General features: G+C 45.3%; 55 protein-coding genes and 1 riboswitch (2 of these 56 running past the window's edge). Of the genes, 10 read left to right on the top strand and 45 right to left on the bottom strand.

Annotation, left to right across the window (positions count from 1 at the left end; translation table 11 throughout):
- Positions 1-806, bottom strand: the start of a protein-coding gene (gene rpoB / locus IGI71_RS16835; protein WP_008381746.1) for a DNA-directed RNA polymerase subunit beta. Its footprint begins 2812 nt before the window's first position; 806 of the gene's 3618 nt are visible here — the first part of the coding sequence; it begins with the start codon at positions 804-806; the stop codon falls past the left edge of the window.
- A gap of 433 nt (positions 807-1239) precedes the next feature.
- On the opposite strand from rpoB, the gene IGI71_RS16840 reads away from it, so the two are divergent.
- On the top strand, positions 1240-2202 hold the full coding sequence (locus IGI71_RS16840) for a biotin--[acetyl-CoA-carboxylase] ligase (RefSeq protein ID WP_430615993.1): 963 nt from the start codon (positions 1240-1242) through the stop codon (positions 2200-2202).
- Between the two features lie 326 nt (positions 2203-2528).
- On the opposite strand, the gene menA is transcribed toward IGI71_RS16840, so the two are convergent.
- From menA to pplA, 3 genes are all read right to left on the bottom strand, one after another.
- Positions 2529-3482: a 1,4-dihydroxy-2-naphthoate polyprenyltransferase gene (gene menA / locus IGI71_RS16845; RefSeq protein ID WP_015510612.1), complete on the bottom strand. Its 954-nt coding sequence runs from the start codon at positions 3480-3482 to the stop codon at positions 2529-2531.
- A gap of 12 nt (positions 3483-3494) precedes the next feature.
- Positions 3495-4571: an FAD:protein FMN transferase gene (locus IGI71_RS16850; RefSeq protein ID WP_430615994.1), complete on the bottom strand. Its 1077-nt coding sequence runs from the start codon at positions 4569-4571 to the stop codon at positions 3495-3497.
- A 264-nt stretch (positions 4572-4835) separates the two neighbouring features.
- Positions 4836-5774 carry an extracellular electron transfer flavoprotein PplA gene (gene pplA, locus IGI71_RS16855; protein WP_016608361.1) on the bottom strand — a complete coding sequence of 313 codons (939 nt, stop codon included), beginning with the start codon at positions 5772-5774 and terminating at the stop codon, positions 4836-4838.
- Between the two features lie 270 nt (positions 5775-6044).
- On the opposite strand from pplA, the gene IGI71_RS16860 reads away from it, so the two are divergent.
- The 4 genes from IGI71_RS16860 to IGI71_RS16875 all read left to right on the top strand — a co-directional run bounded on the left by IGI71_RS16860 (position 6045) and on the right by IGI71_RS16875 (position 10168).
- On the top strand, positions 6045-7985 hold the full coding sequence (locus IGI71_RS16860) for an NAD(P)/FAD-dependent oxidoreductase (RefSeq protein ID WP_005230327.1): 1941 nt from the start codon (positions 6045-6047) through the stop codon (positions 7983-7985).
- A gap of 206 nt (positions 7986-8191) precedes the next feature.
- Complete coding sequence (locus IGI71_RS16865) at positions 8192-8599, top strand: NusG domain II-containing protein (protein ID WP_010748871.1); 408 nt, start codon at positions 8192-8194, stop codon at positions 8597-8599.
- Between the two features lie 10 nt (positions 8600-8609).
- Positions 8610-9170: a Gx transporter family protein gene (locus IGI71_RS16870; RefSeq protein ID WP_005232987.1), complete on the top strand. Its 561-nt coding sequence runs from the start codon at positions 8610-8612 to the stop codon at positions 9168-9170.
- An 11-nt stretch (positions 9171-9181) separates the two neighbouring features.
- The gene (locus IGI71_RS16875; RefSeq protein ID WP_164890366.1) at positions 9182-10168 is read left to right on the top strand and encodes a polyprenyl synthetase family protein; all 987 of its coding nucleotides are present in this window, start codon (positions 9182-9184) and stop codon (positions 10166-10168) included.
- A gap of 75 nt (positions 10169-10243) precedes the next feature.
- On the opposite strand, the gene IGI71_RS16880 is transcribed toward IGI71_RS16875, so the two are convergent.
- Positions 10244-11032: a response regulator transcription factor gene (locus IGI71_RS16880; RefSeq protein WP_074934233.1), complete on the bottom strand. Its 789-nt coding sequence runs from the start codon at positions 11030-11032 to the stop codon at positions 10244-10246.
- Between the two features lie 211 nt (positions 11033-11243).
- Between IGI71_RS16880 and IGI71_RS16885 the strand changes: the two genes are divergently transcribed.
- Entirely contained in the window at positions 11244-12599 is a 1356-nt protein-coding gene (locus tag IGI71_RS16885) for an aldehyde dehydrogenase family protein (protein WP_430615995.1), read from the top strand.
- Between the two features lie 118 nt (positions 12600-12717).
- Here IGI71_RS16885 and gor read toward each other — a convergent pair whose 3' ends face one another.
- The 18 genes from gor to IGI71_RS16975 form a co-directional block, all read right to left on the bottom strand.
- A complete protein-coding gene (gor, locus tag IGI71_RS16890) occupies positions 12718-14064 on the bottom strand; it encodes a glutathione-disulfide reductase (protein WP_156236935.1) in 1347 nt (448 codons plus the stop codon).
- A gap of 93 nt (positions 14065-14157) precedes the next feature.
- On the bottom strand, positions 14158-15399 hold the full coding sequence (locus IGI71_RS16895; RefSeq protein WP_008381725.1) for a peptidase U32 family protein: 1242 nt from the start codon (positions 15397-15399) through the stop codon (positions 14158-14160).
- A 13-nt stretch (positions 15400-15412) separates the two neighbouring features.
- Positions 15413-16333 carry a peptidase U32 family protein gene (locus IGI71_RS16900; RefSeq protein ID WP_074934236.1) on the bottom strand — a complete coding sequence of 307 codons (921 nt, stop codon included), beginning with the start codon at positions 16331-16333 and terminating at the stop codon, positions 15413-15415.
- A 269-nt stretch (positions 16334-16602) separates the two neighbouring features.
- Entirely contained in the window at positions 16603-19083 is a 2481-nt protein-coding gene (locus tag IGI71_RS16905) for an ATP-dependent Clp protease ATP-binding subunit (protein ID WP_430615996.1), read from the bottom strand.
- Positions 19084-19088: 5 nt separating this feature from the next.
- A complete protein-coding gene (locus IGI71_RS16910; RefSeq protein WP_005230319.1) occupies positions 19089-19556 on the bottom strand; it encodes a CtsR family transcriptional regulator in 468 nt (155 codons plus the stop codon).
- 225 nt (positions 19557-19781) lie between these two features.
- Entirely contained in the window at positions 19782-21779 is a 1998-nt protein-coding gene (pknB, locus tag IGI71_RS16915) for a Stk1 family PASTA domain-containing Ser/Thr kinase (protein ID WP_430615998.1), read from the bottom strand.
- Positions 21776-22516 (bottom strand): Stp1/IreP family PP2C-type Ser/Thr phosphatase, encoded by a 741-nt coding sequence (locus IGI71_RS16920; RefSeq protein ID WP_430615999.1) that lies wholly within the window; start codon positions 22514-22516, stop codon positions 21776-21778. Before IGI71_RS16920 ends, pknB begins: the two co-directional genes overlap by 4 nt.
- Before the next feature lie 14 nt (positions 22517-22530).
- A complete protein-coding gene (rsmB, locus tag IGI71_RS16925) occupies positions 22531-23889 on the bottom strand; it encodes a 16S rRNA (cytosine(967)-C(5))-methyltransferase RsmB (protein ID WP_430616000.1) in 1359 nt (452 codons plus the stop codon).
- Positions 23879-24832 (bottom strand): methionyl-tRNA formyltransferase, encoded by a 954-nt coding sequence (gene fmt, locus IGI71_RS16930; protein ID WP_430616001.1) that lies wholly within the window; start codon positions 24830-24832, stop codon positions 23879-23881. The genes rsmB and fmt overlap by 11 nt, the downstream gene beginning before the upstream one ends.
- Complete coding sequence (gene def, locus IGI71_RS16935) at positions 24825-25316, bottom strand: peptide deformylase (RefSeq protein WP_005230314.1); 492 nt, start codon at positions 25314-25316, stop codon at positions 24825-24827. Before def ends, fmt begins: the two co-directional genes overlap by 8 nt.
- Before the next feature lie 10 nt (positions 25317-25326).
- Positions 25327-27729 carry a primosomal protein N' gene (priA, locus tag IGI71_RS16940; RefSeq protein WP_430616003.1) on the bottom strand — a complete coding sequence of 801 codons (2403 nt, stop codon included), beginning with the start codon at positions 27727-27729 and terminating at the stop codon, positions 25327-25329.
- 128 nt (positions 27730-27857) lie between these two features.
- Positions 27858-28163, bottom strand: coding sequence for a DNA-directed RNA polymerase subunit omega (gene rpoZ / locus IGI71_RS16945; protein ID WP_005232977.1), 306 nt, complete (start codon positions 28161-28163; stop codon positions 27858-27860).
- Positions 28164-28168: 5 nt separating this feature from the next.
- Complete coding sequence (gene gmk / locus IGI71_RS16950; protein ID WP_005230308.1) at positions 28169-28783, bottom strand: guanylate kinase; 615 nt, start codon at positions 28781-28783, stop codon at positions 28169-28171.
- Positions 28784-28907: 124 nt separating this feature from the next.
- On the bottom strand, positions 28908-29189 hold the full coding sequence (locus tag IGI71_RS16955) for a hypothetical protein (protein WP_429960289.1): 282 nt from the start codon (positions 29187-29189) through the stop codon (positions 28908-28910).
- Positions 29190-29202: 13 nt separating this feature from the next.
- Entirely contained in the window at positions 29203-30087 is an 885-nt protein-coding gene (locus tag IGI71_RS16960; protein WP_430616004.1) for a YicC/YloC family endoribonuclease, read from the bottom strand.
- A 27-nt stretch (positions 30088-30114) separates the two neighbouring features.
- Positions 30115-30330 carry a YdbC family protein gene (locus IGI71_RS16965; protein ID WP_005230288.1) on the bottom strand — a complete coding sequence of 72 codons (216 nt, stop codon included), beginning with the start codon at positions 30328-30330 and terminating at the stop codon, positions 30115-30117.
- A complete protein-coding gene (locus IGI71_RS16970; RefSeq protein WP_430616005.1) occupies positions 30323-31987 on the bottom strand; it encodes a patatin-like phospholipase family protein in 1665 nt (554 codons plus the stop codon). The genes IGI71_RS16965 and IGI71_RS16970 overlap by 8 nt, the downstream gene beginning before the upstream one ends.
- Positions 31988-32062: 75 nt before the next feature.
- Positions 32063-32779, bottom strand: coding sequence for a class A sortase (locus tag IGI71_RS16975; RefSeq protein WP_005230283.1), 717 nt, complete (start codon positions 32777-32779; stop codon positions 32063-32065).
- Between the two features lie 231 nt (positions 32780-33010).
- Between IGI71_RS16975 and IGI71_RS16980 the strand changes: the two genes are divergently transcribed.
- A complete protein-coding gene (locus IGI71_RS16980; protein ID WP_005230281.1) occupies positions 33011-33799 on the top strand; it encodes a hypothetical protein in 789 nt (262 codons plus the stop codon).
- Positions 33800-33854: 55 nt separating this feature from the next.
- Here IGI71_RS16980 and thiT read toward each other — a convergent pair whose 3' ends face one another.
- From thiT to IGI71_RS17015, 7 genes are all read right to left on the bottom strand, one after another.
- The gene (gene thiT, locus IGI71_RS16985; protein WP_015510621.1) at positions 33855-34427 is read right to left on the bottom strand and encodes an energy-coupled thiamine transporter ThiT; all 573 of its coding nucleotides are present in this window, start codon (positions 34425-34427) and stop codon (positions 33855-33857) included.
- Positions 34428-34479: 52 nt separating this feature from the next.
- Positions 34480-34581: riboswitch (TPP riboswitch) on the bottom strand.
- A 180-nt stretch (positions 34582-34761) separates the two neighbouring features.
- Positions 34762-35736, bottom strand: coding sequence for a ribose-phosphate diphosphokinase (locus tag IGI71_RS16990; RefSeq protein WP_005230276.1), 975 nt, complete (start codon positions 35734-35736; stop codon positions 34762-34764).
- A 115-nt stretch (positions 35737-35851) separates the two neighbouring features.
- A complete protein-coding gene (gene glmU, locus IGI71_RS16995; RefSeq protein ID WP_086295788.1) occupies positions 35852-37225 on the bottom strand; it encodes a bifunctional UDP-N-acetylglucosamine diphosphorylase/glucosamine-1-phosphate N-acetyltransferase GlmU in 1374 nt (457 codons plus the stop codon).
- A gap of 179 nt (positions 37226-37404) precedes the next feature.
- Entirely contained in the window at positions 37405-38229 is an 825-nt protein-coding gene (gene purR, locus IGI71_RS17000; RefSeq protein WP_005230273.1) for a pur operon repressor, read from the bottom strand.
- Between the two features lie 151 nt (positions 38230-38380).
- Complete coding sequence (locus IGI71_RS17005; protein ID WP_005230272.1) at positions 38381-39211, bottom strand: metal ABC transporter permease; 831 nt, start codon at positions 39209-39211, stop codon at positions 38381-38383.
- Entirely contained in the window at positions 39184-39864 is a 681-nt protein-coding gene (locus IGI71_RS17010; protein WP_005232967.1) for a metal ABC transporter ATP-binding protein, read from the bottom strand. The genes IGI71_RS17005 and IGI71_RS17010 overlap by 28 nt, the downstream gene beginning before the upstream one ends.
- Before the next feature lie 12 nt (positions 39865-39876).
- Complete coding sequence (locus IGI71_RS17015) at positions 39877-40836, bottom strand: metal ABC transporter substrate-binding protein (protein WP_034696266.1); 960 nt, start codon at positions 40834-40836, stop codon at positions 39877-39879.
- A gap of 306 nt (positions 40837-41142) precedes the next feature.
- Here IGI71_RS17015 and IGI71_RS17020 point away from each other — a divergent pair, with 306 nt between their 5' ends.
- Positions 41143-41322, top strand: coding sequence for a hypothetical protein (locus IGI71_RS17020; protein ID WP_005230269.1), 180 nt, complete (start codon positions 41143-41145; stop codon positions 41320-41322).
- Between the two features lie 171 nt (positions 41323-41493).
- On the opposite strand, the gene ispE is transcribed toward IGI71_RS17020, so the two are convergent.
- Positions 41494-42345: a 4-(cytidine 5'-diphospho)-2-C-methyl-D-erythritol kinase gene (ispE, locus tag IGI71_RS17025; RefSeq protein ID WP_034858541.1), complete on the bottom strand. Its 852-nt coding sequence runs from the start codon at positions 42343-42345 to the stop codon at positions 41494-41496.
- A 174-nt stretch (positions 42346-42519) separates the two neighbouring features.
- Between ispE and IGI71_RS17030 the strand changes: the two genes are divergently transcribed.
- A complete protein-coding gene (locus IGI71_RS17030) occupies positions 42520-42927 on the top strand; it encodes an Hsp20/alpha crystallin family protein (protein WP_430616006.1) in 408 nt (135 codons plus the stop codon).
- A 55-nt stretch (positions 42928-42982) separates the two neighbouring features.
- On the opposite strand, the gene IGI71_RS17035 is transcribed toward IGI71_RS17030, so the two are convergent.
- The 3 genes from IGI71_RS17035 to IGI71_RS17045 form a co-directional block, all read right to left on the bottom strand.
- Complete coding sequence (locus tag IGI71_RS17035; RefSeq protein ID WP_060791862.1) at positions 42983-43738, bottom strand: DUF6681 family protein; 756 nt, start codon at positions 43736-43738, stop codon at positions 42983-42985.
- Positions 43739-43746: 8 nt separating this feature from the next.
- Positions 43747-44178, bottom strand: coding sequence for a hypothetical protein (locus tag IGI71_RS17040; RefSeq protein ID WP_010748855.1), 432 nt, complete (start codon positions 44176-44178; stop codon positions 43747-43749).
- A gap of 193 nt (positions 44179-44371) precedes the next feature.
- Positions 44372-44914, bottom strand: coding sequence for a hypothetical protein (locus IGI71_RS17045; protein WP_430616363.1), 543 nt, complete (start codon positions 44912-44914; stop codon positions 44372-44374).
- A 124-nt stretch (positions 44915-45038) separates the two neighbouring features.
- Here IGI71_RS17045 and IGI71_RS17050 point away from each other — a divergent pair, with 124 nt between their 5' ends.
- Positions 45039-45551, top strand: a complete 513-nt coding sequence (locus IGI71_RS17050; RefSeq protein ID WP_010748853.1) for a type 1 glutamine amidotransferase domain-containing protein — start codon at positions 45039-45041, stop codon at positions 45549-45551.
- A gap of 135 nt (positions 45552-45686) precedes the next feature.
- On the opposite strand, the gene IGI71_RS17055 is transcribed toward IGI71_RS17050, so the two are convergent.
- The 11 genes from IGI71_RS17055 to IGI71_RS17105 form a co-directional block, all read right to left on the bottom strand.
- On the bottom strand, positions 45687-45986 hold the full coding sequence (locus IGI71_RS17055; RefSeq protein ID WP_005230258.1) for a hypothetical protein: 300 nt from the start codon (positions 45984-45986) through the stop codon (positions 45687-45689).
- Between the two features lie 175 nt (positions 45987-46161).
- Positions 46162-47310, bottom strand: a complete 1149-nt coding sequence (locus tag IGI71_RS17060) for a mannitol-1-phosphate 5-dehydrogenase (protein WP_005230256.1) — start codon at positions 47308-47310, stop codon at positions 46162-46164.
- 22 nt (positions 47311-47332) lie between these two features.
- Positions 47333-47770 (bottom strand): PTS sugar transporter subunit IIA, encoded by a 438-nt coding sequence (locus IGI71_RS17065; protein WP_005230254.1) that lies wholly within the window; start codon positions 47768-47770, stop codon positions 47333-47335.
- Positions 47771-47785: 15 nt separating this feature from the next.
- Positions 47786-49558: a PTS mannitol transporter subunit IICBA gene (locus IGI71_RS17070; RefSeq protein WP_074536328.1), complete on the bottom strand. Its 1773-nt coding sequence runs from the start codon at positions 49556-49558 to the stop codon at positions 47786-47788.
- A gap of 313 nt (positions 49559-49871) precedes the next feature.
- Positions 49872-50306 (bottom strand): PTS sugar transporter subunit IIA, encoded by a 435-nt coding sequence (locus tag IGI71_RS17075; protein WP_430616009.1) that lies wholly within the window; start codon positions 50304-50306, stop codon positions 49872-49874.
- Between the two features lie 12 nt (positions 50307-50318).
- Positions 50319-52349 carry a BglG family transcription antiterminator gene (locus IGI71_RS17080; protein ID WP_430616010.1) on the bottom strand — a complete coding sequence of 677 codons (2031 nt, stop codon included), beginning with the start codon at positions 52347-52349 and terminating at the stop codon, positions 50319-50321.
- Complete coding sequence (locus IGI71_RS17085; RefSeq protein ID WP_430616011.1) at positions 52330-54078, bottom strand: PTS sugar transporter; 1749 nt, start codon at positions 54076-54078, stop codon at positions 52330-52332. Before IGI71_RS17085 ends, IGI71_RS17080 begins: the two co-directional genes overlap by 20 nt.
- Positions 54079-54147: 69 nt before the next feature.
- On the bottom strand, positions 54148-55509 hold the full coding sequence (locus IGI71_RS17090) for an NlpC/P60 family protein (RefSeq protein WP_373193384.1): 1362 nt from the start codon (positions 55507-55509) through the stop codon (positions 54148-54150).
- A 185-nt stretch (positions 55510-55694) separates the two neighbouring features.
- The gene (gene mreD / locus IGI71_RS17095) at positions 55695-56204 is read right to left on the bottom strand and encodes a rod shape-determining protein MreD (protein ID WP_010748845.1); all 510 of its coding nucleotides are present in this window, start codon (positions 56202-56204) and stop codon (positions 55695-55697) included.
- 2 nt (positions 56205-56206) lie between these two features.
- Positions 56207-57064 (bottom strand): rod shape-determining protein MreC, encoded by an 858-nt coding sequence (mreC, locus tag IGI71_RS17100; RefSeq protein WP_034869542.1) that lies wholly within the window; start codon positions 57062-57064, stop codon positions 56207-56209.
- Between the two features lie 142 nt (positions 57065-57206).
- Positions 57207-57671 carry the 3' portion of a thiamine diphosphokinase gene (locus IGI71_RS17105; protein ID WP_005230235.1) on the bottom strand. The gene runs 168 nt beyond the window's last position, so the window shows 465 of its 633 coding nt (coding positions 169-633); its start codon lies beyond the right edge, outside the window; it ends in the stop codon at positions 57207-57209.

Genomic DNA, 57671 nt, shown 5'->3' on the forward strand with positions numbered 1-57671 from the left:
CGTTTTGGATCGAAGAAACGTGCGTTCAGCAAACTACGTGAGCTGTCTGCTGTTTTTGGCTCGCCTGGACGAAGACGTTCGTAAACATCTTTCAATCCTTCTTCGGTACGAGAATCGCTTGCGTTTTTATGCAAGTCTTTTTCGATCGTGTTGCGCAATGATTCACTGTCGCCGAAAATTTCAAAGATCGTGTCATCAGAACCAAACCCTAGGGCACGGACTAAGACCGTCAAAGGAATTTTACGGGTACGGTCAATCCGTACGTAAGAGATATCTTTGGCATCAGTTTCCATTTCTAACCACGCACCGCGGTTAGGGATAACAGTTGAACCAAAGCCTTCTTTGCCGTTTTTATCGACTTTGCCATGGAAATATACACCTGGAGAGCGGACCAACTGAGAAACGATAACCCGTTCTGCCCCGTTGATGATAAAGGTTCCTTGTTCAGTCATTAATGGGAAATCACCAAAGAATACTTCTTGGGATTTGATTTCCCCGGTTTCACGGTTCGTCAAACGCAAAGTAACATGTAATGGTGCCGAATAGTTTGCATCATGGGCACGGGCTTCTTCTACTGTATACTTTGGTTCTTTCAATTCATAATCCACAAATTCTAGGGACAAGTTACCGTTGAATCCTTCGATTGGCAAAATATCTTCAAACATTTCTCTTAGGCCCTCATCTAGGAACCATTGGTAAGAGTCGGTTTGAATTTCAATCAAATTCGGTAATTCTAATACTTCACTGATCCGTGCGAAACTTCTACGTTCGCGATGCTTTCCGTATTTTACTACGTGTCCAGCCAAGCTCTTCACCTCTTCATAAAGTCTTTCAAAAAGGCTATCCGATTATTTACAAAACTGTAACAAATATTAAATATAGGTTACAGAAAGCATTTTTTGCGGCTTTTAGGCAAAAAAAAACCAAAAATAGAACGGATGCATTGGGCATTTTCTACTTTTGTTTCCTTATTCCTAAGCCGAAACGGACAATATTTCGTTTCTGCTTTTTTCGTTCAGATAGTTTTTGCAACTCCTTATTATACAGATGAAGTACTTTTCTGTCAAGCTTTCATTGGAAGTTACAATACTTTTCTGACGCACCCATTTCCTAAGATTTTCTAAAGAAAAAAACGAACCGAGTGCGGACTGTTTTTCGTAAGAAACTACTTTGCTTTTTGCCGATTTCTTGCTATGCTAACGAAAACGTTACACGTGAAACATTAGGAAGGATATCCTTATGACGACAAAAGAAAAAATACTGACCTTATTACAAAAAGAAGATACTGTACTGTCCGGAGAAAAACTAGCCCAAGCCTTTTCGATCTCTCGTACAGCAGTCTGGAAAGCCATTAAAGAACTTGAGAAAGAAGGCTATCATTTCGAACACTTGGCCAACGGCTATCGCTTTGTCTCCGCTGACCGCTACGATCAAGCAGCACTTGCAGCCGCCTTGCCGATGATCCCCACGATTCAAATCAAGGATGCTGTTGAGTCCACCATGAAAGAAGCCAAGATCGCCGCTTTGGACAGTGGACTGACAACCCCCGCCCTTTTTTTGACCGAAACGCAAACAGGCGGTCATGGTCGCTTCGAACGACCATTTTTCTCACCGAAAAAACAAGGGATCTACATGAGCTTGCTCTTAAAACCAAACCAAGCGTTTCAAGAATTGCCGCAATATACCGTTTTGGCAGCGGTGGCAGTCGCAGAAGCCATCGATGCCCTTCTAATGAAGGAAACGGCCATTAAGTGGGTCAACGATCTGTACTTAGATGGAAAAAAAATCTGCGGTATTTTATCTGAAGCAACCAGTGACTTTGAAACAGGCCGCATTACCTCGGTTGTAATCGGTATCGGCATCAGTTTTTCGATTCCGCAACAGCAGTTTCCAGCAGAGATTCGGGAAAAAGCGACCTCACTCTTTTCTGGTGAAGAGTATCCAACCTTTTCTCGAGCCGCGTTGATTCAAGAAATTTGGCGTCGGTTCTTCCAATTATTGGCGCAACTGCCTGACATGGATTATATGGCCCGCTATCGGCAGAAATCCTTCGTTTTGGGCCGCACCGTTCAGTTTACACAACAAGGTGTGACCTATGAAGGAATCGCCAAAGACATTACTAACACCGGTGAATTAGTGGTGGAAACAGCAACGGAGCGCAAGGTGCTTTCTTCTGGAGAAATCAGTTTGGAACGGTATTGATGCTGAGAAAAGTCGCAAATCCGCTTGCTGATTCGCTGCTTTCGTAAGGAATCAGTCAAGCATAAATGCTCCATAAACAGACCTGCTTATTCCGAGGGGTCATACAAAAGAACAACCTAGGCAGCTCCCCTTTCTATCGGGTTTAGCTACTGTCACCACAACTTTACTGTTGCAATCAGGATCGCAGAGAAAGCGAGCCTCATCTTTTCATAATAAGTAGGATGCTTGTTCTTTTATCATGTCTTTTCTACAGTTTTTATGCGCTCTTTCATTCCCCACATAAAAAAGATCGACCTGCTCTTTCAAGAGCCGGTCGATCTTTTCTTTTACAGCAATTGCCACAGCAGGCACAAAAGCAAGCCCAAGGCATAGCTGCTGTTGAATAAAATCATGTTTTTAATCGAATAGCCGAAGCTACGTGGGTGGGGCAGGCTGGCTTGATGTTCTTTCAAGTTTTGACGGATTTTTGGCAGTGTCAGAAACACGAGCAAAATCGGCCATTGAAAGAGGCCAAATAAGAGGCCCAATAAAATAGCGGCATAAGACGCCAACATCATGCCTTGAAACAGACGGATACCTGCTTCGCGACCGATGTAGTACACCAGCGTGTAGCGATGGTTTTCGATATCAGCTTCCAGATCCCGTAAGTTATTGGCTAACATGATGTCAGCAATCGTGAAAATCAACGGCAAGGATGCCAACACGATGGCACACACAGCCCAGAGATTCCCCACTAAGCCAAAGGTTCCGTTCGCAAAATCCAGTGCCAGATAAAACACTTTTTGATCAATGGTATTGATATAGATCGTGATGGCAAAAATCCCTAATCCCATCGTTACACCGCTGAACACCTCGCCTAAAGGCATTCGCGATAACGGAATGGGGCCAAAGGTATAAAAGACCCCGATAAAACAAACCACCAGCCCCATCACTAGCAGCAGCCAGCCGGTAACAAAGGTCAAGTAAAGACCGATCAGTAAGGTTCCTGCCAGCATCGCAAAAATCAGATTGCGAACAGTAGCTTCTGAGATGTTTTCGCGCCCGATCACATTGTGCTGGTATTTGTAGGTCTCTGATTTGGCTTTTTTGAAATCCATATAATTGTTGATGGACGTCGTCGTCAAATCAAACAGCAGCATCCCCAGAAAAAAAATCACAGTATTCAACGGATGAAATTCATGAAAATACACCAACGAGAACAACACACCCATAATGAAGGGGAAGACACTCGCCACCTTGGTGCGGATCTCCACCACTTCTAAAAACACTGAAAGAGACATCTTTCACTCCTCCTATTCTAAATCAGCACGATCACCCATCGTGTAGCCTGATTCCTCTGAAAGCTCAAAGGTATCTTTGATGCCGTCTGTTACGTACACTTTATCTTCTTTTGTGATAAAGATCGCATCGGTTCCCTTTTCGGTATGCTGTTCGATATAAGCCAAGCCTTCTTTGACTCCTTTATCAAACGCCACCGTAGTCAACCCGTCACCATCGATGGATTTGTCAGTGATCACAGTCACACTTGCTACATCGCTATCGTAAGGATAGCCAGTCTCAGAATCAAAAATATGGTGATACGTTTTGCCGTCTACTTCTAAGTAGCGTTCGTAGATCCCTGAAGTAACTACTGTTTTATTGGTTTCTTTGATACTGCCGATAATCGAGCCGCGAGATTTGTTTGGATCTTGGATTCCGACATTCCATGGCTCATCTGCACCGCGGTTGCTATGACCTAACACATAGACATTCCCGCCCAAATCGACGATCGCGGAAGTCACGCCATTGTCCTTCAGCACTTTGACGACTTCATCCGTGATGTAGCCTTTGGCGATCGCCCCAAGGTCAAGGATCATGTCCTTGTCTTTTAAATACACCGTGTGGTCTTCGTCGTTAAACTCGACTTGTTCATAATTGATATGTTTCAACGCTTCATCGATCTCAGATTGCTCTGGCTTGCGGGCATCATCAAAGCCGATTCGCCATAATTGGGTGATCGCACCGATGGCCATATTAAAGCCGCCTTCTGATTTCACACTATAATCATAGGCTTCTTTCAACAAATAATAGATATAATCTGAGACCTTCACTGGCTTGATGCCAGCTTGCGCATTGATTTCATCGATCTCTGACCCTGCTTGGTTGATGGTGATTTTATCGCCTAACTCTCTGATGCGGTCAAAGGCAGGCTTCATAGCGTCCTCTTTGCCTTCATCATAAATGCGAATCCGAGTATACGTACCTAATAAAAATTCTTCTTGAAAATATGGTTCTTCGCGCAGCGTCGTTGCTTCCTGATCACTGCCACAGGCTGCCAACATTGTGCCTAAAAAAACAAACATCAGAAAAAACGTTACTTTCTTTTTCATGATTTTCCTCTTTTCTATTGTCTTCAACCTTCATATAATAGCCTTTTTTTGGCAGAATGAAAAGGGGCATTCCGTGATTCCTCAACGTATTTTAGGAATCCTTAATCGAACCTTTTTTTCTTTGTAAAAAACAGTTCTTTTTTAAAAAAACCTTCCCACCAGATTGCTTCCTTTTGCACGAACTTGCTTTTTTGACCCTGTTGCCCACGAAAAAAAGACAGCACTCAAAACGAATGCTGTCCTCTTCATGGAAAGAAGTTGTGATTATTCAGTAACGAAGTTATCCACTTCGATTGTTGTTTGGTCGCCTTTTTCAGCGGCATTCAACAATTGTTGTGCATAGATAACAAAGCTGTGGAAGCTGTGGGTTGCCCCTGAAACAACATCCATGTCTGCCACAGAGCCGTCTTCGGCATTGACTGCAGAAACAAAGGCTTCATTGAAGTTTGGAATAAACTCTTCTGGACTTGTACCAGATTTTGCTTCCATGTTTTCGTTGTATGATGCATCATCTTTTTTCGACTCGCCTGCTTCGTTTAGGTAGTCGTAGTTTGATTCAGAGATTTTGCCGTCAGCTACAGTCATTGAGAAGACTACGCGGTAACCGTTTGAGTAGTTCTTTTCTTCTAATGTATAGGTTCCGTCTTTCAAGTCTGCACCATTGTCGATTTCAATGGTTTCCGTGTTGCCTGCTTGCGCCGCTTGAATCAATTGTTGTGCATAGTTTTGGAAGGAATCAAAGGAATGAGTCGCGCCAGAAACTACTTCGATTGAAGAAGGGCTTTGTGCGGCAACTAACTCTTCATTGAATTTAGGAATAAATTCTTCTGGGCTGATGCCTGCTTTTTCTTTCATTGTTTCATTGTATTCCGTGTTTTCTGTTTTTGATTCGCCATCCGCATTGACGTTGTCATATTTTGATTCAACGATTTTGCCGTCTTTGACTGTGATCTCAAATGTGACACGGTAGTCGTTTTTATAGTTCTTTTCTTCTAAACGATACGTACCATCTTGCATTGGCTCGCCTGCAACGACGGTTGCTTCTGAGCTTTCTGTAGTTGCAGAATCGCTTGCAGAAGTTTGTGATGTACTTTCACTAGTTGACGAAGAACCTGTATTGTTGTCGTCTGCTCCGCATCCCCCTAACAATAATGCTGCGAATGAAAATACCGCCATACCTACAATCAATTTCTTTGCTTTCATAATTATCCACCTTTTACTTGTTTATTTTCCCCACAAAAAAGTTTGTGATACATCTAACATTGTAAAGTAAATTTACGAGATGTCAACCGCTTCCTTTCCGCTTTTTCAATAAAAAATGACTTATTTTTTGATTTTCGCAAGTTTTCACGAATTTCAGGAAATATGCGTTTTTTTCATCAGAATCGTTAGACAAATGAACCATTTGTCTATATAATAGGAACGATTGTGTAATTATTATCATAGATTATTTTTATTAAGGAGAGATTTGCAATGGCAAAGAAAAACATTGTCGTTGTCGGTGCCGGTTATGCAGGCGTTTCTGCTACGAAGTACATGGCAAAGAAATTGAAAAAAGACAATGATGTTGAGATAACATTGATCGACCGTCACTCTTATCATACGATGATGACTGAACTGCATGAAGTCGCTGGAGGACGTGTAGAACCTACCGCAATTCAATATGACTTGCAGCGCTTGTTCTCACGCAAGAAAAATGTTCGTTTAGTAACCGATACAGTAACTGGGATCGATAAAGAAAATAAAACCGTCCAAACAAAATTAGGCAGCTATTCATTTGACTACTTGATCTTAGGGATGGGTGGCGAACCGAATGACTTCGGTACACCTGGTGTCAAAGAAAATGGCTTTACTCTATGGTCATTTGACGATGCTGTCCGCATTCGCGAACACATTGAAAAAACTGTCGCAAAAGCAGCGATCGAACCAGATGCAGCATTACGTAAAGCAATGTTGACGTTTGTCGTTTGTGGTTCTGGATTTACTGGGATCGAAATGATCGGTGAACTGATCGATTGGAAAGATCGTTTAGCTTCCGATTATAAATTGGACCCAAGTGAAATCAGCTTGAAAGTCGTTGAAGCAATGCCAACGATCTTAAACATGCTTGATCGTAACGATGCAGCCAAAGCAGAACGTTACTTGAAGAAAAACAATGTTGATCTTGTCTTGAATGCACCAATCGTTGAAGTTGCACCTGACCACATCAAACTAAAAGATGGTTCAACGATCCCAACCCACACATTAATCTGGACTGCCGGCGTCAAAGGAACTAGCGATGCTGCTGATTTCGGTTTAGAAACCGCTCGTGGTTTCCGTCTAGTTGCCAATGAGTACATGGAAGCAAAAGGCTACGAAGACAAAAACATCTATATTATTGGTGACTTGGTTTACTTCGAAGAATTCCCGAACACACCAACACCACAAATCGTGCAAGCAGCTGAACAAACTGGGCACACTGCAGCAACGAACATCGTTTCAGCCATCAAAGGCGGCGAAAAACATAAATTCAAAGGAAACTACCAAGGATTTATGGTTTCCATCGGTGCCAAATGGGGCGTGGCGAACTTATTCAATAAGATTCACCTGAGCGGTTTCTTAGCGATCATTATGAAACATATCGTTAACTTGAAATACTTCTTTGATATTCGTTCTGGTTACTACATGTTCCAATACTTGATGCATGAAATCTTCCACATCAAAGATGACCGGACAGTCGCTCGTGGTCATACGTCTCGTTACGGAAACGTCTTGTGGAGTGTTCCGCTTCGTATTTTCTATGGTCTTGTCTGGTTCGTTGAAGCCTTCAAGAAAATTTTGGGTACGAATGGGGAAGTCTTCAAACCTGGTACTTGGTTCGGTGAAGGTTCTTGGTTCCAAGGCAACAGCGTTTTCCCTTGGACTTGGGAATACCAAACAGTCGCTGATGCAGCAAGTGGTGCTAGTGAAGCAGCCGATGCAGCAAGTGCCGCTAGTGGTGCCGGTGAAGCAGCCGATGCAGCGACACAAGCCGCACACTTCGGTTTGAGCTATGCCTACGGTGAGCAACCAATGATCGTGATTGAAAAATCACCTGACTGGTTCACAAAAGTTATGCAATTTATCATGCCAAACAACGACGTTGCAATGTTCTTCCAAAAATTCATGGTCTTCTTTGAAATTGCTTTAGCTCTTGCATTGATGGCTGGTCTCTTCACTTGGTTAGTAAACGCAACGACTATCGTTTTAGTGTTGACTTTCTGTATGTCTGGTATGTTCTACTGGGTAAACATCTGGTTCATTCCAGTTGCATTTGCCTTGATGAACGGTTCAGGACGCGCAGTCGGTTTAGACCGTTGGGTAATTCCATGGTTGCAACGTACCCTTGGAAAATGGTGGTACGGTACCCCTCGCTCCTTATATGGCAATAAATAAGCCAGCAAAATAGAATACCTGTACGACTTCATGAGACTAAGACATTCTGATTTTCAATCAGTGTCTTGGTCTCTTTCCAAGTACAGAACTTTTTCTTGATCGTCCTTGCACAGAAATCGGTGGATTATTGAGGATTCAGCTAGTAGAATCTTGTCTTCTTATGCTAGAATGAGACACATCACATGAAAGAACAGGAGTCTTTTTTGATGAAATTAAAAGAATTTATCCGCGATGCCCATTTAAAACCATGGGATGGCGTCATCATACTTGTTTTGATCCTCAGCTCTTTTTTACCGATTTTTATTTTTGGCCAGACGCAAACAGCGGACAAAGAAGCCGTCTTGCGGGTCGATGGGACAGAAATCAAGCGTTTTGACTTAGTTGAAGGTCAAAAAACGTACACCTATCTTTATGAAGATGAAGATGGCGATACCAATTTACTGGAGATCGAAGGGGATCGGATCCGAATCAAGGAAGCCGATTGCGGCGACCAGATTTGTGTCCGCCGTGGCTGGGCCAGTAAAAATGGGGAAACCATCGTCTGTCTGCCTCATAAATTGGTGATCGAAATCCAAGCCGCAGATGGGAGTGAGACCGACGATCTAATCTATTGATCGTTTGCTTATGAGTCGATTACAACGAATAATTTTCATCTCACTGCTGGTCGCCCAAGGGGTCGTGATTGGTTTAGTTGAAAATATGATCCCTTATCCATTTGCCTTTGCGCCTGGTGCGAAACTAGGTTTGGCAAATTTAATTACCATTATTGCTTTGTTCACCATGCCAAAAAAAGACAGCTTTCTCTTGATTTGGCTAAGACTGATCTTAACGACGTTACTAGGAGGAACGGTTTCGACCTTCTTATATAGTATGAGCGGTTCCTTATTGAGCTACTTTGGGATGTCTTTGGTGAAACAGTTGGGGCCTAAGCGTGTCAGTATCATCGGCATTAGTGCGGCCGGCGGGTTCTTACACAACGTCGGACAGTTGATCACTGCCTCATGGATCGCTCAATCTTGGAGCGTGATGCTCTACTTGCCGGTCCTGTCTTTCTTTGGGATCTTGTCCGGGATCGCTATCGGGATCGCCGCCAACTACTTGCTGCGCCGTGTCGAAACACTGCGCCGTTTTCAAATTGATTATGAACGCCAGACCAAAGTCAAATGGCGCTCGGATTCAGAATAAAGGAGTTAATTATGAAACTTCATTCCATGTGGCAAGAGTATCCAGCACTGCAAGCTGACTTATCTGCCTCCTTGCAATTGATGGAAAAATCATTAAAACTAAAAAACAAAGAGGTCGAACAAGCGATCCTGTCCATGATCCATTCAGGTGGGAAACTGCTGCGTCCTGCTTATCAGCTGCTCTTTTCTGCTTATGGCAGCGACAAAGATCGTGAAAAAGCCGTCGCATTGGCGGCCTCGATCGAAATGCTCCACACTGCCTCGTTGATCCACGACGATATCGTCGATCATGCGGACACCCGCCGCAAGCTGCCGACCATTCGTTCCGAATTTGGCAACGATGTCGCTGTCTATGCTGGTGATTACCTCTTCGTCTGCTGCTTTAAATTGATGGCGGATTATGCCAGCTCCATGAAAAGCTTGCAGATGAATTCCCGTAGTATGGAAAAAATCCTGGCCGGCGAATTAGGACAAATGAGCAAACGATACGATTTGTCCGTCACTGTCGAGGATTACTTAGAAAACATTCGCGGCAAAACCGCTGAGTTGTTTGCTTTAAGCTGCTTCATCGGGGCTTACGAAAGCGGCACCTCCTTGCGCTTTGCCAATCAAGCCCGTGAGATCGGTGAAGCCATTGGCCTTGCCTTTCAAATCATGGATGACGTCTTAGATTACAGCCAAGATGCGGCTGCTTTAGGAAAACCAGTATTGGAAGATGTTCGGCAAGGCGTCTATTCCCTGCCGCTGTTGATGGCACTGAAAAGTGACCGCCAACAGCTGCTCCCATTGCTGGAAAAACAAGACGCCATGACGGACACCGACACCCACGAAGTCTATCGGATCGTCCAAGAAAGTGCTGGGATCGAGGAAGCCAAGAAACTCGCAGCCGACTATACGAAAAAAGCTTTGCAGGCGATCCAGAAATTACCTGAGACCAAAGATGAAACCAAAACGTATCTTTACCAGATCACTGCTCAGATCCTAGGGCGAAGCAATTGATCTAATGAACGAACACCAAAAAGCATGGTCGCAGACAAAAGCGATCATGCTTTTTTAGTTGAGCAAGGGAATCCCTCATGAACTCATTTCTCTTTGGGCAAACACTAAATCTGCAGCAACATAGGAAGAGGTAAAGGTTTTGCGGTATTGGTTTGGTGTATAGCTGGTTTCACGTTTGAAGATCCGGGCGTAATAACCCGCATCATCATACCCCACTTGTTCAGCGATAGCAGCAATGGAATCCTCCGTAGTAACCAGCAGCTTTTTGCTTTGTTCTATTCGATAAAACGTCAAATATTTAGTAAAAGTCATCCCAGTGGCTTCTTTAAAAATCCGGCTGATATAGTTGCGATGCATGTGGCTGAAAGCAGCAAGGACATCTAAGGTGATCGGCTCTTGATAGTTGAGATGGATGTATTCAATGATCTGATTGACTTGTTCAGCAATATTATCAGTGATCGCTGACGTGGAATAGTGCAATAGGGAAATTTGATTCAACGAGAGAATACTACGGTGGATACTGTGCTGAAGCTCTTGCTTGCTTAAAGGCCGCACTAAGTAATCGATGGCTCCGCAGCGCAGTGAGCGATGAAGATTGTCGAAGTTCTTCGTCTCATCAATCAAAATCAGTTTGATGTTCGGCTGTTTTTTCATGACTTCGGCTGTCCAATAAAAAGGATCTTCGGCCTCATTAGAGATTGACAAGATGAGGATATCAACGTGTACTTTCCCAGCGATCGCTACCGTTTCAGCCATTGTCCAAGCATCTTGCAAGAGCGTGGCGTTAAAAAAATCTTTTCTGACCACTTGTTTTATCTGATTTCGTTCCTTTTCATCTGGGGTGGAAACTAAAATGTAGCACATGAAAGCAGCTCCTTTCCGTGTTCTCTTTTTCAAATTATACCATGTTTAATCATTTATCATTAAGTTTATTGCTTTTTATGAACAATAACAACACATGTTAAAAATATAACAATCTTGGATAAAATTGTCCTGAAACAGCATAGAACCCTCCTAAAGAAAACGCTTACTTTCGCATATAATTAAAGTATAAAAAACAAGGAGGATGATTGATATGATGACAGAGACAAAGATGCACAGTCCCTTAACACTGGTTGATTCCTTAATGAAACAAGCGTCAGACGCCCAAGAACTTTATCGTACTGCCTCGCAAGAAACGGTTGATTACGTGGTGGGAAAAGCTGCAGAGAAACTGACCAGCCACTCGATGCACTTAGCAAAATTGGCACAGAAAGAAACCGGCTTTGGAAACGCAGAAGATAAAAACATCAAAAATTTATTTGCTAGTGAAATATTATATAACAGTATCAAAGATATGCCGACGGTTGGAATCGTAGAAGAAATTCCTGAGAAAAAGATGCTAAAAATCGTTGCGCCATTGGGGGTCTTAGTTGCTTTGATCCCCTCCACCAATCCTACATCCACCACGATTTTCAAAGTACTTTTGGCATTGAAAACGAAAAATGCAATCATCTTGTCCCCTCACCCCCGAGCGCTGCAGGCAATCAAGGAGACCGTGTCCCTCTTTAAAGAGGTGCTGCAAGCATGCGGATTGCCGATCGATTTGGTTCAATTACTAGAAGAACCGACAATTGAGGATACCCAAAAATTGATGGTACATCCCGATACCGATCTAATCTTGGCTACTGGTGGTAAAGCGATGGTTCGAATCGCATATTCTTCCGGCAATCCAGCAATCGGTGTCGGCCCTGGTAATACCCCTGCACTGCTAGAAAAATCTGCAGATATCGCGAAAGCCGTTGATCAGATCATCCGTAGCAAAACCTTCGATTATGGGACGATCTGCGCCTCTGAACAGGCATTAGTCGTTGAGCAATCGATCAAAGATACAGTGATCTCTGAATTGAAAGCAAATCACGGCTACTTTTTGAATCAAGAAGAGTCTGAAAGGCTGGCTGATTTTATCACCACGGCTGAGGGCGGTCTGAATCCCCGGATCATCGGTCAGCCAGCAGTTAAAATTGCCGAAATGAGCGGTCTGTCGGTCCCAAGTGATACGAAAATCCTCGTTTCGGAACAGACGGTCATCGCTAAAGACAATCCCTATGCGCGGGAGAAACTTTCGCCGATCCTCGCGTTTTATACCGTGGCTGATGCCGAGGAAGGCATTCGTTTTTGCCAAGAGTTGCTAAAGATCCAAGGTGCTGGACACACCGCTGTCGTTCATACCAAAGACGATACCTTTGTTCGTGAATTTGGGCTGGCGATCCCTTCTGCCCGAATCTTAGTCAATACCCAAGCAGCTTTAGGAGCCATTGGAGGCACCACGAACTTAAATCCTTCCTTGACTCTAGGTTGCGGGTCCCATGGAGGCGGCAGTACTTCAGAAAATATCCATGTCGCACAGCTTTTAAACACTCACTACATCGCTTACGATGTCGAAAAATAAAGAACCTAGGTGCTTCAAGATAAGCGGCTGAACAATACAGCCCCTTCCTTTCATAAAAACGAGCAGGGAAGAACGATCCATTCGTTTTTCCCTGCTCGTTTTTTCTTCTATTTACTAGTTAACGCATCGTCACAAATTCTTCTGACCCCGTCGGATGAATGGCAACGGTTTGATCAAAGTCTGCTTTTGTAGCACCCATTTTGATGGCTACAGCGAAGCCTTGCAGCATTTCATCGACACCGATCCCGATGCCGTGCAGACCGATGATTTTTTCTTCTTTTCCTAAGCACACCAATTTCATCTCACATTTTTGGCGATACTCATTTAAAGCAAAGTACATCGGTGTAAAGCGCGAGCGATACACCTTTATCTGCTCTTGGCCGTATTTTGCCAAGGCTGCTTCTTCGGATAAACCAATCGTGGCAATCGGTGGATGAGTAAAGATGACCGTCGGTACTAAGTGATAATCCAAGTACGCATCGCTTTGACCGTTGAACAAGCGTTCAGACAAGCGACGACCGGCGGCGATCGCAACCGGGGTCAAATCCAATTTTCCGATGACATCGCCCACCGCAAAAATCGAGTCAGCTGTGGTATTTTGATATTTGTCCACAATGATAAACCCTTTTTCATCCAATTGGACATCGGTGTTTTCCAGACCTAACTTATCCGTGTTCGGCACGCGACCACCAGCAAAAAGGACGCAATCGCCGGTCAAGGTTTCGCCATTTTCAAAGTGAACGAGATACTCGTCACCTTCTTTAATGATACGAGAGGCAACGTAGCCTGCATAAGTTTCGATTCCTGATTCTTGGTACATCTCCACGAGATTATCCGCAAGCATCTTGTCAAAGGTTCGTAATGGCCGCTCTTTGCGGTACGCCCAAGCCACTTGGCTGCCCAGCTGTTGGCTGACACCGCTGATTTCGGCTGCGATGTAGCCTGCCCCTAAGACGACCATACGCTTTGGTGCTTCTCGCAACGCAAAAAAACCATTCGAGTCAATGGCGTACTCACCGCCGGGAATATTCATCGCGCTAGGTTTTCCACCGGTGGCAATCAAAATGTTTGCTGCATGGTAGTTTTCCCCATTGACGGTAACCGTGTGGTTATCCACAAACTGTGCATAACCGTGGATAACTTCTATATTGTTACTGTCTAAGCCTTTTTGATAGGCTGTGTGTAAAAAATCAATGTATTTTTCACGGTTATCCACAAGCTCAGTAAAATTAAATTTATCCACATGTGGATAAATGCCGTAGCTAGTTGCGTCCCGTTTGATCATTTCTAACATCTCACTGGCTTGCCACATGACTTTTTTCGGTACACAACCGACATTGACACAGGTGCCGCCTAATTCATTGCCTTCGATCAATAATACTTTGGCGCCGTGCATCCCTGCCCGATTGGCTGAGGCGATTCCGCCACTGCCGCCACCAATTACTATGTAGTCGTATGTTTCCATATTTGTTGTTTCCTCCTTAAAATTGTCTATGTTCTCATCGATCCTTTTTGGCTGGATTGATTCAACAAAAAAAGCCGAGAGAAACTCTCGACCTTATTTTTTCTTCCGAATCATGTCTCCGACTTCCACCGGTTCTTTGACCGGCATCGTCAACAGCATCATAGGATTTGGTGCACGATCGATGGATTCACCGTCTTCATTATACATGACTTCGACGGTTTGGTGAAAGTGATGGAATCCGGGACCGTAAAATTCGATTTCATCGCCAACGGAAAAGTGGTTCCGTTGCCGAATCGTAGCTGTTTTTGTTGCCGGATCATACGCCATGACTTCCCCAATAAATTTGTATTGCGGAATTTTCCGACGCGGACCAAACAACTGCTCATTTTCACTTGGGGTATCGTAGTAAAAGCCTGACGCAAGCTCTCGCTGCGCAACTTTCCACAGTTCATCGATCCATTCTTGTTTGCAGACATAGTTCTCTGGATCGGCCATGTAACTGTCCACGGCTGCTTTATAAACGTTCGCCACGGTTGAAACATAGTGGATCGATTTCATGCGGCCTTCGATTTTGAAACTATCCACGCCGTTTTCAATCAAATCCGGGATATGTTCGATCATCGACATATCCACAGCACTCATGGAAAACTCTTCTTCCACTGTCCCGTTTTTAGTCAAACTGTTTCGTTCCGTTGCAAAGGGCATGTCAAACAGATCATATTTCCAGCGGCAAGATTGCGAACAGCCGCCGCGATTGGCGTCTCGCATCGACATATGATTGGACAAAGTACAACGGCCAGAATAAGAAATACACATGGCGCCATGAATAAAGGCTTCGATCTCCACGCTAGTATTTTTGCGGATCTCAGCGACTTCCTCCATGGACACTTCTCGGGCGAGAACGACCCGTTCTAGACCTTCTTCCCGCCAAAATTCCAATGTTTCATAGTTCGTGGCACTAGCTTGGGTGGACAAATGGATCGGTAGACCTGGCGCTTCTGTTGCGCAGATCTGGATCAAAGCGGGATCAGAAACGATCACTGCCGAAATACCGACATCTCGCAATTCCCGAAAGAATTCCCCTGCACCTTCTTGATTGCCCTCATGGGTCACCATGTTGGCTGCTACATAGACTTTTGCGTTGTGGGCTTTGGCAAAAGCCACCCCTTCCGCCATTTCTTCATAGGTAAAGTTTCCCGCGCGACTCCGTAGACCATAGGCATTGCCGCCGATATAGACAGCGTCAGCGCCATAGTGGATCGCTGTTTTTAATTTTTCTAACGTACCAGCTGGTGCTAACACTTCTGGTCGTTTCAATGCTTGTTTAACGGTCATTTGTTCTTGCTCCTTACTTGATATCGTCAGGATCGATGGCATAAAATCCAGTGTCCAACCCACGTTCTGCTGGATGAAGTTGGGCAACTTGTTCACTGAGCACAGTTGCTTGCTCTGCTTGCCACTTCCCACTTTCCACAAGGCTCTTGGCTTGGGCAAACAGCTTAGCAATTGCCACAAAGGCAGCCCCTCGTGTATAGATTCCGTCCAGCTTCCAGGTTTGAAAGCCTGTTGCGGCTAATTCCCCCAGCTGCAGCATCAGATTGATGTCGTTATTGGCAAAAATGTGCGTGCCGTGGCTATCTTCATAAATGGAATAGTGAGTTTCTTCTTTTTTCGGTTCAGATAAAAACAACCCACGGTCGTGGTTCTTTTCTTCCGATTGTTGGGTATAGTTATAATAATTTTGTAAAAGCGGACGCTTCGATTGGTGAATGCAGGTAGCACCATAAACCAATACTTCCACAGGAATATTTAGTTGTGGTGCCATGATTTTCATTTCCTCGAAAGGAACTTCTCGCGCTAAAACGGCTGCCTTTGCTCCTTTTTGTCCCCAAAAATTGATTTGACGAGCGCTCGTTACTAAGGTTTCCCCTGCATAAATAAATGGCACGGCACATTCTGGATTTTGCTTCATGCGGTAAATGATCCCAGGATCTCCGAGAGCGATTTGATCGGCTTGATTGGTCTTCAGAAATGCTAGGTATTCTGGAATCCGCTTCATTTTTTCTGGATGCATGATGCCATTGACTGCGATCGTCACTTTCTTTCCAGCTTCGTGGGCCATGTCGATCAGTCTGATTTGCTCTTCACGAGAAAAAGAGGCCGGTAGGCGCAGCCCGAATGTCTCTTCTCCAAAAAACAATGTATCAACATAAGGGATGAGCTGCTGTGCTTGCTCGATCGATTCCACCGTGGCGATAATCTCAACCATAATACTCCTCCTTTTTTCAACTCATTCATAGTATCACACAGAAGGATTCTTTCCAAGAGGTCTCGTTACTCTTTTTTTCACGAATATCGCTTTTTCCGTTAATCAACCGTTGTCATAAAGCTATTTAGAAGGATATTTTTTTGTGAATCATCAATCATAATTAATAGAGATCACTTGATCACTACTAGACATAGCAAGACAAAAAAGCGACGTTTCTATGGATGCCGATTGCTCGACCATAGAAACGCCGCTGCCGTTATTGGCTCGACTTAAACTTGTTGCAAGACACGTGCTTGTCCCTCTTTGACATTGAGAGTGATCGATCCTTTGGAAGCACCAATCGTCACTTTGTCACCTAAATGAATTTGTCCTGATAGGAGTGCTTCACTTAAACGGTCTTCGACTTCTTTTTGCAATGCTCGACGAATCGGCCGTGCCCCATATTCTGGATCAAAACCAGCTTTACCGATCACATCGATGGCAGATGGCGTGATCTTCAATTGGATGTCTTGGTTGCTTAACCGTTTGATGATCGCTTTGCTCATAATCTTCACGATTTCGTGGATCTCCCCTTCACCTAAGGATTGGAAGACCACTGTTTCATCCACACGGTTCAAGAACTCTGGACGGAAGGCTTTTTTCAGCTCTTCTAAGATCCGTTTTTGCATCGCTTGGTGATCTTTCGTTAAATCAGTGACATTGAATCCAACGCTTTTTTCTTCGCGGATTTGTTGGGCACCGATATTAGAAGTCATGATCAAAATCGTGTTGCGGAAATCGACCTTCCGACCTTTGGCATCCGTCAAATGTCCATCATCTAGCACTTGCAAGAGGATATTGAAGACATCGGGATGGGCTTTTTCCACCTCGTCCAATAAGATGACGGAGTAAGGTTTTGAACGGATTTTTTCCGTCAATTGCCCACCTTCGTCATAGCCGACATAGCCTGGCGGTGAACCGATCAAACGGCTCGTGCTGTATTTTTCCATAAATTCGGACATATCGACACGAACCAAGGCATCTTCACTACCAAACATCGCTTCTGCTAAGGCTTTGGCAAGCTCGGTTTTCCCGACACCGGTCGGGCCTAAGAACATGAAGGAACCAATTGGGCGGTTGGGGTCTTTCAACCCACTGCGGGCACGACGGATCGAACGAGCGACTGCTTTGACCGCTTCTTCTTGGCCAACTACCCGTTGATGCAAGATCTTTTCAAGATCCAACAAGCGTTCGCTTTCTTTTTTCTCCATCTGTTGCAAAGGTACACCAGTCCATTGGGAAACGACCGTGGCAACATCTTCTGCAGTAACACTATCGGCATAGCCTGACGCTTCTTTGACTTCCATAAACGCCACTTCCGTCAGTTGTTGGGTCAATTTCTTTTCCTTGATTCGCAGACGAGCTGCTGCTTCAAAATCTTGCTGGCGAATGGCTGCTTCTTTTTCTTCGATCAAGTTAGCGATCTCGTTTTGTAGATCTGCCAATTCCGAACTTTCATCGGTTTTGTCTAGACGCACTTTAGCTGCTGATTCATCCATCAAATCGATGGCTTTATCTGGTAATTGGCGCGAATTGATGTAGCGTACGGACAATTGCACAGCGGCGTGTAACGCATCATCAGAAATTTCCACCCCATGATGTTCTTCATAACGAGGACGCAAGCCTCGTAAAATTTCTTCCGCTTCTTCTGGTGTTGGTTCGTCGACTTGCACCCGAGCAAAACGGCGTTCTAACGCAGAATCTTTTTCAATGTATTTTTGGTACTCATCTAGCGTTGTGGCACCGATGGTTTGCAATTCTCCACGGGCTAAGGCTGGTTTCAGAATATTAGAGGCATCAATCGCCCCTTCGGCTCCGCCGGCCCCAATCAGTGTATGCAATTCATCAATGAATAAGATGATTTGACCATCTTGATAGATCTCATCGATGATTTTTTTCATTCGGTCCTCAAATTCCCCACGGTATTTCGTTCCAGCAACTAAAGCCCCCATGTCCAGCATCATCAAGCGTTTGTTTTGCATGTCTTCTGGGACTTCCCCATTGATGATTTTTTGGGCTAAGCCTTCGGCGATTGCGGTTTTCCCAACACCAGGTTCCCCAACGAGAACAGGGTTGTTTTTGGTCCGACGGCTAAGGATCTGGATCAGCCGTTTGACTTCTTTGGCACGACCGACAACAGGATCCAACCGTTTTTCACGGGCTAATTTGGTCAAATCACGAGCTAAGGAATCCAAGGTTGGTGTTCCTTGCTGCGCTTTGGCTTGGGCTGGACGACGACGACCAGCACTTCCATTGGTTTTGCTTTCATTGAAGCCCATTTTTTTCTTCAAAAGCTGACGCATTTTCGCGAGGCTCAAGCCGAGATTCAGCATGATTCGTGAAGCCAAAATGTCTTCATTTCTTAATAAGCCTAATAATAGATGTTCGGTACCGATTTGTGGTGCCCCTAAACGCTTGGCTTCATCCCCTGCATAAGCAAATGTATGTTTTGCTCGTGGTGAATACGCGAGATAGGCGTTTTCTGGGTATTGACGAACAGTGCCATACCCTGTTAAATGTTCGATTTCTTCACGAATATCGTTTTCTGTGATATTCATTTCCCGCAAGGTTTTGCCGGCGATCCCGTTTTGTTCAATGACCAGTGCCAATAGAATGTGTTCAGAACCTACCGCTTGGTGCTTAAAGTATTTTGCTTCTTCTTGGGCGATAGCCAAAACGGCTTTCGCGCGTTGGGTGAATAATTCATCCATCTCTTTCACTTCCTGTCTTCGTAACTTAATCGTTCTAGAATTGCATGGAGCAAATCAGCTCGTGTTCTATTTTCATAAGGAGAACGTCCTAGAACTGCTTTCGCGATGACGGTCAATAATAAGTTACCTTCTCGCTTGGACAGGATTCCTTCCTCATAAAGTTTCTGGATTATTGCATACGCATCTTTTTCCGAGATGGTTTCATCGAATAATTGATTCATTTCTTTTAAGTAGTGGTGGCTGTCAGTAATTTTGACTTTCTCGATCCGAATATAGCCGCCCCCGCCGCGTTTACTTTCAACCGCATAGCCTCTTTGAACGGTAAAGCGGGTATTGATCACATAGTTTATTTGTGAGGGCACGCAGTTGAACAAATTTGCCATTTCTGCGCGACGAATCTCAATGGTTTCACTGTCTTCAAGAATTTTCTTCAAATATGCTTCAATCAAATCGGAAGTGTTGTGATGACTCAATTCATTCCCTCCCTTGACTAATTCTGACCTTCATTATACCCAATTTTTGAATCCTTGGAAAGATGTACGCTTGCACAAAAGGAAGGTCTAAAGGAAATTTTAAAGACACTTATCTCTCGCTTCAGCTTTTTTAGCTACAAAAAGAAACAAGCAGCTAGTCGGGGAACAAAAAGAAAATTCTTTGGTCCCCGTAGGCTGCTTGTTCTTCTAACATAAACATTCGTCTTATTGCGTACTTTCTGAACTACTTTCACTCGTTGACGAGCTGCTGCTTGAGGAGGATGAGCTGCTTGACGAAGAAGAATCCTGTGGTCGAGGACCTCTGGAAACCGTCACGGTAACAGAACTTCCTACTGCTACAGAGGTACCTGCTCCCGGCGTAACGCGCACTACTTCTCCAGCAGGCACAGAGTCGTTATAATCGGATTCTTGTTCTATCGTATACTGCAATCCTGCTTCATTCAAATCTGCTTCTGCATCGGCTTGGCTTTTGCCAACGATTCTTGGTACATTGACCATTTGCTGACCGCTGCTGACAGTTAATGTAATGATGGTTCTGGAAGTCACAACGGACTCGCCACTCGCTGGTGCTTGACCAATGATCGTACCTTCCGGTTGGCTACTGGATTCGTAAGTGACATTGATTTGTGAAAGGCTTACCCCACGAGAAGTCAATGCTGCTCGTGCATCTGCCTCTGTCATGCCATAATAGTTGTCCATTGCGAAGCTATCGGGTCCGGAGCTGACCTTAAAGGTGATTTCGTCTTCTGCTGGGGAAACTTCTCGCCCAGCGGCTGGTGATTGACTGATAATATCTCCTTCGTCGACATCATCTGACGACTCTAACTCTTCTTTGATTCTGTCTTCATCAAAGCCCAAATCGATCAACTCTTTTTTGACATCATCAAAGGAACGACCTTCATAGTCATCAAGGGTGATTTTCTTCGTTCCGCTGCTGATATAAAGAGTCACGACGGAATTCTTTTTGACTTCATTGCCTTCTGGCGGATCGGTCTTGACGACATTGCCTGCTTCGACTTCATCATCTTCGATTTCTTCCACCTCGTCTGCTACTTGCAAACCGGCGGCTTCTAGCTCGGCACGGGCAGCTGCTTCCGTCTGACCACTGACTTCAGGAATTGCCACATCTCCTCGACCACCGCCGAATAGGAAGTAACTGCCTATCCCTAACAGTGCGATCACCATAATGATTGGCAGCAGCAGCCAGCGTTTGCGTTTTTTCTTTTTCGGTTTCGCTGGTTCTTCGGCTTGATCCGCAACCTTATCTTCTACGGGTTCCTCCACTGGCGGCGTTTCGACTTGGGCTGCTTCCACTGGAGTCAGCACTCTCGTTTCATCCATCAGGGCATGAGGTTCCCATCTCGGTTCATTGAGTCGGTCAGGAGACAACACGGTATCAAGGTCCGCTCGCATTTCATCGGCAGTTTTGTACCGATCCGCCGGTTCTTTGGCGGTCGCCTTCAATACGACGTTTTCCAGCGATTGCGGAACATTTTTGTCATAGATCCGAATCGAAGGGATCTCATCTTGGAAGTGTTTCAAGGCGATCGTTACGGCTGATTCGCCATCAAAGGGTACTTTGCCGGTTAAAATTTCATAGAGAATGATCCCGATCGCATAAATATCTGATTGATTGGTGGCCATACTGCCTCGTGCTTGTTCTGGTGAAAGATAATGCACCGAGCCTAGCATCGAGTTGGTTTGGGTGATCGATGTTTCTGATAAGGCGATCGCGATCCCAAAATCGGTGATTTTCACCACACCGTCTTCATTGATCAGCACATTCTGGGGCTTTAGGTCCCGGTGAATGATGCGGTGCTGATGGGCCAATGCCACCGCTGATAAAATTTGTTGGATGATATCAACGATCTGCAAATAAGGTACGGGATAGTGCGTTTGGATATAGCGCTTGAGATCCATCCCTTTGACATATTCCATCACCAAAAACTGCATGCCGTCTTCTTCGCCGACATCATAAACGGTTACGATGTTTGGATGAACCAGCTCAGTCGCCGCCAAGGCTTCTCGTTGAAAGCGCCGAATCGCACTTTGGTCGTTTTGGAAGTCAAAACGAAGCACTTTGATTGCCACTTCACGGTCTAAGATCAAGTCATGCGCCAAAAACACATTTGCCATTCCGCCGCTGCCGATATTGCCGATGATTTTGTATCGGCCGTTTATCTTCTTCCCAATTTCGATCATGGGCGCTCTCCTCCAACTTTAATCAATAATACCGTGATATTGTCGACACCGCCGCGTTCGTTGGCTTGATCGATCAATGATTGCACTGCTTCTTCCAGCTCAGGGGTTTCTTGGATCGTTGCTGTGATCTCTTCATCTGAGACCATGTTGGTCAATCCGTCTGAACACAGCAGCAAATAATCCCCGTCTGCAATAAAGTGGATCGCCACATCGACTTCGACTTCGCTTGGCATGCCGATCGAGCGGGTCAAAACGTTTTTGCGAGGATGATTCAAGGCCATTTCTGCTGTGATTTGTCCTGATTTCACCAATTCATTGACCAGTGAATGGTCGTCTGTGATTTGGGTCAGCACTTGATTGCGTAAAAGATAGGCACGGCTGTCCCCGACATTGGCGATCGTAAACTGGTCGCCTAATAAGGCCACAGCAATGATCGTGGTGCCCATGCCGCTAAGTTCTTCTTGTTCTTGTCCTTTTTGGAAAATCACTTGGCTTTCCGCTTGGATTTTTTGGATCAGCCATTGGGCAGTTTTTTCACTGTCTGTCAGCTCTGTCTGTTCCCAAGCGGTGCCGATCTCACTGACTGCTTGACGGCTAGCGACATCTCCGGCCCGGTGGCCCCCCATGCCATCGGCAAGCAAGGCCAATGTCACATTGGCTTTATTTACATAGGTTGCTGCAAAATCTTGGTTTGTGTTGCGACGTTTGCCGACATCTGTTTGAAAACGAATCTCCAATTTCTTTCACCTCGTTACTTTTTGCGTAGACAACTGATAAAAAAGCCATCTGTCATAAAATCTTGCGGATAGATCGTCAACATATCCTCTTGAACCGCTTCGGCTGCCAGCGGTCCTACCGCAAGAGGCATTTGCTCAAATTCAGGATGGTCAGCGAGAAACGCTGCCACGACTTGTTGATTTTCTTCCGCTAGAATCGTGCATGTGCTGTAGACCATTATACCCGATTTTTTCAGGGTTGGGGCGGCACTTTCCAAAATCTCTCGCTGAATCTGCGGCAAGCGTTGGAAATCAGCTTCCGTCTTGCTGTATTTGATGTCCGGCTTACGGCGCATCAACCCTAATCCAGAACAAGGGGCATCCACTAAGATGCGATCAAATTGTTCGGGTGCAAAGGTTTGAGCCGTCTCCCGCGCATCCATCACGTGGGTCTCCACAACTGCTTCGACGCCTAAACGTTGGGCATTTTGCTGAATCAGCTTAACCTTATGGGCATGGATATCCAATGCTGTCACTTTGCCGCCCTCTGCGGCAGACAAGAAGGCAGCGATATGGGTCGTTTTGCCTCCTGGTGCTGCGCAGGCATCCAGTACTTGATGGTCTCGGGCTACTTGTAAAACGGGGGCAACCAGCATCGAACTTTCATCTTGGATCGTCAGTAAGCCTTCATTGTAGAGGGACGAGCCCGCCATAAAGCCTTTGTCAGCCACAACCCCATAGGGGGAAAGCTCACTTGGTCGTGCGTCGATGCCTTCTTCTTGTAGCCGTTCGATTGCTGCTGCTTGCGAGATGCGCTGCAGATCGATACGACCGCTGGCATGATTGGGTTCAAATAGGGCATAGCCCAGCTCACTGGTTTCTTCGATCCCAATTTGTTTGACTAGTTTCTTCGTTAGCCACAGGGGCAAACTGATTTCCGTTGCTAAACGTTCCATTGGGTCTTTGATCAATGCCAAGTCTGGCACTCCTTGTCGTTGGATCGTGCGCAGGACGCCATTGACGAATTTTCCAGTTCCCGGATTGCCTTTGGCTTTCGCAATATCCACGGCTTCATGAATGATGGCATGGGCGGGTACTTTATCGAGATACAGCATCTGATACAAGGAAAGCCGCAGCAGCGTTTTGACCCACGGGTCGACTTTGCGGGCATTTTTAATAAACCGATCCAAATAATAATCCAATAAAAGCTGACGACTGATGGTGCCGTACACCAATTCAGTCAATAAGCGACCGTCTTTGTCATTTAAACGCCCTTGATTCATCAATTCCCGCAGCAGTAGATTGGAATAAGCGCCGCCTTTTTCGATTCGCAACAACGCTTCTAGTGCCACAAAGCGCACTGTATATTGTATGTCTCCAAGATTACGCTTCATAGGTACCTACCTGATCCCCTTTTTGAATCTGTTGTCCACTGCCGTTTAAGAATGCAGCAATGTCTTGTCGGCCTTTTCCAGCTGGCTGCAATTCATCGATAGCCAATACCGTGCCTTCCCCACAAGCGATCAGCAACGTTTTTTTCGTCCGTTCAATGATCGTTCCTGGCTGGGCTGTCGTCGTTTGCTCCAGCGGTGTTACTTGCCAAAGTTTCCAGCGGTTGCCATTTTGTGTCGTAAAGGCGATCGGCCATGGTCGCATGCCTCGGACTTGGGCATCGATTTGCACCGCCGTTTTCTGCCAGTCGATGGCTTCTTGTTCACGGCTGATATTTGGTGAAAAGGTGACTTTTGCTTCTTCTTGCGGGACAGGCTGCAGCTCTCCCGACAAGATTTTCGGCACAGTTTCCAGCAGCAAGTCTTTGCCTAATCGGCTCAACTTATCAAACATCGTCCCCACATCATCTTGGGCCGTGATCGGCAAACGAGCTTGAGCAAAAATACCGCCAGCATCCATTTTTTTGATCATTTCCATGATGGTTACACCCGTTTCTTGCTCACCTTCCATGATGGCATAATGCACAGGTGCTCCGCCACGGTATTTCGGCAGTAGGGACGCATGAACGTTGATAGCGCCATGCTTTGGTACTTCTAGTAAAGCACTAGGTAAAAATTGGCCGAAAGCTGCCGTGATCAGCAGATCAGGTGCCAAAGCTTGGATCTGCTCCATTTCTGGTGACCCACTGATTTTTTCTGGTTGTAAAACCAACAAGCCATGCTTCATCGCCGCTTCTTTGACGGGGGTCGGAGTGATGGTTTTTTTGCGACCGACGGGACGATCCGGCTGGGTCACGACTGCTGCCACTTCATAGCCGGCTTCAAGCAAGCCTTCTAAAATTGGGACGGAAAACGCCGGGGTACCCATAAAGACGATTTTAGTCATTTTCATGTTCCTCCATATACTTTTCTAAGTCTTCTTCAGGAATGCGTTCGACGAGCTTGTCGACAAACAGCACGCCATTTAAATGATCGATCTCATGCTGCATCGCACGCGCCAAGTAGCCGAATGCTTCCACTTCCATTTCCTCTCCTTCTCGGTCGAAATAGCGGACAGTGATCTCGTCTGCTCGTTTGACGGTCCCAAAGGTGTGGGGAATACTCAAGCAGCCTTCCACATCCAGGGATTCACCAGAAGAAGCGATGATCTCAGGGTTGATCATTTCAAAGCGGTCGTCTTCTTCGACTTCCACGATCGCCACTTGCAGGTTTTTGCCGACTTGCGGTGCGGCAATACCGATCCCGTCGTGGGCGACCATCGTTTCATAAAGGTCGTCTAGTAGCTGAACGAGCTCATCGGTAATAACTTTGACGGGTTTTGCTTGCCGACGAAGACGTTCATCGGGGGTGATAATAATAGGATAACGCATATTTTCTCCTCTAAATAAAATTCAACGGCTCTTGGTCAATCGACACGTACAATCCTTTGCGCTGATCGATTTGACTTTGATCCAACAGACGGGTCAACAAAGCAGGTAGCTGCGGTTCATTTTTGTATTTAATGATCAATTGGTAGTAATAACGGTTTTTCACCCGCAAAATCGCACTGGGTGCCGGCCCCAATAAAATACTCTGCGGTGACAGCTCCTGCTGCAGATCCCGCGCGATCGCAAACATCTTCTGAGCTGCGACTTGCTCTTCGGGATGACTGCAGGTGATTTTGACGGTGAAATAATATGGTGGATAGCCGCTTTGGTGCCGCATCCACATCTCTTTTTGATAGAAATCTTCGTAATCTTGCGACTGCGCCAATTGGATGGCGTAGTGCTCAGGGTTGAATGTTTGGATCACCACTTCGCCGGTTTTTTCCGCCCGACCTGCCCGACCACTGACCTGAGTCAACAGCTGGAACGTCCGTTCACTCGAACGAAAATCTGGCAAATTCAAGGCGGTATCGGCATTCAAGACCCCTACCAGTGTGATATCAGGGAAATCCAGGCCTTTGGCGATCATTTGAGTCCCTAACAAAATATCCGCTTTTTTCTCCCCGAACAAGGTCAAGATTTTTTCATGGGCGCCTTTTTTGCGGGTGGTATCGACATCCATCCGTAAGACCCGCGCTTCGGGAAACAGTTCTTTCAACTCTTCTTCCACTTTTTGCGTGCCCGTTCCGTAATACCGAATCTTGTCTGCATTGCAGTTGGGGCAACGATGGGGGATGTGTTCTTCATGTCCGCAATAATGACAGCGCATCGTTTTGGTATCCATATGCAGCGTCAAGGAGATGTCGCAATTTGGGCAAGGCAAAACATACCCACAATCGCGGCACATCACGAAGGAAGAGTAGCCGCGCCGATTCAGCAGCAAGACGATCTGTTCTTTGCGGGCCAAGCGGTCTGTGATTTTTTCCTGTAACGGACGAGAAAAGGTTTGATACTTTTTGTTGGCAAATTCGGTACGCATATCCACAACTTCGATCTGCGGTAATTGCGCACTGGTTTTTGCCCGCTGATTCAATTTTAATAAGCGGTAGACTTCTTTTTGCGCCCGGGCACGAGATTCCAATGACGGCGTCGCACTACCTAACACCACTGGACAGTGATGGTACTGGCTGCGCCAAATCGCTAAATCTCTCGCATGGTAACGAGGGGCTTCATCTTGCTTGTAGGAGGCTTCGTGCTCCTCATCGACGATGATGACCCCGATGTTTTTCAACGGAGCAAAAATCGCCGAGCGGGCGCCAACCACCACCTGCGCCTCCCCACGTTCGATCTTACGCCATTCATCGTATTTTTCACCTTGGGACAAGCCGCTGTGTAAAACAGCCACTGCGTCGCCGAGACGGCTTTTAAAGCGTTCGACCATTTGCGGGGTCAACGCGATCTCTGGCACGAGCATGATCGCGGTTTTGCCTTGTTTCAGCAATTGGGCGATCGCTTGCAGATAGACTTCTGTTTTTCCACTGCCGGTGATCCCTTCCAGTAAAAAAGTCTGTGCCTCTTGGTTATCCGCACAAGCAGTGATTTGCGCTACTGCAGCTGCCTGTTCTTCATTTAATTCAAGCGGGACCGTTTTTTGAAATTGACGGTCTTTGTAAGGATCGCGGTAGGCTTCAACTTCCGTAAAGGTCAGCCAACCAGCTTCTTGCGCTTGGTTCAAAGCCGCGGTGGAAATCCCTTGTTCGGTAAAAAAGGAAACCGGCAAGCGGGCTTCCTCTGTCAAAATCTGTAAGATTTCCAGCTTGCGTTTGGCCCCTTTGCGCAGCTGTTGCTGGACGGCGGGGATTTCTGCTGGATCGATCTTGCGTTCAATGTAACGGGTCATTTTCGCTTTGTTTTTATTTTTCACGAGGTATTGCAGTTCAACTACTGCGGCTTCCCGCAAAGGCTTCAACTGCGGCAGCAGCCCTGCACTTTCGGCGTCTTGCCAGCTGAGGATGCCGTTTTCGGGAAAATATTCTTTGATGGGATGATTTGATTCCAGCAAAACGATCTGCTTTTGGTACTCGGCTTTCATCACACTAGGCAGCATCGTCTGCAAGCAAGTAATCTTAAAGGCAAAGGTCGTTTCCTTCATGTAGTCGGCTAATTGGAGAAGTTCTTCATTGACGACAGGCGACAAATCCAACAAACGAACGATTGGTTTTAAGGTCTGTTGCGGTTCGGCAACTTCTGAAAGCCCGACGACGAACCCTTGGATATGACGGTCACCTTTGCCAAATGGCACTTCGACCCGCATTCCTGTCTCAATGGCGGCTTGTAATTCTGATGGGATCAGATAAGTAAAAGGCTGATCGGTCTGCATCGTGGGAACATCCACGATCACTTCTGCTATGTACGCCATCTCTTCTCCTCCTTTTAGGTTCTATTTTACTAAATGGGCTGGGGTTTGTCTGTACCCCTTACAAAAATTTAACCATCGCCATTCAAAAGAAAAAGCCAGAACACAGGCGTGCTCTAGCTTGCTTTTGTCTATAGCTTTTGTTCGTCGCGGATACGCGCTTCTAATTCTTTTTGTTCTTGGTCTTTTTGCGCTTTGCGCTCTTCTTGTTCCATTTTCAAACGGGCCCGTTTGATTTCCGGATGCGGATCATTAACGACTAATTCCGCTTCGATTTCTTCAAGCGCTTGACCCACGCTTTTCACTGAATCAAAGTTTTCTAATGTTGCTTGCGCACCGGCATCAAGTTCATGCGCCCGTTTGCTTGCTAAGATCACTAATGAATATTTTGAGTTGACACGATCCAACAAAGAATCGATTGAAGGTTTTAACATCATATTTCTTACAGCTCCTCTAACATTTTGATATAGGTTCCGATCACTCGGTCAACGCGAAAATGTTCACTCGAAATAATTTCGCGAATTCGTTGGACTGCCTTAGGTACTTCATCATTGACAACGGCATAATCATATAAAGCCATCATTTCGATTTCTTCACGGGCGACACGCATCCGTTCATCGATCACTTCGGCAGAGTCGGTTCCTCTTCCTGTAATACGGGAGCGTAATTCTGCCAGATCAGGTGGCGTCAGAAAAATAAACACACCATCGGGAACTTTGTCTTTTACTTGTTTTGCCCCTTGCACTTCGATCTCTAAAAATACATCTTTTCCTTGATCCAGTGTTTGTTGGACATAAGATAATGGGGTGCCATAATAATTGCCGACATATTCGGCGTATTCCAGCATTTCACCGGCTTCGATCAAGGCTTCAAATTCTTCCCGCGTGCGGAAATAGTAATCGACCCCTTCCACTTCCCCCTCGCGTTTTTGACGAGTGGTCATTGAAACGGAATATTGAAAATCGTTGTCGTCACTCTCAAAAATTGCTTTGCGCACGGTCCCTTTCCCTACTCCGGAAGGTCCTGATAAAACTATAAGTAATCCTCGCTCTGACATAATGACGTCCTTTCACTGACATTTGCTTAACGTCTATTTTGCACTTTTTTTCAGCAACTTTCAAGAACTACTTTATTATAATGGGAATTTCATGAAATTGCTAGTCTACACTTCGGCTACTTTCTTAAAAGCCCATGTTGCTTAAGGTATTGATGACCCCTGCCAATTCGTCTTTGGCAGTGATCGCTTTTTCGGTCGGATCCGCCACTTCTTGGCAATCGATACGTACGATGTACCGACGATTTAAAGAAACAGCTACGCCATCAACTAGTAGATGAAGAAAATCCGGCTCGATGGCTACGCAGGCATCTTCCCACGCAGAGAAATTCTCTTTATCAGAGGGAATACTGCGCTTGATGACATTTTTTCCGCTCAGTTCGTGAAAGGTGATATCGTAATATTTCATTGGTTCATTCCTCCTACTCGATGTTTTGAACTTGTTCTCTGATTTTCTCAATGATCGTCTTCATTTGGACGACACTGTTTTTGATTTGGATCGGACTTGATTTTGAGCCAATCGTATTGACTTCTCGGTTCATCTCTTGGATCAAGAAATCCAGCTCTCGACCTATCGGCGTCTCAGCTGCCAGCAGCTCCGTCATCGTCGTTAAATGGATACTTAAACGATCCAGTTCTTCGTGGATATCGCCGCGTTCCAATAAAATCGCCAACTCTGTCAGTAAACGATCGCGATCGACTTCTTCCCCTATATAAGCAGTCAGTTTCTTTTCAAAGCGTTCTTGGTAGTCCGCCTCATAGAGGGCCACGAATTGTTTGAGTTCTGTTAGTTTTTCCTGCAGCTGTCGCTGGTTTTCTTGCAAGATCTGCAGAATGCCTTGCCCTTCCACCCAGCGGCTTTGGTCGATCGCTGCCAACGCTTGGTCTAATGCTTCCATCACGCCATCGGCTAAGGTGCTTTCTTCTGGCTCTTGATCAGAGATCGTTAGAAAAGCCTCATGGAGCAAGAATTGTTCCAGCAATGCTGCTTTTGGCAGCTCTGCCAGGTCAAAACGGTCTTTGGCTTCGGTATCGATCTCCTGCATGAAACGTTCCAGCAAGTCCCATTGGATCTCGATCTGTTTCGTATTTGCGGTTTTTTCTTTTAAAGTCACATACAATTCGATTCGTCCTCGCTGGAGGGTCTGCTTGATCGACTGCCGTAAAGCACCTTCTAGAGGATTCAATTGTTTGGGCATTCGCAGCTGCAGGTCCAAAAAGCGCTGATTGACACTTTTGATCTCAATTTCGATCTGCACATCTGGCGTTTCTGCACTGCCTTTGCCAAAACCAGTCATACTTTTCATTTGATCACTCCTCACCCTTTTGCTTTCTTACATGGAAAGCAGGGCTTTTTTAAGTTCTGCAAATTCTTCATTGGATAAGGTCACGCCTTTGCCCATCTTCTCGTGCTCTGGGCCCCAATCTCTCAGATCAAATTTTGGCGGACGCCCATTCCAGCTAACCAAATTCAATTCTTTGCGCCAGCCTCTTTGATTTTCCGAAAGCACGGCGATCTCTTCAACGATTTCATACGAAAATTTATCCATTTTCTGCTCCTTTCAAAAGATAGTGACTATACGCTGCCATTAAAGCAGTCAGCGGGTAACGCCGACGAATCTGCTGAAGGGCGGGCAGATTCAATTGCTGCGTCCGATAAAAAAAGAAAAAGCGGTTTTGCTCGGACAAGACAAAAAAACGGTCGCGATAATAACTCAGCCACTCGGTGATCGACCAGGCTTCGGCTTCTTCCACTGCCTTTAGCGCAATTTTCTCAGCTAAAGCCGTTAGCATCGTTTCCTGCTCATAAATCACCGTAGGCGCTAGATACAATACTTTCGCGGTACACTCTATCAGTATACGCCCCCACTGCTCAAATGGCACATCCTGTTGATAGAATTTACGCATTTTTTTCCAAAATTCTTTTTTCTTTAGTTCCTGATAAAGCAACGGGTCTGTCTGGCGCAGCTCTTTCAAAAAGCCCCGCCATAACGGCTGAAAATCAACCGTCTTTTCAAAGGTATACCAATGGCCTTGGTATTTGCCGAACACTTTCAAGGTTTCCAAATAGCCTAAGGTCATATTATCCATTGAGCGCTGGGCATCAAAAACCAAAAAGCTGCCTAAGGACCAAGGAGACCCTAACGAAAGCTGCGCAGTTTCTTCCGTCACAACCGTCCTTTTATTAATGCCGGGTCCTTGGACATCCACGGTGATACATTCCGTTGCCCCTTGCTGGACAGCGACATCGATGGGCAGGTTATTGCGATAGCCGCCATCGATATAATAGGTATCATTGATTTTTTGCGCCTGCATCGCTGGATAAAATGAAGCGGATGCCAACAACCAATGCAGATTTTCCTCTACTGCAGATGGATCAAAGGCATAAACTGTCTCCTTGAAATCGGGCAGACGAGTCGTACAGATCAGCAAACGACAAGCAGTTTGGCTGAATTTTTCTTGATCAAAGGTCTTTTGCAAAAGCTTTGCCAAGGGTTCGGTACTGGCGCCGTTGCTTTTGACCGCTTCACGGACCAGCGAGTTGGCTTGATTCATCAAATCCCGCAGTGTTTGGGCACGTACCGAAGCAAGCGGATAGTGCAATACTTGCTCGTTAGAGATATTTGCCCATAAATCGACGGCCGCTTCCACATCGTTCATTAAAATCAAGGCGCCATTCAAGGCACCGACGGAAGTTCCCGTGATCCATTCAAAGGTGATGCCCCGTTCTTGCAGCGCTTGCCAAACACCGATTTGATACGCCCCGTGAGCACCGCCACCGCCTAAAACCAGCGCCGTCTGATAAGCTAGCGCTCTTTGATACCCTTGAGGGACCACCTGATACCCTTGCTGGATAAACCACTCAGCCAAGGGGGGCCGATGAGGAAGCTGCCACAAGACAGCTGCTACAAAACGACTGCGGGCAAAGCTTTCTGTCACGGCTAGCAGTTGTTTCCAAGTAAAATCGGCGGCTGCTTCCACCAGCAGATTGGTGATAGTCAGTGTCTTTTGGTCAAAATCAAACTGCCCAGCAAGGTAAAGACGTCCGTAACGGCTGTCGATCTGCCAGCCCTGCTGCGCTATATCGGCTAGAAAGCCTCGTCGCGCTTTTGAATGCGACTCAAAAAAGGAAAAGACGAGTCGGCTTTCTTGAAACCCTGCCCTTTGTGCAAGAAAATCGATCGAAGTCAGTTTTTTCACTTTCATCAAGACGCCTCCTCAAGCAAAAAAGAATAGACGAATGACACGCCAGCTGCCGTACCACTCGAGCTATTCTTTTGATTAAAATGTTCGTTGTGCCATGTTGAATGCCGCCAACATCTCATCCGTTGCTTCGTCGACAGGCGTTACAGATTCCAGATCACCTTGGATCACACGACGGGTGACACCGCCCATTTCCCCACAGGTGATCAGCGTGATCATTTTACGGCCTTCCACTTCGTCAAGCAAATAGACATCGGTCGGGTCGACCCGCACAGAAGAAGTCGCGGTATACGTGTAAATATTTTCCAGATCGGTCACATAGATAGCCGCTCCGATGGCGACATCATCCAATGGCGTAAACAAAAGCTCTGGCGATTGAGCGCGATGGCTGGCTAGTGCGTAATTGCCTTCCCCCATTTTTTGGGTGGGACTTAACGTACCAGCACCATACAGCAAGGCCTCGTTGGCCAAGCCTTTAAAAATCGGCAGATTGATCCCCACACTAGGAACCGCCACGCCGCCGATCACTGGCAAGGCTTTGTTACTCAGCTGCGCCCGTAAGACTGCTTCTGAACTTGCCGGCTCCACGGCATCAAAATCAAAGGTCGCTTCCGCTTCCATATTTTTTTCCACATCACTGCGATCAATGGTGCCGACTGCGTATGCTTCACCTGTTTGTTTAATAAAATAATTTTTGATTTGATTATTAAAAATCAATGCTAAACCAATCAATAACAGCAAAAGCAAAAAGAGATTGCTCAGCCAATTCGAAAGTCTGCGTTTCTTTTTTCTCATAGGTTTTCGTCTCCATTAGTTTCTTCTTTTATCATACCAAAATCCTCATAAAGACGCCAATTTTGGCCAGTTTTTTTACGAAAAGACAAGATTTGCCTTTTTTTGTCGAAAAAGGGAACTTAAAAATTGTTTTTTCTGTTATTTTGTAATATAACTTTAAACGAAAAGATACAAGCAATTTTCAGCGCTTTGTTGTAGAATGAACTTAGTATATAGGAGGGATCGATCGGCATGTCTAACACGATTTACGTACATATTGATACAACCAGCAATGCCGTCTTGACCCGCGGGCTTGCCCCCCAAGATTTTAACAAGAGCATCGTCCATCAGCCCAAGAATTTGCTCTTGCTTGATCCTTCCAGTGATTTCGGCGAATTCGACGGTCATACGGGCTTAAAAGTGATACGCGGAATGGAAGACGTCCAACTGTTTTTTCAGCAGATCAACAAAGGTCGTGTTGCCGAAGAAATGAAGTGGATCGATTTTAATGATTACGAGATGGTCAAAGAATTGACGCCTTTAGAGATCTCCGAGTTGTTATATTTTGGCCACATGAAGACACACCTCCACTCACCTTTCTTTTACAAACTGCAAAATAACTTTGTTTTCTTTGACTTAAAAGATGCACGTTCCCGCGTTTATTATCGCTATTTAGATGAATATTATCGGATCTTGGCGGATCGGATCACCCGCATCGTCTTAGAAAAAATCAATGATCGCCTCTCCTTTTTTAAAAAAGCAACACCGGTGGAAAAGCTCGATTTTAATTTGCTGAAAGAATTGCGGGGAATCATGCAAGAAGGCATCGTCTTTTGTCTAACACAAGAACAATTGATCGACAGAACCTATACGATCCCGATTTATCTGTCAGAAGATGCTGGCTTAAAAAACACGCTGGTCAATCAAAAAGAGCTGGATCAAATCGCTGTTTTACGCTATTCAGCCAGCAAAAAAAGCTGGTCGTTGGAAATCGACCAAGAAGATCTAGCGTTTGGCTTTATCGACAAAAAAATGTCTTGATGCTTCTCTTTCTCAAAGAGCATCAAGACATTTTTTGATGGTTCCATTTCTAAAACTAAGCTTTCGGGACAAATAATTTCGGGGCTGCCTTGACTAAGAGACCTAGGACGACCCCTACATAAACGATATTGATAATGACCGATGATCCATTAAAGATCAAGGAATACAGATACGGACTTTGTCCTGGCGGTGCGTACATTCCCCAGACAAAGACCCCAGCCCAATAATGCCAAAACCAACGGCTGATCACCGCCACGATGCCCCCTAAGACGACATACCACGTAACGGTTTTGCTGTTTTGACGGATCGCTTGCTGGATTTTATTAGCAAACAAGCCGCCCATCCCGCCAAAAGCAAAGGCAAAGGGGTATTCAAAGATAATCTGTGGAACGGTGATAAAGTTACGCATGGCGCTACCAATCAAGATATTCAGCAAGCCCCACATAAATCCAGCTGTCATTCCCGGCAGCACCCCACGACGATACGAATACAAGACCAAGGGCACGAGACCTAGAGACAAGTCGATACTGGAATTGGCTGTCTGGATCGGGATATACGACAAGACGACCCCAATTGCAGCGATCATCGTTCCTTCCGTCCAGACCTGCAGCGACATTTTTCGTTTCAAAAAAAACTCCTCCTTTAGAATCATCACAATTCACAAAGGAGAAGTGTTGGACACTTCAACTCGTCACAATTCCTACGTTCGCATGATCGAAACAGGTACGAAGGGTTTAGAGTACTCTCATTCTCAGCCTTTGCAGACTCCCCTTTGTGATTAGATTCTATTTTATTTTTTGCTTGCATTTCGCAAGTCACTTTCAAGAATACCATAAATTGGTGAAAAGAAACATGACTGCGATCGTTTTTTCTAAAAACATCCTGAAACTCCTCAGAAAAAACAGCCAATGAGGGGCTAAAGACCGACCATTGGCTGTTGTTCTCATGCTTATGAGGCACGATTAAATTGATAATTTTGATTCAAACAGTGGACTGACTGGTTTGTTCTCATGGATTCGTTTGATCGCTTCGCCCATCAAGGCACCGACACTAATCTCATCGATTTTTTTCGACTTGCGGTCTTCTGGCAAGTGAATCGAATCTGTCACAACTAGATGCTCAATGGCAGAATCTTCGATCCGTTCCAAGGCAGGTCCTGACAAGACAGGGTGGGTACATGAGGCGTAAACACTTTTAGCACCTGCTTGTTTCAACGCATTCGCAGCCAATGTGATGGTACCAGCAGTATCGATCATATCGTCGATCAAGACACAAGTTTTGCCTTCAACATGACCAATGATATTCATGACTTCTGCTACGTTGGCTTTCGGACGACGTTTGTCGATGATCGCGATTGGTGACTTAAGAAACTCAGCTAATTTACGGGCACGAGTCACGCCCCCGTGGTCTGGTGAAACGACGACGACGTCATCGCCTTGAATGCCTCTTTCCAAGAAGTAGTTGGCGATCAATGGTGCACCCATCAAGTGGTCAACTGGGATATCAAAGAACCCTTGAATCTGTGAGGCATGCAAATCCAGTGTAACCATGCGGTTCGCACCGGCTTTTTCGATCATGTTTGCTACAAGTTTTGCGGTGATTGGTTCTCTTGATCGCGCTTTGCGGTCTTGTCTTGCATAACCATAATAAGGCATTACTACATTGATCGTCTTCGCACTGGCGCGCTTCAAAGCATCGATCATGATCAGCAATTCCATTAAGTTATCGTTTACAGGGCTGCTGGTTGATTGAATCACGTAGACGTGTGCACCACGAATACTTTCTTCAATATTCACTTGGATTTCACCATCGCTAAATTGTTTGACTGAACACTTACCTAATTCAACACCTACTGCAGCTGCGATTTTTTCCGCCAAAGGACGATTTGAGTTCAGAGAAAAAATCTTCAATCTTGGATCAAAATAATGATTTGACATGAGAACCTCCACTTTCTTTGCGTTCATCTAGAAAAAAATGACTCCTTTTACTAGAATCTTCTTCCTAATAAATAGTAGTCATTTTTCCTTAAGAAATCAAGTCATTTCGCTATTTCTAATTTAGATAAGGCAACTTTTTCGCGTAATCCGCTTTATTTTCCTGACGGGCGCGGGCAATCGCCATACTGTGTTTAGGAATATCTTTGGTGATCGTTGAGCCAGCAGCGATCATCGTTTCCTCTTCAATGGTCAATGGTGCAACTAGATTGGAGCCAGAGCCGATAAAGCAATTGTCGCCGACAGTCGTTTTGAATTTGCTCTTGCCGTCATAATTAACAAAGACTACGCCGCAACCGACATTGATGTTTTTGCCTAAGGTCGCATCGCCAACATAAGACAAGTGTCCGACTTTGGTGCCTTCACCAATTGTCGCATTTTTGACCTCCACAAAGTTCCCGATATGGGCATGGGCCAAAATTTCCGCATTAGGACGAAGATGGGCATTGGGACCGACATCGGCGCCATCATGGATGATGCTCTCCTCGATCGTCGATGCCTTGATCGTCACTTGGTTGCCGATCTTGCTGTCTTCAATTTCAGAAGCTGCCGTAATGACACAATCTTCTCCGATCGTCGTCTTCCCTTTGATGGTGACACCGGCTTCGATCAGAGTATCTGAGCCGATCACAACACCTTCGTCGATATAAGTCGTTGCCGGATCGATCAAGGTCACGCCATTTTGCATGTGCTGACGATTGATCCGCTGACGCATCAAGCGATTGGCTTCGGCTAAGGCGATGCGGTCATTGACTCCTAATGATTCATGAAAATCTTCGGTTTGATAAGCAGCGATGATTTTGCCGTCTTCCTTTAAGATCTCGATGATATCAGTCAAGTAGTACTCCCCTTGAGCATTGTCCGTATCTAATTTTGCCAAGGCGTCAAATAACAATTCATTATCGAAGCAATACGTCCCTGTATTGATTTCTTGGATCAGCGCTTCTTCGATCGACGCATCTTTTTGCTCAACGATTTTCTCCACGATACCGACACGATCCCGCACGATTCGGCCATAGCCTGTTGGGTCTGCCGCTTGCGCCGTTAAGATCGTCGCCGACGCATTTTTCCCTTGGTGGTAATCGAACAAGTTATTCAAGGTTTCCGTCGTCAATAACGGTGTATCCCCACTGATCACTAAGGTCGTCCCTTTTTTGCCTTTTAAAAATGATTCGGCTTGAACGACAGCATGGCCAGTACCCAATTGTTCGGCTTGTAAGGCATAGTTGGTGCGATCCCCCAGTTGCTCTTTGACCATTTCTGCCCCGTGACCGACGATCGTCACGATCTCTTCAGGATTGGTTTCCACCACTCGATTCATGATGTGCTCCACCATTGGTTTGCCACAAACAGGATGTAACACTTTATATAACTTCGATTTCATGCGCGTGCCTTTTCCAGCCGCTAAAATTATTGCAAAACGTGCGTCCACGTATTCCACTCCTCTCAATCTGAACGATTTTTGTTCATTGAATTTCCTATAAACAGTTTAGCCCAAGTACTTGTAAATTTCAACGATTTAAGGAATCCCCACCTAGACCAATCAAAAAAAAGACTGGCGGCCGCCGTTTAAAAAACAGCTGCTTGCGCCAGTCTAAGAGCCACAAAAAATCAGGCTTTTTTCTCAAAGTAATTTCCCGGTACTACCGAGATCGTTTTGGTCTGGGTATCGACATCTTCAACATACAGCAGAGAACTGTAATCGCTGATGGCCCGCTTGCCTTTGAATTTCGTTTCGGCAAAAACCGTAATACCGACTAATTCGGCTTCAAATTCTTCAATCAAGCTCTTCATCCCATTGACCGTGCCGCCGCCTTTCATAAAGTCATCGACCACCAATACTCTAGAGCCGCGCTTTAAGCTGCGCTTGGATAATTCCATTTTTTCGATGCGCTCTGAAGAACCAGAGACATAATTGACACTCACGGTCGAGCCTTCAGTGATCTTGGAATCACGACGCACGATCACGAAGGGAACATTCAAGTAGTAAGAGACTGCTTGAGCGATCGGCACTCCTTTAGTAGCAACGGTCATCACCGCATCGATTTGTTCGCCTAAATATTTGGAAGCGATGATACGGCCGACTTGGCGCAGCAATTCCGGTTCACCTAATAAGTCAGATAGATAGACATAGCCGCCAGGCAACAAACGGTCTTGCTCAGACAAGCGTTCTGCCAGCCCTTCGACGTACGCATACGCTTCTTCTTCAGAAATTTCAGGCACAAAAAAAACACCGCCAGCAGCGCCTGGCACGGTATCAAGAATGCCTGTTCCTCGTTCTTTAAAGGTCTTTTTGATAATAGATAAATCTTCGCTAATCGATGATTTTGCAGAGGCATATCGTTTAGAAAAGAAGGACAATGAAATCAATTCATGGGGATGATTCAACAAGTAATGTGTCATATCGATCAGTCGTTCACTTCGACGTATTTTCACACCGGACAACTCCTTTAGTTTATTCGCCTTATTATAAGGCTTTTTCGGGATAAATGCGAGCATTATCTAAAATATTGCTTATATTGTTCGGTTTTGATTAGAGTTTAAAAAAAAGAAACGAAAATTCTTCGTTTCTTTTTCATAAAGCCCTTTATTTTAAGCGTTGTTTTCGTTGCACGAGGATCACGATGCGTTTGATCAAATTGATCACTAAGAAAAGAGCGATAAAAACCAGCGTGATCGTCGCACCCGGTGGTGTGTCCAAATAAAAGGAACTGGTCAAACCAGACATCATCCCAATCATGCCGATCACGACACTGATCAAAATCACGGCATTGAAGCTCTTGCCTAAACGCATACTGATGGCAGCTGGTAAAACCATGATCGCAGAGATCAACAATGCACCCGCAATCGGGATCATCATGGCGATTGCCACCCCCGTCAAGACATTAAAGAGCATCGACATCACTCGCACAGGCAAGCCATCGACATGGGCGGTATCTTCATCAAAGGTCAAAATGTACATGGGCCGTTTGAATAAGAAGAATAAAGCAAAAACGACTAAAAACAAAAAGCCTAAGATCCAGACTTGTTCTTGTGTGATCGTAACGATCGACCCAAACAAATACGATTGGATACTCGTTGCGGAGTTCCCCCCGCTAAGGTTCATCAAGACGAGGGCTAACGCTAAGCCGCCAGACATCAAAATGGCGATCGAGATCTCTGAATAACTGCGGTACAGTGTTCGCAAGTATTCCAAAATGATTGCGGCAATGACTACGATCAATAGCGTCGTCAAACTCGGATTTAGATTTAGAAAGAAGCCCAGTGCCACCCCTGCTAAAGAGACATGGGACAGCGTATCAGCCATCAATGACTGTCGCCGAATCACTAGAAAGACCCCCAGCATCGGTGCGATACCAGCAATAAAAATCGCCGCAAGAAAAGCTCTTCTCATGAATTCATATGAAAGCAACGCCATGGTGAATCCTCCTTCCGCACTAAACGGATCTGACGGTCCGCGTATTCTTTGATATCTTCGTGATCATGGGTGATCATCAAAATCGACTTGCCGTGGTCATGAGCATTGTGCCGTAGCAGTTCATAAAACAGATTGCGGGATTGTTCATCCATCCCCGTAGTCGGTTCATCTAAAATAAATAAATCAGGGTCCGTGGCAAAGACCCGTGCCAAGCTGATCCGCTGCTTTTGGCCACCGGACAACTCGCCGATCCGTTTATGACGCACGTCCCACATCCCGACGGCATCTAATGCACGGCGGACATGTTCATGGTCTCGTTTCGTCAAGCGCTTGAACCAGCGATCTCTTGGGTAGCGGCCCGATTGGACCAATTCCAAAACGGTGCTGGGGAACCCGACGTTAAAGGAAGCAATCTGCTGAGGAATGTAGCCGATGCTTAATTTTTCACCAGCAGCATTTTTGGTCGCCAAGGTGACTGCTCCTTTAGAAGGTTTCAACAAACCAAGGGTTGCTTTGATCAAAGTAGATTTTGCCGCCCCATTTTCGCCAGTCAAAATCACGAATTCGCCGTCTTCGACAAAGTAGGAAATGTCTTCCAAGACGGGCTCATCATCATAATAAAAGGTCAAATCTTTTACATCGATATAACGCACGCAGGCGCCTCCTTAGTGAATACTTTTTTGTAATGCTGCCAAATTGTCTTCCATTACAGACAGGTATGTTTCGCCGTTATCCATCTGCTCTTGCGTCAAGCTTTCTAATGGATTCAAGACCGCCAGCTCCACTCCTGTTTCAGACGCTAAGGTCTCAGCCACCTTCGATGACGCGTTTTCTTCAAAATAGATAACTTTGACTTGTTTTTCTTCTACATATTCTTTCAGCTCAGCCAACCGACTTGGCGTTGGTTCTTGATCGGGTGAAATGCCCGAAATCGATTCTTCGACTAAATCATACTGCCGTGCCAAATAGCCAAAGGCTGCGTGCTGCGTAACGAAGGTTCGTTGGGTCGCATCCTTTAACGCCGCTTGGTAGGCCTCATCTAGAGCAGAAAGCTTTTCGATATAGGCAGCTGCATTTTCCGTGAAAGTTGCCTTTTGCTCAGGAAACTTCGCAATCAAGTCATCGCGGATCGTTTCTACTTCTTGGATCGCTAAGACTGGGTCGGTCCAAACATGAGGATCGTACGTATGATCATGGCCTTCATGGCTGTCTTCGCTTTCGTGATCATGCGCGTCATGATCTTCCTCCTCTGTGCCTTCCACCAACTGAATGTTTTTGGCCGCTTCGATCACGGCTGTTTGCTCAGGATCGACGGAATCCGTCAAACTAGCGACCCAAGTTTCTAGCTCAGGACTATTGTAGACAAAGGCATCTGCATCCATGATTTTGGTCATATCTTTGGCACTTGGCTCATAGTCATGGGGTTCGGTTCCTGCAGGGATCAACAAGGAGACCTCTGCTGCGTCGCCTACGACTTCTTTCGTAAATTCGTACATTGGATAAAACGTCGTGACGATCGACAGCTTCTCTGTGTCACTCGATTGACTTGTCGCTTCTTGCTGCCCACAAGCGCCAAGAAGCACGCCCCCTAAAAGGAGTGCTGTAGTAAGTAAGATTTTTTTCATCGGGATTTCCCCTTCCATTTGCTGGCTCTTCTTTTTATTTTAAAACGGAACAACTCCGTTTTGTTAGCAAAAGTTACTCTATCAAATGATTTCCGGTTCGTCAAGACAAATCGTACGTTTTACGATTTAAAACTTTTATTTCGAGATAAATCGGAAAACATAGGAGAAAACGTTCATTTGAAGCGGATTCTTCTCTCAGGAACTTAGCCATATTTTACGTCATTCGCCATGCGCCCCTGCTGTACCAGCTTGAAAAATTAGAGAGTATGTAGGATAATAACCTAAAAGCACTTGGAGGAAACGAAGATGAACGAATTTGTAACTGTGCCGCCAACTGTAAACAACAGCGACTTGTTGACTCGAATCGTCTTACCAGAAGATCCTGCATCGCAGCAAACCGAAGAAATCCGCAAAACGATCGACAAACCATTGTATGAAGAAGACAAAAAGAAAAAATCCGCAAAGAAGCAGCACCAAAAAGAATAGTCTTTGCTTTACGTAAAGAATCAGACCCCGACGCCTTATTTTCGTCGGGGACTTTTGTGTAGGGCAGCTTCTAGATGCTTCCTTCCCCACTTCAGCTGCCTTTTTCTTTACTATTGAAATAGAAGGCATACAAAAAAACACAGGCGAATTCAGCCTGTGTCCTTGACTCATTCATTTCAATGTACGTACAAGATAAACCTCATCGCAGAATCCTTTTAAGGCATTATAGACCCGCTGTGCCCGCGAATATTTTTGACAAAGAGCAAAGACAGTCGGTCCGCTGCCGGTCATCAAGGCAACATCGGCACCATATTTCATCATGCGATCTTTGATCTGTTGGACGATCGGATACTTCGGGATCGTGATGGCTTCTAGGCTATTGCCCATGGCAGCGATCATTGCTGGATAATCTTCGGCTAAGACGGCGGCCGACAATGCTGCGATATCTGGATGATGCAGTTGGTCTAGCTCGACTTCTTGAAAGATTTTCCCCGTTGAAACACTCAAACGAGGTTTAACCAAGATGACCCAACATTGCGGCATCGGCCGCAGCGGCGTCACCAGCTCCCCTTTTCCTGCAATGTGGGAAGTGGTCCCATAAAGACAATAGGGAACATCGGTGCCGACTTCCATACCAATATCGATCAGCTCTGCCATGGAAAGGTCTAAATGCCAGAGGCGAACCATCCCCCGCAGCGCTGCTGCACAATCCGTACTGCCCCCACCTAACCCAGCTGCCACCGGGATATTCTTGGTGATGCGGATACGGATGCCTTTTTTTATGCCGTAGCGTTTTTTTAAGATACTGGCGGCTTGATAGACATTATTGCGTTTGTCGATCGGCAAAAAGGCTTTGTTGGTTTCTATAATGATCTTATCTTCTGCTATCTCTTCCATTATCAGACGGTCGGCTAGATCAACACTAGACATCACCATTTCCAACTCATGGTAGCCGTCTGTTCTTTTCTCTAACACATCGAGACCGAGGTTGATCTTAGCTGGCGCTTTTTCAATAATCTCCATCTTCATTCATCCAATCATCTGATAGTTATTTAGTTCTATCATAGCAGATTCTTATAAGATAGTTGAGTGATTTCTCTTGTTTTTATGATTGTTGCCATTTTGGTTGCCCTTTGGCTTGGTTCCTCGTAAAATAGAAGTACCAACTCAATAGATAAAAGAAAGCGGGGGAACCACATGGCAAATTTGATTCCAAGAGATTTCGCAGGCGGCGAAGAACTATTAGGCAAATTAATGAACAGTTTTTGGCAAGAACGGCAAATGAATACGGACATTAAAGAGTACGAAGACAAGTATCTCGTTCAAGCAGATTTACCCGGCATCAAGAAAGAAAACATCCGCGTCAGCTATGTCAACAACACGCTGACGATTTCAGCGGCTCAAACAGAGACCACGGAAATCGAGGAGGATTTCGGACATTATTTGCGCAAAGAACGCTCTAGCAGTGCCTATCAACGGACCTTCACCATCACAGACATTGATGACGAGTCCATTAAAGCAGTGTTTGAAGACGGCGTTTTGACCCTGACGTTACCAAAAGCCAGCTACAAAGATGCACCCGCAAAAAATATCCCGATCGAATAACCGAGATACCAAACAGGCAGTCCCTTCAGAGAACGCTCTGGGGGACTGCCTTTTCCTATTTGCGTGCTTGTCGTCGATACGCCTGTCTTGAGGTCTGTGGTTCTTCTTCAGAAATCTCTTTTTTGACGTACAATTTCAAACTGTATGGTTCATGGTATTTTACATCATTTTTGACAAAATCACCGCCAGTGATAAATAAGCCCACTGGTTCTAAGGGCTGTTTGCCTGTCCATTGGATCGTGCCGACTTTCGTCATCTCCGTGTAGCTAGTGCCGATCTGCAATGCGTACTCATTTTCCCCTTGCTGTTTGACAAAATAGTAAGGATACAAGGTGTTTTTCGGGATCGTAAAGCCGTTGGATGACGGTTTGATCGCCAATTCTTCTTGAGCGATCAAGGTCTGCAAATGATTCGCCAATACCAGCTGATAGTCTTCTTCAAAATGGATCACCGCTTTTTCAGTCGTCAAACGATCAATGTCGGTGGTGCTGATGGTTTCTCCTTCAATATTGAAGACTTCGTCTGGTAAAACTTTGACAAAGGCCTGTGTGACATCGAACTTCATATTTTTGTTTAAGAAATAATAGAAGATATTCAGTACCCAGAAGTAGACTAAGACCAAAAAGCCGACCGTATAAAGGATCGCTTGAAAATAGTTTTGGTTCGCAAACATCCCGTAGACGATCCGCAAAATATACGCCGTTGGAATGATACTGAGGATGGTATAGGCACGGTTCAAATATTTAGGACTGATATCGAGATAGCCCAAAAATTTATGGATGCCGTTGATTAAATCTAAAATAAGCGTCATTTTCTCACCTACTCATTTCCTTGATTCTCATCCATGATCCCTTGTGGATCTGGCGTGGTCTCTTCACTTGAAGAAGGTATTTCCTGATTGTTTGCCGGCGTTGACGGAACTGTCGCTCCACTTGAAGGTGTTGTGCTGGCCGGTGTCGAAGAAGACGGTGTCGTTCCCGACGATGCTGGTTCACTGCTGGATGACGGTGTTGTCTGCTGGTCATCGTTCGTCGGTTGTGAGTCCGTGCTAGCAGGTGTCTGATTTTGACTGTCTTCTGTCATCGAAGAGGGTGTGCTTTCACTTGGTGCTTGTTCGGTCGTTTCTGTCGTTTCCGTCGCACGACTTGGTTGGCGGTAGCTGCCTGAATTCACCACGCCGGTGGCAGTGGCAATGATCGTTGATATCGTTAAAAGTGCAATTGGTTTTAAAATAGGCGGGACTTTTCGCATGATTCTCATCCTTTTCTTACCCGATGTTGCCCATTGGCAGCCTCGGTTCCTTCAGCCTCTTCTTACCTTTATAATCGTTTCTGACAAAAGGGTCAAGATTCCAGAGGCTTCTGTCGCAGGATTTAAAAAAAAACTAAACATGTAACTGTTTTCACAAAAAAACAACGACGGCAGTTGCCGCCGCTACACAAGGTTATTCATAAAACTTTTCAAAGGTCAGGTGCAACGTGCCATGGTAATCCCGTAAAAGGGCGGTCAAAGCGATCACTTCTTCATGTTGGATCGGCGCATCGATTTGAATCACCGCTTGCTCATCATCCAGATAGTAGGAACTAAACAGTTCATCATCAGCGACTTCTTCTAGCTGATTGGTCAGCTCTTCATAAAACTTTTCTACGATCGGTTCTGCCAACTCATCAAAGACCGGCTGCAAGGCTGCTTCTACAGCTGGAAACGGCTGCGCGAGTAATTGCTGTCCGCTGAGGGAATGGCAGGTATTCTCATAGGTCAAATAAAGCAGGTCGAAATAATCCTCTTCTTCCCCGATCGCTTCTAGCGTCAAAAGGGCTTTTTCTACCAATGAAACCAAGGCCGAGGATACCTCCTGATGCATCACCGCATCAACTTTTTCAAATAATTGCTGTTTCTCGATGACAAATCTTTCTTCCATAAAAGTGAATTCCGCTTTTTCAAAGCAAAGGGGGGTATCAGAGATAAATAGTTGGATCGTTGCCATGGCGTTGCCTTCTTTCTTTTTCAAGCTGCGGACAAACAGATGATTTGTCAACAGCGAAAATCTTCGTTAGCATAAATAATAGCAGGTGAACAAATTGTTCATCAAGTAATAAGGAGGAGATCGAATGAGTAAAGTTGCTGTTATTGTCACTGATCTAGTTGAAGATGTTGAGTTGACGTCACCAAAAGAAGCACTGGAAGCGGCTGGACACGAAGTAGTCGTTATTAGTAATGAAGGCGCCGAGACCGTCGAAGGCAAACAAGGTGGAACATTTACCGTCGATGCAACCATTGATACGATCGATCCTGCAAGTTTTGATGCTTTGTTGATCCCAGGCGGTTTCTCCCCTGACCAATTACGGACCGATGAGCGCTATGTGTCATTGACGAAAGACTTTTTGACATCTGATCGTCCTGTCTTTGCCATTTGCCACGGCCCACAACTGTTTATCCAAACAGGACTGACGAAAGATTTGACCTTGACGGCTTATGATTCTGTGCGACCAGATTTAGCCTACGCGGGTGCCACCGTCAAAGATGAGCCCGTCGTGATCGACGAAACCTATCGGTTGATCACCAGCCGAAACCCAGATGATCTAGATGCCTTCAATCAAGCCATTACCGAGGCATTGAATTAACCACGAATAAGACTTGGTTTCTTAGAGAAAAAAAGCCGCCAGTTGCAGCGTTCGATCCTTCGTATCGATCGAGCTGCAGCTGAGCGGTTTTTTCTTGCGTAGCTTTTCAGTTTTCAGTGAATGGCTCTTTCCCCGTTACTCGTCAGAGGGCAACTCAAAACCATCGAAAGTCTCGCCATCATAGTAGCGCAATAATTCTTCCGTCGATAATAAGGAAGACGTCATTTCTTCCTGTGCCTCATTGGCCTCTCGAAGTTGGGCAAGGTAAGCCGCGTAGGCTTCTGCCAACTGCCGATAAACAGCTTGCCGCGAAGTTCCTTCTGCTTGGATCGTCGGCAATTCACGGATAAAGGCCCGATAGACGGGGCGGTTTTCCTGCCATTCGATCGGCAACTCAATTACTTGAAGCTGGGCTTCTTCAAACCATCGTTCCATCGCTCTCCCTCATTTCTTTTCTTATTATCGTCAAGTTAGCAGCAAAGGTCAATCGGTGAGCAAAAAAACACAGAACAAGCGTTGAAAGAAATTAACACATCCGCAAAAGCTCGCTTGTTGGGCTAGCTTTTACGGATGCGGCAATTTATCTGCTTGTTCTGTGTGTTACTCGTTTTTATGCGGCAACATACGCATATTTTTCAATGTTTTGTCGGATCGTTTCAATCATGTCTTCATCTTGTAAGCCAGTGATTTCTGCAATGACTTCCGGTAGTGATTTTTCATCCAAAAGTGCTTGTAACTGTTGGCTTTGCTCATCTTCAGGGTCTTTGTAGTTGAAGATCATGCCGATCGTTTCATAGAGATGATCTGGCTGCATGTTGCGTTTTTCTAACTCAAGGACTGGTCGGATAAAGCGTTCTTCGGTCCCTAATTTGCGGACAGGTGTCCGTGCCACCCGAGTGATAGCATCGGAAATGTGCTTGTTTTTAAAGCGTTGGATGATTTTTTCGATATACCGTTCATGTTCTTCGGGATCAAAGGCCCACTTCTCAATTAAAAGCCGCCCAGTTTCTTCGAGAACGGATTTTAATTGGATCACCACTAAATGGTCCTGCATCGCTTCATCGATCGTCTGGTAGCCTTGGAGGGCGCCTGTGTACGCTACCGTAGCATGACCCGTATTGACACTGAATAATTTCCGTTCAATATACGGTTCCAGGTCCGCCACATAATGGACCCCTTGCAGATGGATCGAGGATTTCATCCCTGACTCTTGGATCACCCATTCGCAAAAAGGTTCTACTTGAACGAATAAAGGATCTTCATGGTGTTGCAGCGGTACGATACGATCCACCGCTGCATCTGGAAAACCAACCGTCGCTTCCAACGCGGACCAATCCGCAACGTATTTTTGCACTTCGCTTTTTAAAAAGGTCGATCCGCCGATCATGTTCTCACAGGCGATCACATCAATGGCTGGCTTGTCTGAGTGTTGCTGACGTGCTTCTAAGCCTTTGGCGATCAGCTCAGCGATATGCGGTAAAATGTTGGGACCAATGGCGGTCGTAAGGATGTCTGCCTCGGCGATCGCTTGGATCACCGCTTCTGGTTCTTTGGCATTGTTCAATCCCGTCACATGCTCGATGTGGATCTGTTCTTGGGTCTCATCGGCTAATTCGATGGTATACCCTTGTCTTGCTTTTAAGGCGTCAATGATCGTTTCATTGACATCAATAAATGTGATTTCAAAGTTGTTGGCAGCCAATATCTCGCCGATAAAGCCGCGACCAATATTACCTGCACCAAAGTGAACTGCCTTCATGTCTTGTCTCCTCCTTAAATCCTTATGCTACGGTCAAACTTTGGGCGATTTCTTCTTTATCTAAGGCATCCGCCAATTCGACAACGTTATCGATATCACTGCAAAAGAGGGCGATTTGTTGGACCAATTGCAGGTGATCTTCCCCTTTGCCCGCGATGCCGAAAAGGACGGTGACGATTTTTTCTTCGTCCGCGGTACCGAAATTCACGCCATCAGGTACTTGCACGATACAGATACCAGATTTTTTGACGTATTTTTTGGCTTCATCCGTGCCGTGAGGAATCGCAATAAAGTTCCCCATATAGACTGAGAGCATCTCGTCACGCTCAAGCATGGCTTCGACGTATTCTTTTTCCACACAGCCTGCCGCCAGCAATTTTTCGCCGCAGTAACGAATGGCTTCTTCTTTGGTCGCAAATTGTTTGTTCAATTCAATCATGTCTTTTTCTAATACTTGCATTCGGCTCATCCTTTCTTAATTCGCTGCTTTGATCGATGCTACGATCCGTTGATAGTTCGTCGTTCCCATCAAATTATTGACAGATAGGTGGATCGCTTCTGGCGCTGACGTTTGCGCTTGCGGCGTTAGGGCTTCTTTTGTGATCACCAGTGAAGAGGCGTTGGCATGGAGATCATTGATATGGCTTTTTCTGATGGGCATCGTCAGAGCTTCTTTGGCTAAAAGATCTTGGAAAACTTTCTGTGCCATCGTTGCCGAACCTTTGCGATCATCGTGGGCCAAAATGATTTCACTGACTTGCTTAAGGTCATTGGCGGAAGGAACATCTATCTGGTTGCCTGCTTCAGACTTTTTTGCTGTCTCCCCCGCTGTCTTAGTCCCTGACAATGTGGCTACGATTTCATCGTACCGTGGAGAGTTCAGGAAATTTTCAACCGCGACAAAGGTCGCATTTGGCGCTTTTTGTTTGGCACGTTCTTGCAATTCTTCTTGAGTGACGATCAGCGTATTGGCATCGTCCGTCAAATTGTTGATGGCGGAATTCGAGACATTTTGTGGAAGACCCGCTTCTTTGACTTTTTTCCGTAAGATCGATGCCCCCATAGCACTGGAGCCCATGCCTGCATCACATGCGAAGATGATACGATTGATGCCAGTCATTGGTTGAGCCGCCAAGCCTTTTGAGCTGAGTTTTGCTGCTTGCGTTTGTTGTACTTTTTCTTCAAAATTATCCACCGTATCCTTCGCATCCGCTTTCAAGATCGCGGCAGCGACGATAAAGGACACGCCTGCTCCTACGGCAATTCCGGCTAAGACAGAAACGACACTCATCACTGAGTTGAATGGCGTCATTGCTAAGATCGCAATGATCGAACCTGGTGAGGCAGGTGCCCGTAAGCCTGCACCTAGCAATTGGAAGGTAAAGCTTCCTGATACACCGCCGGCAATCACTGCTAAGAACATCAATGGTTTCATCATGACGTATGGGAAGTAGATCTCATGGATCCCACCGATAAAGTGAATGATGATCGCTCCAGGTGCCGAAGATTTCGCTGCTCCTTTTCCGAAGAAAGTGAAGGCTAGCAAGACTCCTAAACCAGGTCCAGGATTGGCTTCTAATAAGTAAAGGATCGATTTCCCAAATTCGCTGACTTGCTCAGTACCTAATGGTGTCAAAATTCCATGGTTGATAGCATTGTTTAAGAATAAGATTTTTGCTGGTTCAATAAAGATATTGGCTAATGGAATCAAGTGGGCATTGACGATCACTTCGACCCCTGCTGCCATTGCTTCTGTCAAGGTGTTCACAACTGGCCCGATTGCTACAAAGCCCAGTAATGCTAAGGCAAAACCGATCAAACCTGATGAAAAGTTGTTGACCAACATTTCAAAGCCAGCGCGAACTTTGTCTTGGAAGATCTCGTCAAATTTCTTGATGACCCAACCGCCTAAAGGACCCATGATCATTGCACCCAATAGCATTGGGATATCCGTTCCGACGATGACCCCCATCGTTGCGATCGCCCCAACCACGGCTCCGCGGTCACCAGCAATCACTTTCCCGCCAGTATACCCGATCAAGATTGGGATCAAATACGTTAGCATTGGACCGACCATCGTTGCAAAGGCTTCATTTGGTAAATACCCATCTGGAATAAATAATGCCGTTAATACACCCCATGCAATCAATGCGCCGATATTCGGCATCACCATACTCGACAACGTACTGCCTAATTTTTGAACTTTTGCTTTGACTGATGATTTGGCTGCTTTTTGTGTCTGTTCCATTTTTTTCTCTCCTCTCGTCTGCTTACACCCTTATTGTAGGCGCTTCCCAAAAAGCTCGAAAGTCGTACTTTGGCACAAAAAACTGTGCCAAAACTTGTAGTCAAACAGACAGAACAAAAAAGGCGAGCAGCCCTTGCACTCGCTTATTTTTGTTCTGTTTCACGTGGAGCATTTTTTTGGATTTTGCCAAAACAAAAAAAAAAAACGTGTACCCGCTCCTTCTACACAAGGTAGAAAGAGCAAGTACACGGAGGCAGCTCATTCATGTATTTCGTTCGCTGCTCTTGTTGCAAGCCAGTCTGCTGCTGATTGCTTATTCTTCTGCCAGCAAAATCTGTTGGATCTCTTCAACCGATTCGGCATCACTAAGCACCCGAACATTCTGCATATCAGAACAAAAAAAGGCGATTTCTTGCAAAACAGCTAATTGCTGCTCTTTTAGGACGACTACGAAAAGGATCGTAGCGATTTTAGGCTGCTCCTTCGTGCCGAAGTCGACGCCATCAGGCACTTGGATCAAAAAGAGTCCTTCTTCCTTGATCCATTGCTGGGCTTCTTCTTCCGCATGGGGCAATGCCACAAAGTTACCGATGTAAACACCTGCTTTTTGATGGCGACGCAAAAGGCTTTTGACATAGGGCAAGGAAACGATCTCCTGGTTGACTAAGTACTCGCCAATTTTTGTCAGAGCCTCTGTGGCATCGGTAAAGTGTTGATCCAACAAAATCCGCTCCTGTGGAATATACATCGCTGATCCCTCCTATTGTTTTACTTCTTCAATCAAGAGCGAAGAGAGCAACTGATAAATAATCGAATCATTGCCCGAATTAAAAATCTCCGTATTTAGATCATTCATAATGATCGAACCACTGATTTTTCCTAACATCTGAGAGCTTGTTTCATTGATAGGATACGGCGCAAGCATGACTAATAAACGGGTAACAGCGATTTCTTTTTTATCCATCGCTAAAAGAGGCAAAGGTTGTTTCAAGTCGAAAATACGAAAAACTGGTTGCAGGATCGCCGAGCTCGCCGCGTGAAACAAGGCAAAGTGAGTGTCAGGAATGCCTACTGGCGCTTGGAAGTAGCGCCGTAAGAGACGATCAACGACTTTCTCACGATCCAAAACAACATGTTCATCAAAAGACGTCAGCACCAGCTGCAACGTTTCTTCCAAGTCCGCTGGGTTATCAATGGCTTGCACTTGAAACAGCGCCAATAGCTGGTTAATGGCTTCGATAAAAGCCAAGACCGCTTCATAGGATTCCTCTTTGACCAAAGCAGAGGGTGCTTTTTTTGCGGAACGTTTTTTCTGACTAATGGCTTGGAAGGCCTTCTTCAACTCTTGAATATCTTCTTCTAGCAGGATCGGTGAAACGAGTTTGTACTCTCCTTGATACCCTGGCAGCAAGGAAGTCGAGATCACCAAGTCATAGGTCTCCTCGATATTTTCCCGTTTGACATCTCCCACTCGAAAGAAGGTGATTTGATTGATAAAGGGAAAATGTTTCCGCAGCTGCATCTCTAATAAACTGATGGAGGCTAATCCGCTAGGAGAGATCCCTGCAATATTGACTTCTAACACTTTCGGATTTTTTTCCAACGAATTGGCAAAATGCAAGACCATATAGGCGATTTCTTCTTCCGAGAACTGCTGCTGAGGAAAGACCTGCGGCAGATGATTGCGAATCCCGCTGGCGATCTCGACATACTGGTTCATGATTTTTTCTAGGATAGGGTTGTTCAAATGATCTTCTTCTAAAATAGCCCGCGTCATCACTCCTGAGATATGGGTCAGCAGCATTTTATACAAGTTCGTATCTTCATAAAACGCCACTTCCGTTTGCTCACTGACCAATTCGATCAAGCGTTTCACACGATAAGCCAAGTCAGTATCAAAATTGTCATCAAAAAAATCACGATCAAAGGAATTAGCAAAATCACCTAGTAACACGGCAAAAAAGACGATTTCGTTGATGGAATAAAGCAGTTTCGTCTTTTCGGCGATCTGAGCAAAAATCTTTTTCGCCACCTTCAGCAAGTCTTTGTTGATCTGACTCGGGTACGTCTCTTCTTCCACCGTGTAGCCCAAAGCTACCCGATCCATGGCTAGCGCCAGCATCAAGACGATAAACGCCAATTTGCGGTCACTAAGTTCCTTGAACTTCGGCTCGATGGTTTCTCGAATCAGCCGCTGGGCTAGCAATAGATGGTCACGGGACAGAAATTGAAAAATAAACGGGGCTTCATCATCGGTTTCCAGTAAATGGAAAAATTGGTACTCATTGATCTCCATCACTAGTGTATTGGCTGTGATCAACCGCCGATATTTTTCGGAGCCTTCGATCTCATACCCTTGATTGCGCACGATCCTTAACGGCAGCCGTGCGAGACTTTCTTCTAGCTGTTTGATATCTGAAAAAAACGTCGTATTGCTGATTTGGTAGCGATCCAAGAAGAAATGACTAGATACAGGCTTCGTGGCGGTAGTCAGTTGCAGCAAAATACGATGTTGTCGCTCACTAGCCGCGAATTCTTGATCGGTATCTGCCATAATGGCTTCTTGCAATTGGCGAATGCTCGTTTCTGATGCAAAAATTTGGAAATGACCACGACCGACCTTCTCTAAGGTAGCTCCTACTGTTTCCAGCGATTTTTCTAGATTAGCCAGTTCACGGTACACCGTTCGTTTACTGACTTTTAAGACTTGCATCATGCGATCTAAAGAAACTGGACCGGTACTGTTCATCAATTCCGTTAATAAAAGTGTTTCACGATTGGTCAAAAACATAGTCGACTCCTTCTGTCAGTAACTGACGATACGCATCTGTCGTCAATAAATCATCCACCACCAGTAAAGGAACATCTGGGATCGGGCACTTTTCTGCAAGTTCTTTCGGGAGGATATAGACTGCCGTAGGGTCAAGAGCTTGTCCTTCATACGCCATTTTTTTGATGGTCAAAGACAGCGCTTGTTGGCGGGCCATTTTTCTTAGTATCTCCACTGCCATCGTTTGTGAACCGCGTTTTTTTCCAGTATACAAAAAGATGATCGTTGAAACTCCTAGCGAACTTGCTGCCTCGGTTTGCAGCGATTTTTGCGGATCCTGTTCTCTTCTTTGTAATTCTTTAATCAGCGGGGCATACTCATCAGCCGCCAAAAAATTATCTAACACATAATGCTGTGCGTGTGGTGTCTGCTTTTGGGCAATAGCTGCTAATTCCCGTTGGGTGATCACCAAAAGCGCGGGATCATCGATCACACGATAAATCGATTGATAGCGGACAGGAAACGTTAGCTGGGCTTCTTGTAACTGTTTTTTTAGTATGCTGGCACCAATCGCACTGGACCCCATCCCTGCGTCACAGGCCACGACGATCTCCGTGACTTTCTTCATTTTCGGCATCTTACGCTCCTCATTTTCTGTATTGGACTTCCGTTTTAACAGCACACTAGCGATCGCAAACGATACGACCGTACTGACGACAATCCCAGCTAAGACACCTAGGATCATAGACGGCGGTGTATTGAGTAAAATCGCTAAGATCGAGCCCGGAGACGCAGGCGCTCTTAAGCCTACCCCTAAAAATTGGAAGATCAGCGTGCCACTGAAACCACCAACGATCGGACCGAGCAACACCCAAGGATCGAGCAGAACAAACGGGAAATACACTTCATGAATCCCACCAATAGCCTGCACAAAAACGGATGCTGCGGCATTCGTTCGGTTTCGCTTTGAACCAAAAAAAAGATACGCCGCTAAGACCCCTAATCCTGGACCGGGGTTGGCCTCGATCAAAAATAAAACCGACTGACCATTGAGTGCCGCTGCTTCGATCCCTAGCGGTGTAAATAGACCATGGTTGACAATATTATTGAAAAACAAAACCTTCAATGGTTCTACAATGATATGAATAAAGGGCAAAACGTTTTGCTGAACAAAATAATCAACGAGCTGATAGCTGCCGAGACTGAACCAATTAAAAAGCGGCGCCAATAGGAAGTAACTGCCTAAAAAGAGGAGTCCGCCAAACGCACCTGCAATAAAATTGCGCACCAGCATCTCATAGCCACTTTTGACTTTGCTCACGATCGAATCACTGCGGTACAATAGCCAGCCCGCTAGCGGTCCCAGCAGCATCGCCCCAAAGACCTGGGGAATATCCGTTGCGAGAATAGCCCCTAAGACCGCCACTGCTCCTACGACCCCACCTCGTTCAGGCGCCAACATCTGCCCACCTGTATAGGCGATCATGAGGGGCAGCAGCACAGTCAAGACCCCTTGTTCCATTTGCTGGATCACTTGTTGATCGACTGAGAAAAAAGGCAGCAGGAATGAAATCAGCATCCACGCAATAAAAATACTTAAATTCGGCATCATCATGCGAGAAAGATAATTCGTATAAAACTTAACCGTTATCATTTTTTCTCTGGAAGACGAGGTCTTGTTCATTTTATCCGCTTCCTTTCTCTTCTCTATTATAAGATGTTCTGGCAAGACTGAAAACAAAAAAAGCATACGTTTTTTAAAACAGAAATCAAAAAAAGCTGACGTAAAACGCCAGCTTTTGAAATAGCTTCAATTGATTTAGTTTACGCGTACCGCGAAATCTGGTGAGTAATAAGAGTAACTGCTAACAGAAACATTTTGACCTGGTGTTGGTGCATGAACGTATTGTCCGTTACCCATAGCGATCGCCACGTGGTGTGTGCTTCCGCGGCTACCCCAGAATAACAAGTCACCAGCTTTTGCTTCATTGATCGAAATCACCGTACCAGAAAATTCTTGTGCGTAAGTTACCCGTGGTAATGAGATCCCAACTTTAGCAAATACATATTGTGTAAAGCCAGAACAGTCAAAGCCGTCTGGTGTCGTACCACCCCATACATAAGGAGTACCAATGTATTTCATTGCTTCTGCTACGATTGCTGAACCGTTGACCGTTTGTGCGGGTGCAGGAGTATTGCTTGCACCATTGCCGCTATTGTTCGATCCTTGGTTGTTATTGCTATTGTTATTGTTGGCAGGAGTCGATGGTGTCGTATTTGTTGAACCGCCACCTTGTGATGAACTGCCTTGCGTAGTATCAGTCGTCGTACTAGAATTTGTTGTTGAGTTTGATGTCGTTGAATTCGACGTTGAAGACTCGCTTGATGCTGCTTCCTGAGTAGCTGCTTCAGCTGCTGCCGCTTCTTGAGCCGCTGCTTCTTGTGCTGCTTGTTCACGAGCTGCTGCTGCCGCCGCTTCTTCTGCAGCGATGCGAGCTTGTTCTGCTTCGTATTCTTCTTTTTGTTTTTCTAAATCAGCTTTTTCATCTTCTTTAGATGCTTGTTGAACAGCCAATTCCGCTTGCAAAACATTCAAATCAGCTTGTTTGGCTTGTAAATCCCCTAATTGTGTTTCTAATTCAAATTGGTTCGCTGCGATCTCTGCCAATTTATCGTCGTTTTCCGCTTTTTTCGCTTCAACTGCTTCTTGGTCTGCTTTTTGTTGATCTACAAGATCTTTGTTAGCATTGACGATCGTCGTCATTGCTTGCACACGGCCAATAGCATCTGTTAAAGAGTCAGCTTCTAATACTGCATCAATAAAGTTCGTGCTTTGACCATTGACTTGAACGTCACGGGCTTGTTTTTGGATCGCTTCTTCACGCTTTTCGATTCTGACTTTCAAATCAGCAATTTCTTGCTTCAACTTTTCAGAATCCGCACGCAAATCACCTTGTTGTTGCAACAAAGTTTGGGCTTTTTCATTGATTGCAGCCACGTCGCTTTCAAGTGCTACTACTTGTGACTGGATGCTCGCTTGCTGTTTTTGCAAGTCAGAGATCTCTTTATTTTTTTCTTCAATTTTATTGTCAAAATCTGATGCAAAGACAAGTGTCGGTGCTGCTGCAGAAGTAAGAACAATTGAACTTACTAACAATAAAGATAAAATTCGCTTTTTCACTCTTCATTCCTCCGGCTGTTGCTTCCCCTAATATGGTTTTTTTATGTATAAATGCTTAAGAATACCTAAAGTCCTTCACGTTAGTGTGATTGTAACACAGCCGTATGTCAGAGAGATAAAAGGAATATTACAAAAACATTTCAATCGCTGTTATTTTTATACAGTCAAACGCAAAAAAAATGAAGCTATTCGTCTTTGAATAGCTTCATGAATGGAACGACTAAAAGGATAAACAAAATGATGTTCAATAAAAGCGTTGGTGCTAGAAAGCGGGAAACAAAGAATGACGTGCTAACTGATGCGATCTTAAATAGCAACTGGACGCCCAACGTCACAACTTCTAAGCTTGTAACAAAGATGATCATTCCGAAAAACATGGTAAATACATTTTGATAAAGCGTATTTTGCAAAATATACATGATCCACACGATCAAGGGAAACGCCACCGTGTAGATGCCGATCACACCGACATAATACACGTCATAGAGGCAGCCGATCACAAGCGCCGTTGTGATCAAAAAGTTTTTCGGCAAATACTTCGCGCCACATAGAAGGGCGATCAATAAAAGATGCGCACTGGCGATATAATTGTCTTGAGTCCATTTTTCTAAAAAACGCGTCAGTTGTCCATCTGCCAGCATCATCAAAAAGAAGACGCCCGCTGCCAGGTATTTGATGTAGTCATGCTTTTTCATGGCTATTCCTCACCTGCCAAGCGTTTGATAATCGTTACTGCTTGAATATCATACATTTGGGCATACGGTTTTACAAATACTTGGGTATCAAGACCAAACTCATCTTTGGTGGTACGGATCACTGTTCCGATCGCTAAGTCGGCAGGCGAGTTTCCTCCTAATCCAGAGGTCTGCACGACATCGCCTTCCTTCAGCTCATTGTCCCCTGTCAACTGGGTAATGACCAAGGAACGTTCTTTTTGATCGTAACTACTTAGAATCCCAAAATTTGACCCATCTTCGCCGCTGATCCGAACCGGATAGTGGTTAGAATTCTGGTTTTCAGAAGTCAAAAGTTCAATTTTAGAAGAAGCCGCATTGACTTCTACCACACGACCAATCAAGCCTTTTTGCGACATGACCGCCATGTTGACCTCAACGCCGTCTCTTGAGCCTCGATCCACGATCAGCATATCTTGCCAAGTATCAGGTGACCGATTGATGACATTGGCGGAGATCCGTTCATAATTCGTCAAGGTCGCATTCAGCTCTAGCTCTTCTTTCAAGGCATCGATTTCTCTTTGCGCATTGTCCTTCGCTTGTTCCAATTCATCAAAACTGTCCAATTTCTCTTTTAAACGCTCATTTTCTTCATACGTCACAAACAAGTTTTTGACTGAATTCGCACCATTTTCGATCCAACGAAAAGGCGCCGTAATCACTTTATCGATAAAGCCAACGGAGTCATTGACCGTTGATTGCACAACATTGGTGGAGTTTCCCGCAGCTCTGCGGGCGATCGTCACGCTTAATACGGTGACAACTAAAATCACAATAATCAATGTGATGATAATATTTTTATTAGGATTAAACTTTTTCACAAAGACACCTCAAATAATTCCAAACTGTAGTTCCAATTTTACCATTAATACCCTGCAAACAAAAGCTAAGTTGACCGTCTTAATGTTTTTTTTGTAATTAAGTTTCTGAAATTTTCAACAAAAAAAAGAGACGTTCCGTCTCTTAATCACAACTTTGAATGACTGCTATCATCCCGCTGCTAAAGGAAAAACCTGCTGTTTGTGTCAGAAATTCATTGCTGGCATAAGAAGTTGGGTACGGCACTTGGACGTTTTCTAATAAATACTTGCTACCTGTCAACGTCAAATCTGTTACCGGCGTCAAACAGCAGTACGCCAAATACTGCATCTCGGGTTCTTTTTCCAATTGATAGGTGCCTGGTAAAAAGAACTGAACGACATTTTGACGATCTAAAAAACGCAGATTTGGGGCAAATGGACGAAACCGATCTTCTAAAGGCAGCCATAGATTGGCTAAAAGATGGTCGAGACGTCCTCCTGTTGCACCAATCAAGTCGATTTGCGCTTCTGGATAGCGACGCAACGTCTCCACCAATGCCAATTGGGTATCTGTATCATCTTTTTCAGCAGGAGCTTGGATCACTGTGTTGACTTGTTGTTTGACTGC

Origin of the sequence: Enterococcus sp. DIV1279b (assembly GCF_050531515.1) — a bacterium.
GTDB lineage: Bacteria > Bacillota > Bacilli > Lactobacillales > Enterococcaceae > Enterococcus_D > Enterococcus_D casseliflavus.

What these genes read in the sequence shown, in the direction of transcription:
- IGI71_RS17030 (WP_430616006.1), top strand. Translation starts at nt 42,520, where the DNA reads ATGGCAAATTTGATTCCAAGAGATTTCGCAGGCGGCGAAGAACTATTA.
- ispE (WP_034858541.1), bottom strand. Translation starts at nt 42,345, where the DNA reads ATGGAGATTATTGAAAAAGCGCCAGCTAAGATCAACCTCGGTCTCGAT.
- IGI71_RS16840 (WP_430615993.1), top strand. Translation starts at nt 1,240, where the DNA reads ATGACGACAAAAGAAAAAATACTGACCTTATTACAAAAAGAAGATACT.
- IGI71_RS17020 (WP_005230269.1), top strand. Translation starts at nt 41,143, where the DNA reads ATGAACGAATTTGTAACTGTGCCGCCAACTGTAAACAACAGCGACTTG.
- IGI71_RS17085 (WP_430616011.1), bottom strand. Translation starts at nt 54,078, where the DNA reads ATGCTTTTTTTGTTTTCAGTCTTGCCAGAACATCTTATAATAGAGAAG.
- rpoZ (WP_005232977.1), bottom strand. Translation starts at nt 28,163, where the DNA reads ATGATGTTAAAACCTTCAATCGATTCTTTGTTGGATCGTGTCAACTCA.
- IGI71_RS16975 (WP_005230283.1), bottom strand. Translation starts at nt 32,779, where the DNA reads ATGAGAAAAAAGAAACGCAGACTTTCGAATTGGCTGAGCAATCTCTTT.
- IGI71_RS16870 (WP_005232987.1), top strand. Translation starts at nt 8,610, where the DNA reads ATGAGTCGATTACAACGAATAATTTTCATCTCACTGCTGGTCGCCCAA.
- IGI71_RS17005 (WP_005230272.1), bottom strand. Translation starts at nt 39,211, where the DNA reads ATGGCGTTGCTTTCATATGAATTCATGAGAAGAGCTTTTCTTGCGGCG.
- IGI71_RS17035 (WP_060791862.1), bottom strand. Translation starts at nt 43,738, where the DNA reads ATGACGCTTATTTTAGATTTAATCAACGGCATCCATAAATTTTTGGGC.
- IGI71_RS17070 (WP_074536328.1), bottom strand. Translation starts at nt 49,558, where the DNA reads ATGGAACAGACACAAAAAGCAGCCAAATCATCAGTCAAAGCAAAAGTT.
- IGI71_RS17080 (WP_430616010.1), bottom strand. Translation starts at nt 52,349, where the DNA reads ATGTTTTTGACCAATCGTGAAACACTTTTATTAACGGAATTGATGAAC.
- IGI71_RS17055 (WP_005230258.1), bottom strand. Translation starts at nt 45,986, where the DNA reads ATGGAACGATGGTTTGAAGAAGCCCAGCTTCAAGTAATTGAGTTGCCG.
- IGI71_RS17040 (WP_010748855.1), bottom strand. Translation starts at nt 44,178, where the DNA reads ATGCGAAAAGTCCCGCCTATTTTAAAACCAATTGCACTTTTAACGATA.
- IGI71_RS16990 (WP_005230276.1), bottom strand. Translation starts at nt 35,736, where the DNA reads ATGTCAAATCATTATTTTGATCCAAGATTGAAGATTTTTTCTCTGAAC.
- IGI71_RS16965 (WP_005230288.1), bottom strand. Translation starts at nt 30,330, where the DNA reads ATGGATAAATTTTCGTATGAAATCGTTGAAGAGATCGCCGTGCTTTCG.
- pknB (WP_430615998.1), bottom strand. Translation starts at nt 21,779, where the DNA reads ATGATCGAAATTGGGAAGAAGATAAACGGCCGATACAAAATCATCGGC.
- rsmB (WP_430616000.1), bottom strand. Translation starts at nt 23,889, where the DNA reads ATGAAGCGTAATCTTGGAGACATACAATATACAGTGCGCTTTGTGGCA.
- IGI71_RS17045 (WP_430616363.1), bottom strand. Translation starts at nt 44,914, where the DNA reads ATGGCAACGATCCAACTATTTATCTCTGATACCCCCCTTTGCTTTGAA.
- IGI71_RS16980 (WP_005230281.1), top strand. Translation starts at nt 33,011, where the DNA reads ATGTCTAACACGATTTACGTACATATTGATACAACCAGCAATGCCGTC.
- IGI71_RS17065 (WP_005230254.1), bottom strand. Translation starts at nt 47,770, where the DNA reads ATGCAAGTATTAGAAAAAGACATGATTGAATTGAACAAACAATTTGCG.
- pplA (WP_016608361.1), bottom strand. Translation starts at nt 5,774, where the DNA reads ATGAAAGCAAAGAAATTGATTGTAGGTATGGCGGTATTTTCATTCGCA.
- gor (WP_156236935.1), bottom strand. Translation starts at nt 14,064, where the DNA reads ATGGAAACATACGACTACATAGTAATTGGTGGCGGCAGTGGCGGAATC.
- IGI71_RS16970 (WP_430616005.1), bottom strand. Translation starts at nt 31,987, where the DNA reads ATGAAAGTGAAAAAACTGACTTCGATCGATTTTCTTGCACAAAGGGCA.
- IGI71_RS16865 (WP_010748871.1), top strand. Translation starts at nt 8,192, where the DNA reads ATGAAATTAAAAGAATTTATCCGCGATGCCCATTTAAAACCATGGGAT.
- IGI71_RS16880 (WP_074934233.1), bottom strand. Translation starts at nt 11,032, where the DNA reads ATGTGCTACATTTTAGTTTCCACCCCAGATGAAAAGGAACGAAATCAG.
- IGI71_RS17050 (WP_010748853.1), top strand. Translation starts at nt 45,039, where the DNA reads ATGAGTAAAGTTGCTGTTATTGTCACTGATCTAGTTGAAGATGTTGAG.
- IGI71_RS16960 (WP_430616004.1), bottom strand. Translation starts at nt 30,087, where the DNA reads ATGAAAAGTATGACTGGTTTTGGCAAAGGCAGTGCAGAAACGCCAGAT.
- IGI71_RS17015 (WP_034696266.1), bottom strand. Translation starts at nt 40,836, where the DNA reads ATGAAAAAAATCTTACTTACTACAGCACTCCTTTTAGGGGGCGTGCTT.
- menA (WP_015510612.1), bottom strand. Translation starts at nt 3,482, where the DNA reads ATGTCTCTTTCAGTGTTTTTAGAAGTGGTGGAGATCCGCACCAAGGTG.
- fmt (WP_430616001.1), bottom strand. Translation starts at nt 24,832, where the DNA reads ATGACTAAAATCGTCTTTATGGGTACCCCGGCGTTTTCCGTCCCAATT.
- IGI71_RS16860 (WP_005230327.1), top strand. Translation starts at nt 6,045, where the DNA reads ATGGCAAAGAAAAACATTGTCGTTGTCGGTGCCGGTTATGCAGGCGTT.
- IGI71_RS17075 (WP_430616009.1), bottom strand. Translation starts at nt 50,306, where the DNA reads ATGTATATTCCACAGGAGCGGATTTTGTTGGATCAACACTTTACCGAT.
- gmk (WP_005230308.1), bottom strand. Translation starts at nt 28,783, where the DNA reads ATGTCAGAGCGAGGATTACTTATAGTTTTATCAGGACCTTCCGGAGTA.
- IGI71_RS16900 (WP_074934236.1), bottom strand. Translation starts at nt 16,333, where the DNA reads ATGGTTGAGATTATCGCCACGGTGGAATCGATCGAGCAAGCACAGCAG.
- def (WP_005230314.1), bottom strand. Translation starts at nt 25,316, where the DNA reads ATGCGTTATCCTATTATTATCACCCCCGATGAACGTCTTCGTCGGCAA.
- IGI71_RS16885 (WP_430615995.1), top strand. Translation starts at nt 11,244, where the DNA reads ATGATGACAGAGACAAAGATGCACAGTCCCTTAACACTGGTTGATTCC.
- IGI71_RS16850 (WP_430615994.1), bottom strand. Translation starts at nt 4,571, where the DNA reads ATGAAAAAGAAAGTAACGTTTTTTCTGATGTTTGTTTTTTTAGGCACA.
- IGI71_RS16895 (WP_008381725.1), bottom strand. Translation starts at nt 15,399, where the DNA reads ATGACCGTTAAACAAGCATTGAAACGACCAGAAGTGTTAGCACCAGCT.
- IGI71_RS16875 (WP_164890366.1), top strand. Translation starts at nt 9,182, where the DNA reads ATGAAACTTCATTCCATGTGGCAAGAGTATCCAGCACTGCAAGCTGAC.
- IGI71_RS17060 (WP_005230256.1), bottom strand. Translation starts at nt 47,310, where the DNA reads ATGAAGGCAGTTCACTTTGGTGCAGGTAATATTGGTCGCGGCTTTATC.
- priA (WP_430616003.1), bottom strand. Translation starts at nt 27,729, where the DNA reads ATGGCGTACATAGCAGAAGTGATCGTGGATGTTCCCACGATGCAGACC.
- IGI71_RS16955 (WP_429960289.1), bottom strand. Translation starts at nt 29,189, where the DNA reads ATGAAATATTACGATATCACCTTTCACGAACTGAGCGGAAAAAATGTC.
- mreD (WP_010748845.1), bottom strand. Translation starts at nt 56,204, where the DNA reads ATGAAAAAGCATGACTACATCAAATACCTGGCAGCGGGCGTCTTCTTT.
- IGI71_RS16905 (WP_430615996.1), bottom strand. Translation starts at nt 19,083, where the DNA reads ATGGATGAATTATTCACCCAACGCGCGAAAGCCGTTTTGGCTATCGCC.